Genomic DNA, 55232 nt, shown 5'->3' on the forward strand with positions numbered 1-55232 from the left:
GAACGCGCCCGGCGGGATGAGGCGCTCGAGGCGGATATCCGGCGCGTGTTCGCGGAGAATTTCGAGGTCTACGGTGCGCGCAAGGTCTGGCGGCAGTTGGACAGTTGGTTTTATAAAGTCATTTTATATCAATATCTTATTTGCCCGCTTGCGGGTGTTACCACTACATTTTCGGAGTGTTGGGTCGGCGGTGCGTGGCCGCGGCTTCAGTCTGCGGCGTGTTCGCTGATGTTGTGGGGCAGCGCGATGCCGGCGGCCTTGAAGACATTGCCGACCTGGCCGGTGACGTGGGTCCTCGTGGTGATGACCTTACCGCCCTTTTCGATGGTTGCCTGCTGGAGCCTGTCGAGATCGTTCAGCAACGGCTGCCATTCGGGCTGGAAGCCCCTGGCGCCACAAAGGCGGTTCAGTTCCTTGGCGAGGGTCAGGGCCAGGAAGGAGCAGAACACATGGCCGCGGATCGCGGCATCGGCCTGGTGAAAGGCCGGCCTTGTGTCGAAGCTGGCCTTGGCGGCACGGAACAGGGCCTCGACCTCGAGCAGGTCGCGGTAACGGATCACGGCCTGCAACGGCGTGACCCTTGCATTGGTCCTGAGCACGCTGACGCCATCGAAGCGGGCCTCCTCGGCCAGCTTGCTGGTGTCGATCTCGAAGGCGTTGCCGCGGCTCCTGAGATAACGTCGGTAGGCCGAGTTGCCGACCAGTGCCTTGTCGCCCTTCTTCAGCTGGGCCTGCAGCCCGTCGATGATGGCCTGCCGGTCCTCCCTGTCCTTTCTCGCCTCGGCCTCATTGACCGTGACGATGTAGCGCTGGGCCGCCTTGCCCCTGCCCACGCGCAGTTCCTTCACCCACAGTTGGGTGTCGCCATGCTGGCGATCGAGCACGAGCGGGACCATCGCGGCCTTGTCGTTCAGCACGACGTCGCGGATCACCCGGCTGGAGCGCTCGCGGGCGCCGAGGATGTATTCCATCCCCAGCGCTTCCAGTGCCGCGATGGTATCGGCACTGATCATGCCGCGGTCGGCGACCACGCAGGCGCGGGTGATGCCGAAGCGCTCGCGCAGGCGCGTGACCACCGGCATCAGGATCTTCACGTCGGCGGTGTTGCCCGGCACCATCTCGGTGCAGATCGGCCGCCCTTCGGCATCGATCACCAGGGCCAGGATCATCTGCGCGAGGTCGGGGCGGTAGTCCTTCGAATGGCCACGCCGGCCCAGCGTCTCGCCGCCCTCGCCGTAGAAGGAGAGAGAGGTCGTATCCATGAACACCAGGCTCAGATCGGTGAACAGGTCGCGCCGGCGTTCGAAGAGTTGCTCCTCGATCACGTCCTTGACGCACCGCGGTGCGAGGGCGCCAGCTTGCCTGTCGCCGAGTTCCTCGCCGAGCCAGGCCATCGCGCGACAGAAGTGGTGCAGCGCCAGATCCTCCACGCCATCGATGGCGTAGCTCTGCATCCAGTCGACACAGGAGCGGTCGGAGCCTGAGACGAACAGCCGGTGCAGTGTGGCGACGAAGACGGCGCGCTCGACGGCAAAGCCAAACTGGCGGCCCTCGAGAAGATTGTTCAGGACCGCGCCGATCCCGAGCCGGTCCCAGAGGCGGCCGAACAGCAGCGGACCGCCGATCCTGTGGGCGGCGATCCGGCCGGCATCGATATCGGAGAGGATGATGGAACGTTCGGCGTGCCGCGCGATCGAGGCGACGAGCCTGTCGAGTTCGCCGGACGCGGCGAGGACATCCTTGCGGCCAAGGGATTTGATCGTGCGCTGGCGAACAGATTTGCCCTCGCGGACACTCTCGACGAGGTAGAGATAGCTGTGACCGCGGGCGACTCTCTCGACGACGAACATACAGGTGTTGTTACGCCAACTCTGCCGTCGATTGAACCAAAAACTGCCACTCAGCCGAAAATGTTGTTACTACACATTTTCCGCGCACAAACGCCACGCATTATAAATCAATGACTTGCAGCCAACCGTTCCCCATCCGTTCTCATACCACCGTCCAACTCGGGTCAGAGTCCATTTCGAATCGGACAGTCAAAGAGCGAGGCGCCTCAGCAAGAACACGCTGGAGGCGGCGTAGAGGAAGGCCTCGACACTCTCGATGGTGGCTTCGAAATACTTTGCCAGCCGCCTGTTGCGATTGATCCAGGCGAAGAACCTTTCGACCACCCAGCGTCGAGCGATGACGGCGAAGCCGACCTGGTTGTCGGCCTTGCGCACCACCTTGATGCGGATTGGGCTGGCATTCGCGACCCGAGTGCCGGCATAGCCGCCATCTGCGTAGCCCAGCGCCACGAACGGCCAACTCGCACGCGACACACGGAGCAGCGGCACAGCCCCGTCACGATCCTGAATGGCCGCCGAATGTGCCTGCAGCTTGAGCGCCCGGCCGTCTGTATCGACCATGGCGTGCCGCTTGCGCCCCTTGATCTTCTTGATCTTCTTGCCCGCATTGTATCCCCGGGGGCCGCCACTCTCTGTCGTCTTGATGCTCTGACTGTCGATCACGGCCGCCGTCGGACTGGCCTCCCGACCCGCCCTCTCGCGGTCGCGGCGATAGGCCGTGGGCCATGACGGAAAATCCTTCGGCAGCAGGCTCCAGGCAATACCGCCTCGCAGGACGTAGAAGATCGCGTTGACAATCTCGCGCATCTCCCAGCTCTCCCACTTCCGATGCCGGCCGCATCGGCTCGGCGCGGGCAGGAACGGCGACAGCAGCAGCCATTCCGCGTCGGTCACGTCACTTCCATAGCGTAGCCCCGTGCGGCTATGCTGCGCGCGGGGGTTGGCGTCCACATGGTGTCTCCGGCAAGGCTTCGAACACCTGCCCGGAATCACATCCGGCACAACCATCCAACCCCTCATCAAAAGGGGATATGGTAGTTGCCAAACCCACCACAAGATTTTGTGAGGTGGAAGATACGTCATTTTTGTTGCCCCATCGACATGCGTAACGGATGATGCCTTCCGCAAGCGGATGGGAGGAAGATGTGCAAAAACAAATCGGAATAGGCATTCAAGTTTCTCACGATGGTCAGAAAGTAAATATTTCTATAACGGAGGGAAATCAGCCTTTAGCTCACGCAATTTTAGAAATACCGGAATTAGAACAATTGATCGAAGGGCTTTCTGTTGCACGCAGTAAAATGGCAGACCCGGTTCCCAATGAAATTGAACCGTCTGGAATTACTAAAGCCATTGACGATCCAATTTGGCGTACACGTTTACCTAAGAATGCTCCCAACCCGGGCGTGCTTCTCCTGCTCCGCCACCCCGGACTCGGATGGTTATCTGCTTTTTTTCCGCAGCACGAGGCAGCCAATCTAGGTCAATCTCTTGTTCAGTTGTCGAGTGCGCAGCCGCAATAGAAAATTGCGCATTGTTTGAATTGCACATTTATTTCTCCAAACATGAAAAACCCCGGATCAGTCCGGGGTTTTTTCGGTTTCGGCTTTTGAAGTCGGCTTCGATTTGTGTTTCACAAGTTTTCCAAGTTTCTCGTCGAAGCGCGCTTCATCTTCATCGCACCCTAGGTTGCGGGCGGCTTCTTTGAAGCGGTCGATTTGATCATCCGGCTTCATTGTTGTTTTCTTCGAAGAGTGGGCCAAGCGGCGCTCCTTTGGTTGGCTTGCATATCTTCAAGGGCGATCCATCTGCCCCGACAATCTGGCCATCCAGATCGAGAAGCTTTCCATCAAACGAATGGAGCTCTGACGCCTTAGCGCGCTGCGCCGATGCGAGATGCACGGTATCTGCTGGCTTCAAGGTAACGACGCCGGAAGTTTTCATAGACTGCGCACGGCGCCCGATAGATAAATCAACAGGAACTATTAGGATATAGCTACGCTCAAAGAATGCTGGTAAATTATCTATTGGGCTAGTAACTACTTCCGGGCTCTTGCAGACTTCAGCCAATGTAAATGCCGAAGTGACAATCTCGATTTTTCCTTTGCGGGCCGCGTCAAGAACATTTAGGCACATACTGTAGCGATTTTCTATGGTGCCATCTTTTAGTTTAATATCTTTTTCTTCTGCAATATATGCAATCCACGCACATGCGTCCCAATATATTCTTTGAATTTTAGCCATCGTTTCGAATAGCCTCCAAATATTCGGAAGCCTCAAGTCCTTTGGTAAAACCGGGATCGACTATATTCTGATGGTCAGGTAGCTCTTCGTCTGGTGGAAATACATGCACACCCTCCACTTCGACGCCGCCAAATTCTTCATAGTCCTTGTAGGAGATGAGGCCGTGTACAGAAACCCTCATACCCTTTAGGACTTCCATAATCTCGTAATGACCGATCCGGTCTAGCGCGCCCCGATGGGCCACGCACTTTACCACTTGGCCATCCAATCGAGCGCGCAACCAAACCACGGGCCGACCATAGCCGTCTAATTCAACTCTGGTAATCGTCCCTTCCACGGAACCAATTTCGCGATGGGGCACGGCGCCTTGGGGCCTCGCACTTAGGATTGCGCGACTAGCGTTGGCGGCGAAGCTTCTCGTGATATCTACCGTGAGGGATTGGTCATAGCCAGACACATCTATAGAAGTATCAGCCAATCCGTTTGTAACTCTATCAAATATTCGCTCAATACGACTTACCAAATTATCAGAAAAGTGAGCCGGGCGCTCGCCTGTTTTTGCTATTTCCTTTACGCCCCTAGTAGTAGACATGATCACTTGTGCAGCACGCCGATCAATGTTCATGGCATGCTCTCTAGGAAACGGCGTAATTTCGAAAGAAAGGGGAGAGTTCTTGCTGGCATCCGTAACTCGCCAGATGATTTCTCGTTTCCCCCCTGTGGAAATCGACTCTTCAACACCGCACAGAATTGCGACAAAGTCCTGAATTTGAGCAAGCAGGTCCTCTACCGTCGGCGCATCTTCGCCGTCGATTTCAGTCCCGCGTACTGTGATCTTAATCGGGCTTGCCAAAATCTGCGCCTCCGGCGCAGATTCTACGCCCTGATCCGATGGACTACAACGACCAATGAGTTGACCTATAGGTCAGCCGCTTGCCGATGATACCGCTGAGTGCATTTTCCGTCCGCTGCGCATCGTCCACACCCAACCGAATGCGGTTGTTGTAACGGAAATCGAACTCCGCCACATACCGATGCAGATGCTTCTCAGCGCAATGCTGGTAGATGCCCTTCATGCCGCGCTTGAACACGCTGTAGTAGCCTTCCACCGTGTTGGTGTGAGTCTCTCCCACAACATATTCGCCGGAACCGTGGCGGGTGAAGCCATGCGCCGCAAAGTGCTTGGCAAGATGCGTATACTGGCCGGCCTCGTCCGTCATCACTCGCGTCCCCGGCTGCACATTCGCCTTGATAATCGGCAGCAGGTCACTCGCCTTTGTGCCGTCCACATGGAAGGAGCGAGCAGAACCGCCGCGCTGCACCAGCGTCAGAACTGCATGCTTGTGAGCATAGCCGCGAGCGTTTTTCGGCTTTTCGCCTTTCTTGCCGATGTATGTCTCATCGATCTCCACAACGGCGCCGTCGCCACCCATCGGCGGCAAGTTACCGTTGATCATCGCTTCACGAAGGCGGTGCGACATGAACCAAGCAGTCTTGACCGTGACGCCAAGAACGCGGGCAAGCTGGTTGCTGCTGATGCCCTTTTTGCTGGCGCACATCAGATAAGCCGCCTGAAGCCACATGTGCAGCTTGATGTGGCTGGACTCGAAGACGGTGCCAACCGTCACGCGAGACTGCTTGCGGCAGGCGTAGCACTTGTAGAGGCCCGGACGCGTAGCCTTACCCTGAAGGCGCCGCATCCGATCCATAGAACCACAGTGCGGGCAAACCGGACCATGCGGCCAAACGATGCTTTCAAGCTTTTCGTAAGCCGCTTCTTCGTCCTGAAAGAAAGTCTGGTTAAGCACGCTCGCCATGATCGGTCTCCGATGATTAAGCACGCTCGCCATGATCGGTCTCCGATGATGGCTTCACACTATATCATGGGTGTGGGTTTGGCAAGTATAATATCCCCCATCAAAAACGTTCCCGTTCCATTTCGAAATGGTCTCTCATAAAAATCGAAAATTTCCTAAAAAAAGATCCGGAATCTCGGGTTTATTGGGGTAATCGATAACCGTTGGAAATATTTCTGTGCTTGGCAGAAATTCATATGACCGCCGGCGCACAAGCGTGATTTCGAGAACATCAGGTACAGGTATACCAAGAACATTGTGCATCGGGCGATAGTTATTGCCATGAACATGAATCGCGATATGAGTCTGACGCAGATGACGGAACACTGCGGCGGCCATCTCCGCGAAAATTGGACGTGTCAGTTGACCTAAATTATGAAACTCAATGCAGATTTGGTTAAAATGGGCGAGGTCTTCCGGTGTCATTAGCGGAATAGCACCCCATTCAGAGCCTTCGATATCCATCTTGAGGATGAGGTCTTCCCTCCGCCGCAGGTTATGAGTTTCCAGAACCTCGGTGACTGACTGAAATCCTTCCCGCGACGGTAGCCGATCACTAATACCGATCCGGTGAAATCGGAATCGCTCGTGTGAGATCGGTGGGCCAGTTATTGTGTGATCGTATTGAAGAACGTCATACCCACGTTCAGCGAGGGCAAGATCAAAGCTGACGTTGTCACCCACTCCAAGCGAGAGACAAATGCCCGCCGGAGCTAGGTGGTCAAGCACGACATAGCCCCCATCACCTTCATCCCCAAGCCTGATCTTGCTACGGCCAACCACGGCCGACGGCGTCAAAAGTGACAAGATCAGTCGAATTTCGATCGGACTCATGCATCAACGCCCTTTTGGCTTAAGAAAACAATTTAACGAAACCAGTTCATGCAGTCGCAGAATTATATTTTGCGGTGGCCGCCGTGTTCGCTACAGCCTCGCTGCCGAGCGACCGGATCTTGGCCATGTGAATCTCGACCATCCCAACGGATATATTGGTGTGTTGGCTGCCGGTAACTCTAATTTCGATATCGTTACGCGCGGTATCGAGATGGAACGGAATTCGTGCAAGGACACCATTCTTTTCCTGAACCGACGCAGTAATGCGGGCGCGGCCTAGCAACTTCTCTCCACTGCAGCAGAAAATCAGCGCCTCTACGCCTCCGGTGCCGTCCACCTCCATTTCGCCAAGAATGATGACCTCAAATGCTCCAGCAGACAGCGACCCAAACCGCCCGGCGACAAGCGGCTCAGCGCGCCGATTACCGACGATACGCGTTCCAACGCGAACCCCACCGCCGCCATCGAGGCGCGGATCAGACCCCCAGAAGCGAGCGATAAGCCCACTCTCCGGCTGAGGCCGCCAGATATCATGCCATTGCCCGTGAAGGACGCAGTCGAGCATCTTGCGCACACTTTCAGACCAGGTGAGCCAAGGCATCCGCTCCGGACGTGGCTCGTCCCCCGCCGCACGACAGTCAATCCATGAGCAGATCGCGGCGGCAAGACTCTCGGCGTCATCGCCGGAAAAATAAGCAGCGTGCTCACCCGCAACCTCTCGGAATACTGGCAGGTCGCGCGCCAGAATTGGCAATCCCCGCATCGCTGCCTCGATCAGTGGCAATCCGAACCCTTCATTCAGGCTTGCTGCAATCAAGCAATTACAATTTTGGTACGCCGCTTCCAGATCATCATCTCCTGCACAATCGAACCACAGGAGGCGTCGGCCCACCTCGGCATGCCCGCGCAGGCGCTGCGCCAGCGCCTCTGTCTTCCATCCTGGCTTGCCGATGATCACGAGACGGGCATCAAGACCGGCTGCCCAGAGGCGTTCGAATGCGTCAAGAGTCTGCGCGTGGCCTTTGCGCGGCTCGATTGTGCCAACCATCAGGAATGATGGAATGCTGTCAGTCGTCCACTCATGGAATACGATGTCCGCGCCGCGGCTCCTACTCGATAGCGGGGTGCCCAGATCAGCGCCGAGATGTGCCCAGCCGAGTTTCACCTCATGTGTTAGAGGTCCGCCGAACAGAGTTAACCATTCGCGAAGATCGTTCATTACTGAGCGAGAGATCGCGAGCAGCCCGTCAGCACGCGCAATGGTCTCAAGCCATCGCGCATGATGGTAGCTGACAGCGGGAAAAGTCGATTCCGGCATGATCAGCGGCAGTAGATCATAAACCGTGAAGACGACGCGAACGCCATCTCGCTGCCAAGACACGAACTGATCGCGCTGTTGCGGAACGATCTGAGCCTGCCAATCGAGCCCCCAGAAAACATCGCCCGCCGCCACGTCCACCGGGTCGTCACAGGGCGCCCCTGATCGATAGCCGAGAAACCCGGTAGTAAAGCGCCGCGCGTAGAGGTAGCCGTGCGATGTACCGGCATAGACCGGCTCAACCCGGTACCCCTCCGGCTCGTTGGACAGCAGTTCGACCAAAACACTGCGTACTACTCGCGGAATACCAGTCTTCTTGTCGAAACGGACGAGTTCGGAAACATCGACGAGCAACTGCCGCGGCCGGATCTTGCCGGCTTCCGGCTTCATACTCCTGCCGCCGGTTGCGGCCCGTCGTCCGCTTGCATCCAAACCCGCGAGCAGCGGCGACAGAGCGAACGCACACATGTCAGCGCCGGTATCAGTGCTCGACGGCGGACAAAAGTGAGTCGGCAAGCGACGCGAAGTCGACCTTCCGGCCTGATCGCAGTGCTTGCTCCCTCATTTTCCCGCGGTCAACGCCGTTCAACTCCATCGCTTCGATCATCACACGCAGCAGATCCTCTGTATCGCCGGCGTGGTAGACAAGGACATCCTTGCCTGGCCTGACCACGTCTAGAAGCGCAGGCAGACTTGGCACTATGGCTGGCCGGCCAAATCCCAGAGCCAGCGAGAGAGCACCTGAAGTCAGGACATTCAGGTAGGGCAGCACTGCAAAATCCGCTGCACGTAAGACGTATTGCACCACAGCATCGTCGATAAAGCGTGGGATCAGTCGAATGCCGAATTCTGGTTCCAGGAATCTTTGCTCGAAATAGCTACCTATACGCCCGGCCATAACCAGACGCGCGTCGGGATACAGCGCATTCAGGGCAATGAAACTTTCATATAGGCCGCCGATGTCTCTATCGCCCCGATTGGCCCCGATAAAGGCGAATACCGTTTCCGCCGGACCAAATCCAAAGTAGCGGCGCGCGGCAGCATCAGTGATGTCATCCGGATAGGCGGGCACGATATCCGGATGCGGTACCATCACGATCCGTTCCTCCGGCGCGCCAAGACTGAGCGCCAAGTCAACCCCGGTGAGACAGTGCACATGCAGGACATCGGCAAGCCTCGCGAGACCGCGCCGCAGAGCCAGCGAAAGCGAAGGAAAGCGATCCTCGTGCGGAGCAGCATTATGCATTGTCCATACCAAAAGCCCACCGCGCATACGCAACACGGCAAGCCGGTCAAGACTGTCCGCGATAACCGCCGCAGCTTCGGCCTCACTGCCTGCATCGGCATAAAGCGCGTCTTCCCAGTGGAGATGGAACACGGTCCGATGCTTTGCGGCAGCATCGACAGCCATACCAATTGTCCCGGGAGAAACCTCTACCCGTCCCGACAAGGCATCTGCCAGAAGGGTCTGATACGGCATGCTTCCCCGATAGTCGGGGAAAAAAAGCCAGACATCAACACAATTCTTGGAGTTGACGGACCGGACCGCAGTCGAGGCATGAACATCGCTCATGCCTTACCGTACCCGTATTTCCCTGATATTTCGTTAATTCCGTGCAGGACGCGCGCAGATATGAACTTGCCAGCCTATATCGCCGCGCCCACTCAGACCACCCCGAGTGCCACGAGCGCTGGAACCACAAGGGCGGTCGCCAGCGCCGTCAGGCCGACACCGAGCGCAGCGTAGGCGCCAGCTTCCGGATCACGCGCGACTGCCTCGGCGGCCCCGATCCCGCTGCCTGCCACACCCGCAGCAAGGCCGAAGGCTCGATGATCCTCGATTCCGAACCAACCCAACAGCGGACGCGCTGCAATCGCAACAATCACTCCGCCGGCGATCGCAAACACCGCCGCAAGCGAAGGGGAGGCACCGATCTCTTGCGCAACCACCATCGCGATCGGCGTTGTTGCCGCTTTTGGCGCCATTGCCAAACCTAACACACTGGTTCCACCTAAAACTTTCAAAACCAGCGGGCCAGAAATTGCCGCGGTCAGTGCGCCGGAGGTGAGAGAGACGAAAATTGCCGCACTATCGCGTATGATCGCGCTCAAATTACGCGCGAGTGGCACACCGAGCGCGACCGTCGCGGGTCCGAGCAGCCAGGCCAATGGCTCCGATCCGCGTGCATAGGTCGGATAAGGCACACGCCCAGCTGCCAACCCGGCCATTATGACTAAGATCGTCAAAAGAGTTGGGTTCAGCGCCGGGTGTTCCACCCGACGCGTCATCCATAGCGCCGCCTCAAAAATCAGCATAGTGGCGGCGGTAAACCCAAATTCGGGCAACATACCGTGAAGCACCTCACTCATGGCCGCAGACCACCTGCAACACGGCGCGTCGCGAACGGGCCTGCAACCCAAGCACCAGCTGCATTGTCAGCCCCGTCACCACGAGTGCGAGCAGCGAGGAGACGATCAGAGCCGTCACTACCGCTGGCCAAGCCCCCCGCAGCGGGCCGAAGCTGGTCATCACCCCCACGCCTGCAGGCACGAAGAACAGCGCATAGCGGCGCATTAGCAGCGTTCCCGCCTCACTAGCTGCCACCGCAACTCGCCCGCGATGCGCCGTGAGCAACGCCGCCAGAACCACCATGCCCATCAGCGCTCCCGGCAACCGCACCGGCAGCAGCGGCGCGAGGGCGCCGCCCACCTCAAGGCAAGCTAACATGACGAGAAACCCGAATATGAGGCGACCCGCCCGCCGCGCAGCAGGCACCAGCCCTTCCGTTCGAACCTCAGCAATCCGGCGCATCTCTCTCTCCTCATCACCCAATCCTATTTGCGCCTATCGTTGCCCATGCTGTAGAAGCAGAAATCACAATTCATTTTTGCGCTGTGAGCACAAGCAAGCCGAATGGACGAACTCGCCCGACTCCGCGCCTTCGTTCGTGCCGCCGAACTTGGCAGCTTCTCCGGCGCCGCACGCGAGGCCCGACTGCCGCCGTCTTCGGTTTCACGCGCCATTGCCTCTCTTGAAGGCGAACTCGGCGCTGCGTTGTTCAACCGCTCCACCCGCAAGCTGCATCTCACCGAGGTAGGTTTCGCCTTTCTCGAACGCGCCCGCCGTGTGCTTGCCGAACTCGACGAAGCCCGCGCCGTCGCCGCCGATCTCAACGCCCGGCCACAGGGCCTGCTGCGCCTCAACGTGCCATCCGCCTTCGGCCGGTTGCATGTCATGCCGTTTCTGCCGGGCTTCGCAGCTGCCTGGCCCGACATCCGCATCGACCTCACCCTTAGCGATACGGTGGTCGACATCATCGAATCGGGTACGGATCTCGCCATCCGCATCGGCGCGCTGGAGGAAAGCCGGCTGATCGCCCGCAAGCTCGCGCCGCACCGCCGGGTGCTCTGCGCCTCCCCCGCCCTGCTCGCCCGGTACGATCGGATCGGCAGTCCCGACGATCTCGTCCGCCTGCCGCATCTCCTCTTCGCCTTGCAACCACACAACCGCTGGCTGCTGACCGACCCGGCGGGACAACGGCACGACATACCGCTCACCGGCCGTATTCGCCTGAATGACACTGAAGCCCTGCTCGCCGCGGCCCGGGCGGGGCTTGGGGCGGCCCTGCTACCGGGCTGGATCGCCGGTACCGCGTTGCGCACGGGCGAACTGGTCCGCCTGCTGCCCGATCATCAGGCGATGTTCTGGCCTGGCGAGCGCTTCATCTGGGCGGTTTATCCACCCAAGCGGGTGGTCCCACCCAAGGTGCGTGCTTTCATCGACGGTTTTGCTGCCCATCTCGGCACGCCGCCCTATTGGGAACGCGACGCCAGAACGACCTGAACCACCTGCCGGCACCTATTGCTTCGCGCTCTCATGGTTGCCAGAACAACCATCAGGGCTGTCAGGAGAGCTGAACGTGTTGAAAATCGCGATCATTGGCGGCGGTTATGTCGGTCTGGTTTCGGCGGCCTGTTTCGCCGAATTCGGTGTGAGCGTGATGGTCGCGGAAACCGATCCAGGACGGCTCGGCCGGCTGCATCGCGGCGAGATCCCGATCTATGAACCTGGGCTCGATCCGCTGGTGGCGCGCAACCGCGCCGCTGGCCGGCTTGGATTCACCGGCAATATCGAAGAGGCTATCGCGGGGGCCGAGGCTGTTTTCATCGCGGTGGGCACACCCGCCCGTCGCGGCGGCGGCCATGCCGACCTGTCTTATGTGTTCGCAGCTACCGAGCAGGTATTGGCGGCACTCGACCATTCAACCGTATTGGTCACCAAATCCACCGTCCCGGTTGGCACCGGCCGCCGACTTGCCGCCCTCGCTGCCGCCCGCCGCCCCGACCTCTCGATCGACGTCGCCTCGAATCCCGAATTCCTGCGCGAGGGCAGCGCGATCGGTGATTTCATGCGGCCGGACCGCGTTGTCGTCGGCGCCGAGACCGAGCGCGCCCGCGAGGTGCTGCGCGCGCTCTACCGCCCGCTGAACCTGATCGAGACGCCAATCCTGATCACCACCCTCGAGACCGCCGAACTCATCAAATACGCCGCCAACGCCTTCCTTGCGATGAAGGTTACCTTCATCAACGAGATGGCCGATCTGTGCGAGGCAGTAGGGGCGGATGTGCACGGGGTTGCCCGCGGCATGGGGCTCGACCGGCGGATCGGCGCCAAATTCCTTCATCCCGGCCCCGGCTTCGGCGGCTCCTGCTTCCCGAAGGACACGCTGGCCCTCGCCCGCATCGCGCAGGACGCCCGCGCCCCCTCCCGGCTGACCGAAGCGGTGGTGGCGGTGAACGAGGCACGCAAGGCCGGCCTCGGACGGCGCATCCTGGATGCCGCCGGTGGCTCGGTGCGCGGCATGCGCATTGCCGTGCTCGGCCTGGCCTTCAAGCCCGAAACCGACGATATGCGGGACTCGCCCGCCATTCCCACAATCGAAGCACTGGCAGATGACGGCGGCGAAATCATCGCCTATGATCCGGCAGCGATGGATGCGGCGAAAGCGCTGCTGCCAGACTGTGTAAGCTACGCCGAAACCGCCACTACGGCGATCGACGGCGCCGCGATCCTGGTTGTGCTGACCGAGTGGAACGAATTCCGTGCCCTCTCGCCAGAGTGGCTGGCTGCGCGGATGCAGGGACGACTGATTGTCGACCTGCGAAATATTTTTGACCCGGAGGCAATTCGTGCCGCCGGCTTTGTTTATCACGGCGTGGGCCGTGGCGGCGTTTCACATTTTGCCGCCGGTCCGGAATTTGAGCAGGACAGGGAGTATTTTGATGAGTGAATTAATTGCCGCGGCCCCTGCCGCAGGCGCGCAGCCGGAAATCGCAATGGCTGGCGCCTATCCGGATTTTGCAAACCCCGAGTTGCTTGCTGCCATCCCCCTCGATGCGCGAACCGTGATCGATGTCGGCTGCAGTGGCGGCGCGCTCGGCGCCGCCTATTTGCGGCTCAACCCACGTGCCCGCGTCCTCGGTGTCGATGCCGACGCAACAGCACTCGAACTGGCCCGGACACGGCTGACCGAGGTTGCTCTCTGCGACATTGAGACGGATGATTTTCCTTTCGACCTGTCCGGTGGCGTCGACGTCCTGGTCTATGGCGACGTGCTCGAACACATGGCCGATCCCTGGGCGGTGCTATCCCGGCATCTCCGCCACCTGAACCCAGGTGGATCGGTGATCGTCTGCTTTCCCAATGTGGAGCACTGGAGCATCGTCTATCGCCTGTTCACCGGCCAATTCGACTACGATCATCACGGCCTGCTCGATCGCACCCATCTGCGCTTCTTCACCGCCCGCAGCATGCGGGCCCTGCTCGAACAGGTAGGGCTGACCCCGTGCGATGTCCGCTCCCGCCCGAGCGACCAGGGGCCGGCATCCCGCTTCGTCGAGGCCATCACCCCCGCCCTCGCAGCTCTCGGCATTGCCCCGTCCGAATATCTCGACCGCGCCACACCTGTGCAGTTCATCTGGCGGGCCAGCCGCAACCCGCGCGAGCGCCTCGTGGTGATCTCCACAATGCTGCCGCCGCAAGGCGGGGTCTCCGATGTACGAGTGCTTGAACCGGCCGCAGCCCTTGCGTCCGATCCCACCGTTTTCAGTGCGGTGCGGGAAGAGGCCGAGATCGCCCGCGTCATCGACGGCTCACCGCACATCGCCGTGCTGCATCGCCCGCTCCTGGTGGGCGATGCCGGCCGCGCCCGCGTCCGCGCGCTGATCGATCGCGGCTTCCTCGTTGTTACCGAGTTCGACGATCACCCTGATTTCCTTGCTGCCCGCGGCATCGACGTGAATGACCTGCTCACATTCACCGGTGTCCACGCGATCCAGACCAGCACCGAACCTCTCGCGACCACCCTGTCCGCATGGAATTCCGAGATCGCGGTCTTTCCCAACGCGATCCGCGACCTTGAGCCGCCCGCAAATTTCGCCAACCCCGACCGCCTGACCATGTTTTTCGGCGCGCTCAACCGCGAAGAGGACTGGGCGCCGTTTATCCCGGTGCTCAACGAAGTGCTGCGCGCCGTGGGCCCCCGCCTGCACATACACGTCATGCACGACCGCGGTTTCTTCGATGCCCTGGAAACACCGCATAAGGACTTCGTGCCGATCTCCGACTACGTAACCTACCGCAAGCACCTCTCCGGTTGCGAGATCAGCTTCATGCCGCTGGCAGACACGACGTTCAACCGCGGCAAGTCCGATCTCAAATTCATCGAAGCAGCCGCCGCCCGCGTGATTCCCCTCGCCAGCACGGTAGTCTACGGCGCCTCGCTTCGTGATGGCGAAACCGGCCTGCTCTTTACCTCGCCGGACCATCTGCGCATGCAGCTCCTCCGTCTGCTCGCCTATCCCGAGGCCGCCCGCCGTCTGGCTGACGCCGCCCGCGCCGAGATCGCCGCCAACCGCATGCTGGCCTACCAGGTACGCGCGCGGACCGACTGGTATCGCTCCCTCTGGGCCCGTCGCGAGGAACTCGACGCAGCACTCCGCGCCCGCGTTCCTGCCCTTTTCATGTAACGAAGAGACGCCAACTCCCGGCCATGACGACCACCCCGCTCCAACCCGCCACCGCCCCGGCAATCCGCGTCCACTGGCCGGATGCGCCGGCGGCGCCGCAGGATCTCGTCTGCCCGAATTGCGGCGCCGAAGGCCCCAAGCCCCGCCTGCTCGACGTCGCCTGGACTGCGCCCAAGCTGCCTCGCGGCGACCGCAAGCCGGTATTCGCCTGCCCCGCCTGCACCGCCCGCTTCTATCCGCCACTGCGCGTGCCCAATTATGGCGACCCCGACGTGATGGACTGGGGCTGGCACCAGTTTCACATCCAGCACGGCGCCGGCCTCGTTGCCATCACCCGCCTGCTCGGCCGTATCGCCCGCCCTGCCGGCACGCGCTGCCTCGAAATAGGCTGCGGCTACGGTTTCGGCCTCGACTTCGCCCGCCACGCGATGGGCTGGACCTGCCTCGGCATCGACCCGTCGCCAATGGCCCATGTCGGCGCCGCCGATCTCGGTCTCGACATCATCGACGGCTATTTCCCCGACGCACTGCCCGATGCCAAGCCCTGGGACGTCATCGCCGCGACCGAGGTGATCGAACACGTCCAGTGTCCCGCCGCGCTGATCGCCGAGCTGCGGGCCCGTCTGGCACCGGACGGCATTCTGTTGCTCACCACCCCCGACGGCGCGGCGATCGACCGTGCGACACCGGAAACCGATCTCGCCCAGCTGCTCGCCCCCGGCATCCACATGGTCTTCCAGACCGAGGCGAGCCTGCGCCGCCTGCTCGAAGCTGCCGGCTTCGCCAATGTCCGTGTCGCCCGCGAGGGGCTCACCCTGGTCGCCTATGCCGGCGCCACCCGTGGCGCACTGGCCGAGGACGATGCCGCCCAGCGCCCCCGGTTTCGCGCCTGGCTCGCCGATCGTGCCCGCGCCCTCGATCCCGCCTCCGATCCCGGCCTCGGCTTCGCCGCCCGCGCCCTGTTCGAGGCAGCGATCGATCTCGACTGGCCGGCCGCCGCCGCCGCGCGCTCCCATCTATGGCCGGCCATCCGCGCCCGCTACGGCTTCGAGCCGGACACGCTGGAGACCATCCCGGCGGACTGGATGAGCTTGCCCCTTGCCCGGCTGAACGAGGTCATGCCGCTCAATCTCGGCATGATCCTGCACGCAGAGGCCAGCCGCCTGCGCGCTGATCGCGCCACGCGGCCGCGCGCCGGCGCCGTGTTCGCCCTTGCCGGCGATGCCGCCGCCGCCCTGCATGAAGCCCTCGCCCGCCTCACGCTAAATGATGCGCTGGCTACCCAGCTCGCCTTCCGCGCGGCCGCCGAAGCGGCGCTCGAAGCCGCCCGCGTCGCCGCCCCCGAAACCCCCGGCCGCTTCGCCGTCCTCGCGACCCGCGACGCGCCGGAGACCGAGCGGCGCGACGTGCTCTGGCGCGGCGTGATAGAACTGGTGAACGCCGGCGCGCCAGAGCGCGCCCGTGCGCTGATGCAGGAAGAGGGTCTCACCGAACCCACCTCTGACCTGCCAGCAGCAACAAGGCAGGACGCGCTGATTGTACTGGGACAACTCGCCCTCGGCCCGGGTGGCGACCCGCACCGCGCCATCGCTCTTGCCGATCGGCTCGGCGCCGACACGCCTTCCAGCCCCGGTGCGCCATTCCTTCTGGGTGCGATCGTCCGCCTGTCGAATGACGGTGAGGAAACCTCCCTCGTCCCGTTGCTGCACCGCGCCGCCCAACTCTGCGCGGGCCGCACCGACGCGCTCGGCACCGACGCCTCGAACGCGCTTGCCGGTGCCATCGAGCGCCATGCCGACCCGGTCGAGATTCCTCTGCTGCTCCGTCCGTTGCGGATTGACCCGAGACGCCGGGTCGAGGCGGTGCTCACCGCCTTCACCCGCCTCGTCGCCGCCGCCCGGCACGAAGAGGCGGTGGCGATGGCCGATGCCGAGAACATTGTCAGCCACGCGGTCGCCCGCGACGATGCAATCGGCCGCGACACCCGCCGCGCCCTCGCACTGCTCGACCTTGCCACCGGCGATCCCGCGGATATTCCGTCCCGGCTGTCCGGCCTCGCGCTCGATCACGCAACGCAGCGGGAAATGGTAATCGATGGCTTCTGCCGTCTGGTAAACAACGGCCGTTATGCCGACGCCGCTCGCTATGCCGAAACCTCTGGCGTGGAGACGCTGGCCGCCACCGGCGATCCGGCCGATCCGACCCGCATCGCCGCGGTAAGCGCCCTTGCCATTCTCGACCTCGTCACCGGCGATCCGGCCCACGCCCCAGCCCGCATCGCCGCGGTGCCGGTCTCACCCGAGCGCCGCCGCCAGATCACGCTCGGCGCCTTCGTGACACTGGTCAACCGCGCCCGCTACGACGAGGCCGTGACTATCGCCGAATCCGCCCCCGTCACCACCTGGGCCGCGATAGACGATGCCGACGGACATGATGCCGCGATCGCCCTGATCGCCCTCACCCTGGTCGCCGGCGATCCCGTCATGCTGCCCGCCCTGCTCGAAGGCCTGCCGCATCTCGATCACGCCGCAAGAGGCGATGCTCTGGTCCAGGGCGCGCTCCGCCTGCTGCATCTCAACCGGCCCGACGAGGCCAGCAGCCTGATCGCCCCAGTCGACGAAGCCGCCCTCGCCCCACCGGCCCGGATCGAACTGCTCGCCGCAAGGGCAGGCTGCGCCGCCGCCACGGGCGACATCGGCAATGTGATCCTCCTCCTAGAGCGGCTGGAAGCCGAAGGTGCGCCGGCAGACCGCATCGCCGGACTCGCGCTCGGCACCTTTACCCAGGCCGTGAATGCCGGAGATTTCGCGGCGGCATCCCTACTGCGCCGCCGCATCGAGCCCGCTTTCGCCGGTTTCACCCCGGCAACGAACGAGACGCTGCGCGGCGCTGGCTTCGCCCTCGGCCTGCTCGAACTTCAAGAGCCAGCCCGCCCGCATCGCGCCGAACTTGCCTTTGCCGCAGTCCGCCGCGGTTTCGCTGCCGATCTCGCTGCCGGAGAAGCAGCGCCACTGCTGTTCTGGGAGGCGCTGCGCGGCGAGATGATCGCCTTGCATCGCACCGGCCGCGCCGCCGAAGCCACGGCTCTGGGCCGGGCGATGCTGACGCGCTATGACGGCGCTCCCGACAGTCTCAGGACCGAACTGGCCGCACCCGCCCCATGAACACTGCCCAGCTTCTCCGCCTCACCTGGCGCGGCCTCCGCGACGCCTGGAACCTCGTCATCATGAGTGTCGCAGCCGTAATCGGCCGGCTGCGCAGCCCACACCAGGTCATTGCCCGCAAGCCCGATCGGGGCATCGAGCTTGGACCTCGTGTTGTTCTCTTCCTGCACTGGGACCGCGGCGGGCGCGTGCGCGAGGCACTGTTCGACTACATCGCCCAACTCGCTGCCTCCGGTCGGTCAGTGGTCTTCCTGACCAATGCCGGTGAGCTCGATCCTTCCGCCGAAGCGCGCCTGCTCGACATTTGCGCCGGCATTCTCGTGCGGCGAAACATCGGCTACGATTTTGGTGGCTGGCGCGACGCGATCGAGACGCTCGATCTCCCGCGTGCCGGGACCGAGGAGATCATCATCGCCAATGACAGCATTTTCGGTCCGATCCGCCCGATCGACTCGATGCTTCTCCGGCTGGACTACGACGAAGCCGATGTCTGGGGCCTCACCGAAAGCTGGCAGCGCCGCTACCACCTGCAGTCCTATTTCGTCGCCTTCGGCCCGCGCGCCCTCCGCAGCCCCGCCTTCCGCCGCTTCTGGTCGGGCGTGATCCCTGCGCCGTCGAAAGCCTATGTGATCGGCAAATACGAGGTCGGCCTGACCCAGGCGATGATTCGTGGCGGGCTGCGCGTCGCCGCACTCTGGCCCTATGAGGCGCTGACCCGGCAGATCACGCGCGATCAGCTCGCGCCCTATCTCGACATCGAGCCCGGCGGCCGCGCCGATCCGCATGACCTCACTCGCTGGCTGCACGTCCTCCGGCTGCGCGACGCCATCGCCCGCCGCCGCCCGCTGAACCCGACCTCGGACCTCTGGCGCCATCTGCTGCTGTCCGGCTATCCGTTCATCAAGCGCGAGTTGCTGCGCGACAACCCCACGAGGGTCGAAGATATCGGCGACTGGGCCGATCTGCTGCGCGATGAACTCGGCGCCGACCCGGCCCCCATCCTCGCTGACCTGCGCATGATGCTGCGCGGCGACGCGCCATGATCGCGCGCGCAACACCGCAAGGCTGCGCGCCATGATCGCGCGCGCCACACCGCAAGGCGGCGCGCCATGTTGAAAAAACTTTCCGGAGCGCGAATGTACGCCCGGCTCGTCGCCGTGCTGGCCTGGACAATGGCACTCCTGCCGGTCCAGCTCCTGCTGATCCGTCAACCGGGCCGGGCCAAGCAGGCTCTGCCGCTGCGCTACTGGGGCGGCGTCGCCCGCATCCTCGGCCTCGAACTCCAGGTCATCGGCCGGCTCGCCGAAACCGAGAGCCGTCCTGTCCTGTTTGTCTCGAACCACACATCATGGCTCGACATCGTTGCGCTGGGCGCGGTGCTACCGGCCTGTTTCATCGCCAAGGCGGATGTCGGGCGCTGGCCCGGCATCAGCGCCGTCGCCCGTGCCGGCCGCACCATCTTCGTCAGCCGCGCGCGCTCGGGCGCCGGGCGCGAGCGCACCGAACTCGCCGAACGCCTCGCCGCCGGCGACAGCCTGATTCTCTTCCCCGAGGGCACCACGTCCGACGGCGCACGGGTGCTGCCCTTCCGCTCCAGCTTCCTCGCACTTGCCGAAACCGACCCGTCGCCGCTGATCCAGCCCGTCACCATCGTCTACGACCGGATGGATTCGCTGCCCGTCTGCCGCCGCAACCGCCCGCGCATCGCCTGGTATGGCGATATGGAGATCGCCTCGCACTACGCCGAACTCGGCCGGCACGATTGGCGCGCGACCATCGTGCTTGACGACCCGATCGAGCTGGACGGCGGCCGCAAGGCGCTGACCGCGACCCTCGAACGACAGATCGCGGCCCGCGCCGCCGCAATCCGCCAGGGTCGCTTCCCGGGCCCCTTCACGAAAGCATAACTCGAAATCGCTTGACAGCGCCGCCCTCCGATCTGCGATAGTTACGATCATGGAATCGGGAGTGATCTCATTCTTTCGCGCTTGACCCGACCGGCATACCGGCACATCCACAGGGCAAACCTTTGCCCGGATGAACTGGAATGACCGAGACCGCCTCCCGCCGCACGCTGCACATCACCACCTGGGGCTGCCAGATGAACGTCTACGACAGTGGACGCATGGCCGACGTCCTGCGCCCACTCGGCTACCAGCAGGTCGCAACGCAGGATGCGGACATGGTGATCCTCAACACCTGCCACATCCGCGAGCGTGCCTCGGAAAAACTGTTCTCCGAGCTCGGCCGCCTGCGCGCGCTCAAGGAATCCCGCGGCGGCGCGATGATGATCGCCGTCGCCGGCTGCGTCGCCCAGGCCGAAGGTGCGGAAATCATCGCCCGCGCTCCGCATGTCGATCTCGTGGTCGGCTCGCAGGCCTATCACCGCCTGCCCGAGCTGATCGCCGAGATCGAGGCCAAGCGCCGCGCCGTGATCGATACCGACTTCCCCGCCGCGCAGAAATTCGACCTGCTGCCCGAGGACCAGGCAAGCCAGGGCCCGATCGCCTTCCTCGCCATCCAGGAAGGCTGCGACAAGTTCTGCACCTTCTGCGTCGTCCCCTACACGCGCGGCGCCGAGGCCAGCCGACCGGCCGCCGCCATCCTTGCAGAGGCCCGTCGCCTCGTCGCCGGCGGGGCGCGCGAGATCGCCCTGCTCGGCCAAAACGTCAATGCCTGGCACGGCGAGGCGCCGGACGGCTCCACCTGGAACCTCGCCCGCCTGCTCGCCGAACTCGCCGACATCGACGGCCTCGCCCGGCTGCGCTATACCACCTCCCACCCGCGCGACATGGACGCCGCGCTGATCGCCGCCCATCGCGACAATCCGAAACTCATGCCCTTCCTGCACCTGCCCGTGCAATCCGGCTCGGATGCCGTTCTCGCGCGCATGAACCGCCGCCACGATGCCGACCTTTTCCGCCGCATCGCCGGCGAGCTGCGCGCGGCCCGGCCGGACATCGCGCTGTCGTCCGATTTCATTGTCGGCTTCCCCGGCGAGACCGATGCCGATTTCGCCGCGACGATGCGGCTCGTCCGCGAGACCGGTTTTGCCCTGGCCTACAGCTTCAAATATTCCCGCCGCCCCGGCACGCCCGCCGCCGACGCCGCCGACCAGATCGACGAGGCGGTGAAGGATGCCCGCCTGCAGGAACTCCAGGCCGTGCTGCGCGACCAGCAGCACGCCTTCAACCGCGCGCAGGTCGGCCGCAGCTTCGAGGTCCTCTTCACCGGCCCCGGCCGCCATCCCGGCCAGTCCGCCGGCCGCTCGCCCTACCTGCAACCCGTCGTGGTCAACGATGCCGACATCGCGCCGGGGACTCTCCACACGGTGAAAATCGTGCAGTCCAACCCCAATTCTCTTATGGCCAGTCTCATACAGGAGCAGATCGCCGCTTGAGCCAGATCGTCACATCCCAGCCGCCAAGGCTGTCCCGCACCCTCACCTTCAACGACAACGGGTTGCTCTCCATCCTGCTCGGCGATCACGACCGCAACCTCGCCCGTCTTGAAAAGCGCCTGCATGTCCGGCTCGCCTGCCGCGGCAACCGGGTGTCGATCTCGGGCGAACCCGACCAGGTTGCCGCCGCCGAAACCGCGCTTTCGGCACTCTACGATCGTCTCGCCCGTGGCGAGCAGATCTCCGGCGCCGAGGTCGATGCCGCCGCCCGCCTGGTCGATCCCACCGCCGAGCCCCGGCTGCCGCTGTCAGACCTGCCGGCCATCCGCACCCGCAAGGGCGTCGTCGGCCCGCGCAGCCCCGGCCAGGCCGCCTATATCGAGGAGCTTTCCCGTCACGAGATGGTCTTCGGCATCGGACCCGCCGGCACCGGCAAGACCTATCTAGCCGTCGCCCAGGCCGTTGCCATGCTCACCTCCGGCCGCGTCGACCGCATCGTTCTCTCCCGCCCAGCGGTCGAGGCCGGCGAACGCCTCGGCTTCCTCCCCGGCGACATGAAGGAGAAGGTCGATCCCTATCTCCGTCCGCTCTACGACGCGCTGCAGGACATGATGCCCGGCGAGGTCATGGCCCGCCGCATGGCCGCCGGCGAGATCGAGATCGCCCCGCTCGCCTTCATGCGCGGCCGCACCCTTGCCCATGCCTTCGTCATCCTCGACGAGGCGCAGAACACCACCCCGGCGCAGATGAAGATGTTCCTCACCCGCATGGGTGAGGGCACCCGGATGGTTATCACCGGCGACCTCTCGCAGATCGACCTGCCGCCAGGCAGCCGCTCGGGCCTTGCCGACGCGCTGGAGACGCTGGAAGGCGTGTCCGGCATTGGCGTCACCCGCTTCAATGCCGGCGATGTGGTACGCCACCCGCTCGTCGCCCGCATCGTCGAGGCCTACGACCACCGTTCGGAGGCGCAGCGCGAGCGCGCGCGGGATCTGTGAACGAGCCTCCAAGTAGCCCCCCCCGCGGCGCCGCGCTGCGGGGGCTCATCCACATTGCCGAGCCCCGCTGGCGCCGCTTCGTGCCGGACGCCGAGCGCGTGGTCGCGCGCGCGCTTGAAGCTGCCGGCGCCGCCTGCCCGGTCATCCTCGCCGATAACCGCACGGTGAAGGCGCTGAACGCGCGCGACCGCGGCCGCAACAAGGCGACCAACGTCCTCACCTACGAGATGCCGCCGGAGATCATCCTTGCCCTCGGCGTCGTCCTGCGCGAGGCCCGCGCTGCACGCCGCCGCCCGGCACACCATCTCGCCCATCTCGTTGTCCACGGCGCTCTCCACCTCGCCGGCGAGGATCACCACGAAGCCGGCGAGGCCCGCCGCATGGAACGCCTCGAAGCTCGCCTGCTGTACCGCCTCGGCGTACCCAACCCCTGGAAATATGCGTCATGACAGCGCGCAGGGCTGGCGGGGCGGCTGCGCGCCAAAACATGACCTTGCGCTGGGCTGGCGTGGGGGCTGCGCGCCGAAGCGAAAAAAATCATCGGCGGAGCCGGAGACTGCGCCGATGAGTGGGTCGTGGTTCTCACGCCTGCTCAGCAAGATGCGCGAGCAGCCCGATCTGCGCCGGCAGATCGGCGAGCTGATGGAAGAAGCCGCCGAAGAAGCCGGCGGCGATGAGGGCGGCACCGGGCTTGACCGCCAGGAACGCGCGCTGATCGCCAATGTCCTCCGCCTGCGCGGCATCACCGCCGACGACGTGATGATCCCCCGCGCCGACATCGTCGCCATGCGCGCCGACGTCACGCTGGACCAGGCGATCGACCAGATCCGCCGCGAGGGCCATTCCCGCATGCCCGTCTTCGGCGAGCATCTCGACGACATTCTTGGCATGGTCCACATCAAGGATGTGGTCGGTTACACCGGCCGCCCCGAGGCCTTCTCGCTCCGTACCATCCTCCGCCGCCCGCTGATGGTCGCCCCGCAGATCCCGGTCCTCGACCTGCTGCTGCAGATGCGCCAGCGGCGCACCCATCTCGCCCTCGTCATCGACGAATATGGCGGCGTCGACGGGCTCGTCACCATCGAGGACCTCGTCGAGACCATCGTCGGCGACATCGACGACGAGCACGACGAGATCGAGGGCCCGCTGATGATCGACCGTGACGACGGCGCGGTCGATCTCAACGCCCGCCTTCCGGTGGAGGATTTCACCGCCAGGTTCGGCGATTTCCTGACCGAGGAGGAAAAGGAAGCCGATCTCGACACAGTGGGCGGCCTCGTCTTTACCCTCGCCGGACGCGTGCCCACCCGCGGCGAGATCATCGCCCACCCCGCGGGTATCGAGTTCCTGGTCCTCGACGCCGATGCCCGCCGCATTCGCCGCCTGCGCGCCCGCCGCATCGCCCCCGAAACAGACTAATCGGATCATCCTTACCTTACCGTCCCGGCAAGGGTCTTTTGCTGCCCCCGTGCCTACCGCGCCGCAGCGCGCGGGCACAGATAAGGGAAGCAGATCACCAACCAAGGACAATCATCATGACCCGCAACATCCTGCTCAAGCTGCCCATCGTTCTGGCCCTTGCCGTTGCACCCGCACACGCAGCAGCAACGCATGACGTACCCTGGTTCACTCTTCACGCCTCAGCCCGTCAGGCCGCGATTGCGACCTGCGCCGCCAATCCCGGCGATCTCGCGGCAAGCCCTGACTGCATCAACGCCAATGCGGCCGCCCACGAGGCACTCGCCAGCGAACTCTGATCCGTAACCTTCGTCTTGCGAGCGGTGCCGATCGCCGCGATGCTGCACTGCAGCAAAAGCGAATCGGCGTCGATCGCAAATCTGCTAATGATCTGCGCAGACAGTTTTCCCTGAACTTGGCAAAATAAAATCCCGATCCGATCAGGCGCTGAAGCCTGATCGGATCAGGCGATTGCCGTCGGCCTCCCTCTCGAGGTTACGAGAAGCGGCCGTCCGCATCGGAACCCGGTTGCATGCCGTCATATCCCTCTACCACCACAACATCAGCGGCTGAGGCACCTGCCCGCAGCGCCTTCGCCTTTGCGTATTCGGGCGAGTGATAGCAGGCCAGCGCGGTCGCACGGTCTGGAAACTCCAGCACCACGATGCGGGACCTCATGCTTCCCTCGACTGCCTCCACCGTTCCGCCGCGCACCAAGAACCTCGCACCGTATTTTGCGAACGCTACCGCATTCTCGCGCACGTAAGCCGCATAAGCCTCAGGATCGCTCACATCGACGCTCGCGATCCAATATCCCTTCGCCATTTCCCCGCTCCATCCGACTGCTGACTGATCATTCGCGCTCAGCGCAAAACATGACATGGCAAAATCACATCGTAAAACCCGTCTGCGCCAACACACATCATGATGTCACTACAGCAGGTAGACTTCATCGAAAAATTTACCGGATGCTCTGAAGTGGGTTGTTCGCTGTATAGAAGCGGCATTTCTATTTCGTATATTCAATAATAGAATTACGATTTTTTCTAAACCATATCTTATCTTGAATAATTGAAAATATATAATAAAATTTAATTATGGAACAGATAATACATATCATAAATCATTGATCTATCCAATAATCAAAACGCCTGCAGGTGTTATCATATCATATCCGTATGTAAATAATATTATCATGGTTTTTTCTTTATTTTGATACATATTATTCAAATAACGGCAACCTGTAAGGAAAAATCTGTCTGATATGGGTTTGAGAATCGTGGTTCGGTTATTGCCTCAGTGATCCGGGTTGATGGTCGCCGCTACGACTTGATTGTTCGAGAGCGAGAGGAAGAGGAGGGAAACATGACATTTTCAACAACACGGCGCAGCGCGCTCACCCTGTTCGGCGCCGGCATGACCGCCGCAACCCTCGGCGTCCCCGGCGATGCGGAAGCGGCGAATGTGCTCGAGGGCATCCGCCGCCGCGGCTTCATCCGCATCGCCATCGCCAACGAGGTGCCTTACGGCTTCATGAACGCCGACGGCCAGGCGCACGGCATCGCCCCCGACGTGGCGAAACACGTCCTCGGCGAAATCGGCATCCACCGCCAGCAATGGGTTGTCACCCCTTTCGGCTCGCTGATCCCCGGCCTCAAGGCCCGCCGCTTCGACATGGTCGCCGCCAGCCAGAACGTGCTGCCGGCGCGCTGCACCCAGGTCGCGTTCTCGGTCATCAATTCGAGCTATGGCGAGGGCCTGCTGGTCAAGGCCGGCAACCCGCTCGGCATCCATGGCTATGACTGGTTCCTCAAGCACCGCGACAAGAAATTCGCGATCGTCGCCGGCGCCGACGAACTCCGCTTCGCCCACGCCGTTGGCATCCATGACAGCCAGATCGTCAATCTCAGCGCCAATGCCGACGCGCTCTCCGCCGTGGCCGATGGCCGCGTCGCCGCCTATGCCGCGACCGGCCTTACGGTCGCCCGCCTCGCCCGCCACAGCAAGGCGGTCGAACCCGCCGCCCCATTCACTCAGCCCGTGGTGCATGGACATTCGGTGCGCAGCTACGGTGCCTTCAGCTTCCGCAAGGACGAGACCTCCCTCCTCACCGCCTTCGACAAGGCGCTCGACGCCTACAAGAAAACCGACGCCTGGGCCCACACGCTGATGAAATATGGCCTGACGAAGCAGGACGTCGAAGCCGCCCGCCAGATGACCACGGCGGATCGCTGCAAGGCGTGACGATCGGCGCGGCGGAGCAGACCTGATGCACTGGACCGGCTTCATCGCCCCGCTCGCGCGCGGCGCATGGATCACGGCCGAGATCACGGCATATTCGACGGTGCTGGGCGCGGCCCTGTCCTTCGCCGCCGGTCTCGGCCGCGTCTCGCGCAGCCGCGCCGCCCGCGTCACCGCCGCAGTCTATATCGAGATCTTCCGCGGCACCTCGCTACTGGTCCAGATGTTCTGGCTCTATTACGCGCTGCCCCTGCTCGGCCCCTCGCTGTCGCCAATGGTCAGCGGCGTGCTCGCCCTCTCGCTCAATATCGGCGCCTATGGCGCCGAGGTCGTGCGCGGCGCGATCAACGCCGTTCCGCGCGAGCAGTGGGAAGCCTCGACCGCGCTCAGTTTGACCCGCCGCCAGGCGCTCTGGCGGATCATCATGCCCCAAGCCCTCGCCGAGATGATGCCGCCCTTCGGCAATCTCGCGATCCAGAACCTGAAGGACACCTCGCTGGTCTCGCTGATCACCATCAGCGACCTCACCTTCCATGCCGATGCACTGCGCAACCTCACCCTCGCCAGCACGCCGATCTACACGCTGACCCTGCTGATGTATTTCGGCATGGCACTGGTGCTGATGGTGCTGATCCGCATGATCGAACGCTGGAGTCGCCGCCACCTCGCCCCGGCACGGGGTGCGCACGCATGATCTACGGCATCCACTGGAATCTCCACACCCCGCTCGCCTTCGCGATCTCGATCCTGCCCATCCTGCTGATCGGCATGAAGGTCACGGTGGAGGCGACCATTCTCGGCTTCCTGGTCGCCCTGCTGCTCGGCCTCGTCCTCGCGCTGCTGCGGCGGGTGCCACTGCGGATCATCGCCTGGCCCACCGCGGTGGTGATCGAATTCCTTCGCGACACGCCGCTGCTCGTGCAGCTCTTCTTCCTCTATTACGTGCTGCCGAAATACGGCGTCACCCTGCCCGCCCTGTTTACCGGCGTGCTCGCCCTCGGCGTGCAGTACAGCGCCTACACATCCGAGGTTTACCGCGCCGGGCTCGATGCGATCGATCGCGGCCAGATCGAGGCGGCGACGGCGCTAAACCTCTCTCGCGCGCGGCTCTACCGCACCATCATCCTGCCGCAGGCGGTCCCGCGCATCATCCCCGCGCTCGGCAACTACCTCGTCTCGATGATCAAGGACACGCCGGTGCTCTCGACCGTGACGGTGATGGAAATGCTCAACCTCGCACAGATCATCGGCGACCGAACCTATCGTTACCTCATCCCGCTGACCATCGTCGGCGCCCTGTTCCTGCTGCTGACGGTGATCGCCAGCGCCGCCGTCAACCGGCTCGACCGGGCGCTGCCCAAGGAAGGAGTTCCATTGCGATGAGCCCGCCCGCCGAACCCGGGACGGCCCCGGACGAGATCATCCGCTTCGAGACCGTCACGAAGCGCTTCGGCGCGCTTACCGTGCTCGACGAATTCGACTTCCACGTTGCCCCCGGCGAGAAGGTGACGCTGATCGGCCCGTCCGGCTCCGGCAAATCCACAGTGCTGCGCATCCTGATGACACTGGAGCCGTTCCAGAAAGGCCGCGTCGAGCTCGACGGCATTTCCTATCACGAACCCGGCGGCAAGGGTCCGTTCAAGGCCTCGCCGCGACATTTGCGCGAGATCCGCACCCGCGTCGGCATGGTGTTCCAGGGCTTCAACCTGTTCCCGCACATGACCGTGCTGCGCAACATCATCGAGGCGCCCGTCGCCGTGCTGAAGATCCCGAAGGAGGAGGCGATCGAGCGGGCGATGGGCCTGCTTGACCTTGTCGGTCTCGCCGACAAGAAGGACGCCTATCCCCGCCAGCTTTCGGGCGGCCAGAAGCAGCGCGTCGCGATCGCCCGCGCCCTCGCCATGCGCCCGCGGGTGATCCTGTTCGACGAACCGACCTCGGCGCTTGATCCGCAGCTCGTCGGCGAGGTGCTGAACGTCATCCGCGATCTCGCGCACGAGCACGATCTGACCATGCTGATGGTCACCCACGAAATGCGCTTCGCCCGCGAAATCTCGGACCGCGTCTGCTTCTTCGACCAGGGCCGCATCGCCGAGCAGGGCTCGCCGGAGGAGATTTTCAGCGAACCGCGCGAAGATCGCACCCGCGAATTCCTACAATCCGTGCTTGGCTGATTGGTCTCGGGCGCTCGTTACTTATCGCCCCCTTGGCCGTGGCATCCAAAATAGAGCACCGCAGATCGACCAGGTATGGTCGGGGCATCATACGTACTGTATTCGTCAACGAAGCCAGTTTTTCCGATCTGCCCGACCATGTCGCATGCCATATCTGGCCTGAAGCGGGCATGATCCGGGTGGCGGGCCGCAGACTTTGAAACTGACGTCTGCCATTGCCGAAGGAACATAGGACCGATGACCACCGACACCCCCCGCAAGCCTGGCCGGCTGTTCTTTGCGAATCCCGGCCCGACCAACATACCTGACTCGGTATTGCGGGCGATGGACCGGCCAACAACCGATTTCATGAGTGCCGATTTCATCGACATCTATGACCGCGCAGTTGCGGGACTGAAACGGCTGCTGTTCACCACCGGCGAGGTGTTCATCTACACCTCCAGCGGCCACGGCGCCTGGGAAGCAACGCTGCAGAACCTGTTCTCGCCGGGTGATCGCATCCTGATGCCAGTTGCAGGGTATTTCTCCCGCGTCTGGGGGGCGATGGCGCGCACGCTCGGGCTTGATGTCGAGATGCCGGAAGCCGACTGGCGGCGTGGCCCCGATATCAGCGCGATCGCCGACCGGCTCGCCGCCGACACCGCGCACCAAATCAAGGCGATCTGCATCGTCCATAACGAAACCTCGACCGGCGTGGCGGTACCTCTGCCCGAAATCCGCGCCGCGCTGGACGAAGCCGGCCACCCGGCGCTGCTGCTGGTCGACACCATCTCCTCCTTCGGCTCGTTCGAATTCCGCATGGCGGACTGGGGGGTCGACGCCGTGGTCGGCGGCAGCCAGAAGGGTCTGATGCTGCCCGCCGGCCTCGCCTTCACTGCGGTGAGCGAGAAGGCACTCGCCGCCCATGCCGAGGCGCGGCTGGCAAGGTTCTATTTCGACTGGACCCGGATGATGGCGCGCCGGCATCGCAGCTTCGCCGGCACCGTGCCGATCGCCCCGTTTTATGGCCTGCTGGAAGCCGTGCGGCTCATCGAGGCGGAAGGGATCGAAGCGGTATGGCGCCGGCATCATCGCCTCGCGGAAGCGACGCGGCGGGCGGTATCGGTCTGGAGTGGCAATCAGGGTGTGGCGTTCTTCTGCACCGATCAGGCTCGTCGGTCGGATTCGGTGACCGCAATCCTGATGCCCGAGGGTCACGACGGCGAGGCAGTGCGTCGGATCGCCTATGAACGCTTCAACGTCTCGCTCGGCGCCGGACTCGATCCGCTCGGCGGCAAGGTGTTCCGCATCGGCCATATGGGCGATCTGAACGAGCCCATGCTGCTGGGCACGCTCGGCGTGGTCGAGATGGCGCTGCGCCTCGCCCGCGTGCCGCACGCCCGCGGCGGCGTCGATGCGGCGATCGACTATCTTGGCGCCGGCTGAACCTGCACCAATTTGCACCTGACCGGCCGAGCCACTTGTTGAGTCTCGCAGCCGCTCAGGGTAATCAGACGAAGTGGGCCGGGTTAGCACAGCGGTAGTGCAGCGGTTTTGTAAACCGAAGGTCGGGGGTTCAAATCCCTCACCCGGCACCAGCCCTCCACCAGGTCCGATTTTGAGCGCTCTTGGCAACAGGCGGGCAAATCGCCCGGCCTGTTGTCCTGAAATTTCAAACGGTCGCGATCGGCGTTACTGGTGAGCCGACAGCGCCTGGCAGACGCAAGGGGGGGGCGGTCAGCAGGAACCTCGATCGACCGTTGGTTCGCAACCAGTCTGCGAGCGGCGTAAGATGCCATAGCTCGCCGAGATGGATCCCGTTCTTGAACAGGCAGTGTTCGTGGATCGGCAGAACCGAACAGCACTCGTCGGCGCCGGGTTGCGCCGGGAAGGCTTCGACGGCGTAATTGTCAGCAATCAGCACGGAGAGGCCACTGTCCGTGATCCAGTTCAGCAACCGGGAATCACGGCCGTTTAGAACCGCACAGGCTCCATGAAGGATTGCCGCATCCGGTTTGCGGTCCATGTCGAGGAGAAGCTGGGCAAACCCCGTATGCAGGCAGATCATGTCTCCGGTTTCGACCTCGACACGATCGGTCTCGATCACCCGCATGAGTTCATCGTAGCCGACCAAGGTGCGGGCATCGCCATAATGAGCTCGCAGGTCGATCATCACGCCGCGCCCCTGCACTCCGCGACTGGCCATCCGCTCAATGCCCAACGCCCCGGCATTCGATGTGCTGTATCGCCTCATCGCGGTCCGAATGCCGGCGTCCTTGCCATCCTCAGGCCCGACAATATGCTCTCCAGCACGAAAACCGTTATAAAATACCTTCTCCAGGATCCCATCTCCGTCGACGTCGAACAGACCGCCGACATGGGACAGTGCATCCCATTGCGTCGAATATTGCAGATGGATGATTGCCAGATCATCATTGAACACATCGGTTCGCGCACGCTCCGGGCCTGTCAGCGTGCAATTGAAATTGGGCCGATCCCCTCGCAAGGTTGGCCGCAGAACCGGCGGATGTCGCCGTTCATTGAGCAGGTTACCCCCGGGATAATCGAGCGGCAGACTGAGACAGAAGACAAGTCCCTCACGCGCTTCAGCAAGCCCCTGCCGCACGTTTTCCGGCGTGATCAGGTTGAGGCGACCATTCTGGTCATCCGGTCCGAAATCCCCCCAATTCGACCCTTCAGGTCGATGACGCCAGCGCGGGTTGGCCATTTCATTTCCCCTCTATCCATGTGTTGGCATTGCATTGATCAACAACATCAAGCGCGTTTGAGGGCAATCGTGAAGCCGCAAGCACGCCGAATTTTCACGTCCGACTCGCTCGCCAGACCCGACGACATCTCCAGATCGGCTTGCCAATGGCTTATGATATGATATTTCGATAATTATGGAAAAATCGCATCGTGGTCAGGAAGGGCGAGACATCGCCTGGATGGTGGCGGCTCTCTCTGCCCTTGCACACGAGCATCGGCTTGCGATCTATCGTCTGCTGGTTGAAGCAGGCCCGGTCGGGTTACCCGCAGGTGAGATTGCGGATCGCCTCGACATTGTGCCGTCATCCCTGACATTTCACGTTCAGGCCCTGGCAAGAGCCGATCTGATCACACAGCGGCGGGCGAGCCGCAACGTGATCTATGCGGCCGATTTTTCCGCCATGAACGATCTTTTGTCCTATCTGGCCAAAAATTGCTGTGGTCAGGATCCTGTCATCCATCCCGCATTGTGCGATCCCTGTCTTACGGCAACGCAACAAAGCTCAGAGCGGTCGGATGAGCATTTCACCTAATTATCAGTCCCGCGGGGGCCGGATGCAAAACCAAGGCAGCCGCATAAACCGACAAGGAACCGTATTGTGAGTGTTACGATCTACCATAATCCCGCCTGCGGCACGTCACGCAACGTCCTGGGCCTTATCCGCAATGCGGGGATCGAGCCGATCATGATCGAGTATCTGAAAACACCGCCAGGCCGCGAGCAATTGCGCGACCTGATCACGCGGATGGGAGTACCCACGCGCGCCATCCTGCGCGAAAAGGGAACACCCTATGCCGAACTTGGCCTCGACGACGATAAATTGACCGACGATGCACTTCTCGATGCGATGATGGCGCATCCGATCCTGATCAACCGGCCGATTGTGGTAACCGACAATGCCGTGCGTCTCTGCCGTCCTTCGGAAACGGTGCTCGACATTCTGCCCGCCCCCCAGCGGGGCGCCTTCGTCAAGGAAGACGGCCAGCAGGTGATAGACAACGCCGTTCAGAAACAACCCTGAACCTCCAGCTCATGGAGCACTTTCCGATCCTGATGGATCGGATGTAGTGCCCTATCATATTGATAAACAGAGCATCTTTATCCGACCAGATGACCCATCCGATCGGGCGATGCTCTAAGCCGGAAGAAAAATCATGCTCGCCTTCGCGATTTTCATCGCCACGCTCGTGCTCGTCATCTGGCAGCCCCGCGGCCTTGGCATCGGCTGGAGCGCGATGGCCGGCGCGGTGGTCGATCTTGCGCTCGGCATTGTCCACTGGCGGAATATTCCCACCGTCTGGCACATCGTCTGGAACGCGACTTTCACTTTCGTCGCGCTGATCGTGATTTCGTTGCTGCTCGACGAGGCTGGCTTCTTTCGCTGGGCGGCGCTGCATGTCGCTCGCTGGGGACGAGGGCGCGGGCGATGGCTCCTGCCACTGGTCGTGCTGCTGGGTTTCGTGATTTCTGCTGTCTTCGCCAATGACGGGGCCGCCCTGCTGCTGACGCCGATCGTCATGGCGATTCTCGCCAGCCTCGAATTTCCCCCCGCGGCGGCACTCGCCTTCATCATCGCGACCGGCTTCGTCGCAGATACGACGAGTCTGCCGCTCGTCATCTCCAACCTCGTCAACATCGTCAGCGCCAATTTCTTCGGGATCGGCTTCAACCGCTACGCCCTGGTGATGGTTCCGGTCGATTTCGTCGCCCTCGCCGCGACGCTGGCCGTGCTGATGCTCTGCTACGGCAAAGCCTCCAACCGGCACTACGATGTCACCGAACTCGAAACCCCGGCACACGCCATTCACGACCACGTGGTCTTCCGCGCCGCGTGGCCGGTGCTGATCCTGCTGCTCGCAGCCTATTTCGTCACCGCGCCGCTGGGTGTGCCCGTTTCCTACGTGACGATCGCCGGCGCGCTCGTATTGCTCGCACTTGCGGCCCGCTGGCCCGCTGGCGGCCGCCGTGTGATTGATGTCGGGCGCGTGTTGCATGGCGCACCCTGGCAGGTCGTGATCTTCAGCCTCGGGATGTATCTGGTTGTCTACGGGCTACGCAACGCCGGGCTCACCGGCCATCTCGCCGCCCTGCTGCGGATCTTCGCCGCGCATGGGATCTGGGCCGCCTCGCTCGGCACTGGCATCCTCGCTGCCCTGCTCTCCTCGGTGATGAACAACCTGCCGAGCGTGCTGGTCGGCGCGCTGGCCATCGCCCATGTTCACGCCTCCACCACGATTCGCGACGCGATGGTCTATGCCAATGTCATCGGCTGCGATCTCGGCCCCAAGCTCACCCCGATCGGCAGCCTCGCGACGCTGCTTTGGCTGCATGTCCTTGCCGGCAAGGGAGTGCGGATCGGCTGGGGCGAATACATGCGTATCGGCCTGCTGATCACGCCGCCGGTTCTGCTGGCGGCACTGGCCGCACTGGCATTCTGGCTACCGATGACCTTTTCAGCCGGCCACGGATAACGTCCGGTGGTTTGATAATCATCAGTAGCTTATTCTGCCATTGACGCAGCCGCTTCCGGTTGCCCGGCTGCCGGGCGGGTTTCGTCTTTCTGCGCAAGCACAAGACGCGCACGCAGCCCGGGCTGGTTATCCTCAAGCAACAAGGTCCCGCCGTGCAACTGCGCAATCGCCGACACGAGAGCCAGGCCCAACCCAGATCCCGGCGTGGAACGGGCCGACTCCGCGCGGTAAAAACGCTCGGTCGCGCGGGATAGGTCAGCTTCGGGAATTCCGGGCCCGTGATCAGCGACGATAATTTCCACACGCCCCCCGCCAGCGTGAGCGGAAATCGTTACCTTGTCCGCCTGGCTGGAAAACTTGATGGCGTTGTCGAGCAGATTCGCGACAGCCTGCTGGAGCATGTCGCGATCACCGAAAAGCGGAATTGATTTGGGCCAATTCCTGAGAATCGAAATGCCGCGCTCATCTGCAAGAGCGTCAAAGAATTCGGCGAGATCATCTAGCACAGGTGCAAGATCGATATCCCTGAAAGCCGATCGCCTGGCTCCCGCCTCAATTTCCGCGATGCGCAGCAACGCCTGAAAGACGTTCACGATTCCGTCGAGATCAAGGGTCGCACGCTCGACCGCGTTGCGCAGTTCCTCACTGGTGCGGGCATGTGATGCAGCGTCCTCAAGCCGTGTGCGCGCCCGGGTGATCGGCGTACGGAGATCATGCGCGATCGCGTTGGAGACCTCGCGAACGCCGTCCATCAGCTTGGCAATCCGGTCGAGCATATCGTTGATCGTTTCGGCGAGTTCGTCGAACTCGTCGCCATTGCCGGAGCGGCGTACCCGCCGGGTCAGATCTCCCCGGGCAATCGCACGCGTGATGCCGGATATATCCGCAAGCGAACGCTTGAACAGGCCGCGAATGACGATGGCGCCGAGAACCCCCAGAAACGCCATAGCCGCCAGCGCCCAGAGAAGACCGTCCCGCAAGATACGTCGCAACTGCGCGCGCGTGCTGACGTCCCGCCCAACAAGCAACTGAAAGCCACCGGGTAGTTCGTAATATCGAATCAGTGCCGTCGATTTTCGCCCTCCCCGTTCGAGCGGCACCTGATACCAGACATGCGCGGTGGTGATTCCTTGCGGCCAACGGCTCATGTTGCCGGCAATCCGGTTGCCAAGGGGATCAACCAGCAAATAGATGGCGTGATCGTTTATGTCCTCGCTGATCCGGCTATCCAGCGTGATAACCAGAGCGGTCAGCCCGCCGGCCTCGAAATGAGTGGCAAGACTACGGGCATCCACCCGTATCGCTTCGTGGGTCTGCCGCCCCAGAAGGCCGATCGTTGAATAATAGAGCGAGCCCGCGAGCACGATGGCCGATATGCCGAAAACAAGGGCATAGAACACCGCGAAACGGACCCCCGCCGAACGCAGGAGTCGGTTCTGCACTCCCCGCGGTTGAAGCGGATCCTGCCCCTCTGTCGTACCGGATAGAGACCTTGCCACCGACGGGCCTTAGGGTTCCTCAACGCGAAGCATATAGCCAGCGTTACGCACCGTATGCAGCAAGGGCAAATCGAACGGCTTGTCGATTTTCTGGCGAAGCCGCGAAATGTGCACATCGATCACATTGGTCTGCGGATCGAAGTGATAGTCCCACACGCCCTCGAGAAGCATGGTTCGCGTGACGACCTGGCCGGCATGGCGCATAAGATATTCGAGCAACCGGAACTCACGCGGCTGAAGATCTATCTTCTGGCCAGCGCGCTTCACACCCCGGGACAGCAGATCCATTTCGAGATCTCCCACCGCAAGGCGCGTCGAAGGCCCCTCGCCCTTGCCACGCCGCGCCATCGCCTCGACACGCGCCAGCAATTCCGCGAATGCGAATGGCTTGGTGAGATAGTCGTCTCCCCCCGCCTTCAGTCCCTTGACCCGGTCATCCACCTCCCCGAGCGCAGACAGAAACAGGACGGGTGTCGCGTTATCCTGAGCACGAAGCGTCTCAAGCAGCCGCAGCCCGTCGATCCCGCCAGGGAGCATTCGGTCGAGAATGATTGCGTCAAAATTCTCGGACGCAGCCATGAACAAGCCATCACGGCCATTATCGGCATGCTCGACAGTATGCCCGGCCTCCCGCAAGCCTTTAACTACAAAGCCGCCGACATCCTTGTCATCCTCAACAACCAATATCCTCATGATTGCCCCCCAAATTCAGCAGGCCCAAAGGCACCTGTTACAAATTGTGTCCACATCTTGCGATTTTTTTGCCTCCGAAAAGCAACTCTTGCGAACGGCACCGCTATGACCCCGGAATTTCATCATCTGCTTTTGCCACGTAAATGAGACTTTGTCCTGATGGCAAGATTATCGACAACGACGCGCGGCCCCGGCAAATGGCCGAGACCGAAGCGCCATATCTCATGACTTGTACAATATTCATCCGCATGATTTTGTCCCGTATCGCGCAAAAGACAACGACGAGCGAAAAATTTTTAATTCAATATTTTATGATACGTATCTAAAGAAATTGAATTCAAAGTAAATTTTTCATCATAAAAAATTTTATTGAATTTTTATTGTATATTATATCTGTTAAATTTCCAATGAATCGATATATGCGCCGATTTACATATGATGAAATCAATGCCCATCGACGCCTAATTATTTTCAAACAAGACCCCAAACAAATCACTCCGGCAATCCTTACTCACGCCAGATCGATTTTCATGCCATACGATTTCGACACGTGATAACTAAAATGCACTTTCTAAAGCGTTTCATCAACGTTACGAGTTATGCACATTCATAAAACATATTTTGGAAGAAACGGGGTTTTATTGGTAATTTTTTATTATTCATGAAATTGATAAGTAAAATTATTATGATTAATTTTTTGTCATTTTGTATGAAATATCTTTGTGACCAATATTTTATAAATATATCACAAATAATTGTAAATAGAACTTTTCAATAATTGATATTTATTATTGGCGGTAAATCTCTTGTCGCTGCACGACGACCTCCCATCATATAACCTTAGATAGTAATTCATAAAATTATTGGTTGCATTGAATTACCCGAGGGCCTGTCCATCGGATCGGAAGCCTCTCTTTCGCTTTTGCCGAAAACTTGCCACAATTGCATCGAGATGATTTTATATGGGTCCTGTGCGGCGCTGGATGACGATGGTGTCTTATTGCTTGGTCCATCCGGATCAGGCAAATCTGACTTATTGCTGAGACTTCTCGATCGGGGATTTTCGCTCGTTTCCGATGATCAAGTCAGCATCGAAGGCGAATTCGCATCGGCGCCTCCGTCCCTTTTGGGTATTATAGAATTGCGGGGTTTGGGTCTATTCAAGGTTCCCGCGACCAGAATAGCGCGCTTGCGTTTGACCGTGCAGCTTGGGGACGAACAAGATCGCTTGCCATTCCCTAAGCGCAACGCTGAGCTGAATGTCCCGGAAATCTTCATAGATCCGCGCCTGGATTCAGCGCCCATCAAGGTCCAATGGGCTCTCGACACCATCGCCGGGCGTCGGGAGCAAGTTTGCGGGTGCTTTGTATCATGAGGGATCAACCCAGCAGGTTGATTGTCGTAACCGGACTGTCAGGTGCCGGCCGTAATTCCGGCTTGAGGGCGCTGGAAGACATCGGCTATGAAGCCGTGGACAATCCGCCTCTGGCGATTGTCGAAACCCTCGCCCGGGTGGACAGGCCTCTTGCTGTGGGGATCGACACACGCACGAGGGATTTTTCCGTCGAGGATGTCCTATCCACAATCGATCGCCTGCGCTCCAGCGCCTCTGTCCATCCGGAATTGCTGTTCCTGACTGCCAGCCCGGAAGCCTTGCAGCGTCGGTTCAGCGAGACCAGAAGGCGACATCCTCTGGCGCTGACAGGCAAGGTGACAGAGGGAATCGAAGCCGAGCAGGCTCTGACGCTTCCCCTTCGGAACGCTGCGGATTGGGTCATAGATACATCGCAATTGTCATTGACCAGCCTGCGTCAAATTATCGAGCAGAGGTTCGGCCTCGGCGGCCCAGGCATGACCATCACCCTGGTATCGTTTGGCTTTCCTTCCGGATTGCCTCAGGAGGCTGACCTCGTCATCGACACGCGCTTCCTGCGAAACCCGCATTACATACCGGATCTGCGGGAAAAGACCGGGCTTGACCCTGCCGTGAGAACCTATATCTCGGAGGATCCTGACTTCCCAGAGTTCTACGAGCGGGTCGGTGGCCTGATTGAGTTCCTGTTACCGCGCTTTGTTCGTGAGGGCAAAAAATACGTAATGATCGCAATTGGTTGTACTGGCGGAAAACATCGCTCGGTTTCGCTTGTCGAAATGCTCGGGACAAGGCTGAGCGACAGGGGATGGGGTGTGCTCGTCGAGCATCGAAATCTGGACATGAAATCTGTCGTGGTCCCGCACGACAACGCAACCGGCAATGCTGCCAGCCAGCCAACGGTCGGAGTTGAAAAATGATCGGTATGGTGCTGGTCAGTCATGGCAACCTTGGTGTTGCGCTGCGGGAAGCCCTCGAACATGTCGTTGGGCCTCAGCGCAATATCGCGACCGTTTCCGTTGAGGCCGATGCCGATATAGAGACGCAACGGAAGGAGATCGCGGAACGCGTTTCGGATGTCGATGCCGGCGACGGCGTCGTCGTGCTGACTGACATGTTCGGCGGTACGCCATGCAATCTGGCGATGAGTATGCTTGACCGGGATGACGTGGAGGTCATCGCGGGTGTGAACCTGCCGATGCTCGTCAAACTGGCCAAAATACGCGGATCATACAACCTGTCTGATGCCGTTCACTGTGCTGAGGAAGCAGGCCGGAAATATATTGCTTGCGGATCAGACATTCTCCACCCATCGGCTCCGAAACGCGCCTGCGGATGAATACAGATCAATCGCCTGTTCGGCTGACTCAAACAGTCACGATCACCAATACCCGCGGACTCCACGCCCGAGCTGCCGCGAAGCTTGTAACCCTCGCAGAAAAATTCAGTGCGGCGCTCGAGGTATCTCGGGATGGTCAAACCGTCTCCGCGCAGTCGATCATGGGATTGATGATGCTGGGTGCTGGGCTTGGATCGACTGTCGAGATTTCAGCAGAGGGATGGGATGCCAAAGAAGCCCTCGCTGCGGTGGTGGAACTGGTCGAGGCGGGGTTTTATGAGACGGGCTAAAAAGTACGAATAGGGCGCCAACGGAAACAGGCTCTGGATATTTCCAGAGCCTGTTTTTTTATGGACACAGAACTCAGTTTTTACGGTTACCCATGAACTGCAGGAGAAACAGGAACAGGTTAATGAAATTCAAATATAACTGAAGCGCATCATATACACTCCTCTTCGCTGCCACATCGTCGCCGAAGCGGGATCCATATTGGAGATAATCCGCTTTGATTCTTTGTGTGTCATAAGCGGCGAGGCCAGTGAAAATCAAAACGCCAATCGCACTGATCGCAAACTGCACCACAGGGGAGTGCAGAAAAATATTTACGATCATGGCAACCAGCAGTCCAATGACACCCATCACCAGGAAGCTGCCGAATTTGGTAAGGTCATTCCGCGTCGTGTAGCCGTAAAGGCTCATGCTGCCAAAAGTAATGGCCGTGACAAAGAATGTCGTCAGAATAGACTGGCCGGTGTAGACAAGGAAGATATTGGTGAGGCTCGCCCCCATCACAGCGCAGAACGCCCAAAACAGTGCCTGAGCCTGCGTCGTGCTGAGTTTGTTCACGCCGAACGACATCACCAGCATGAACCCGAGCGGCGCGAAAATGCTGATATAAGCCAATATTCCCGGCTGACGTATCATCGCGCCGCCAGGCGCCGCCACAAGGGGGTAAAAGGTGTTGATAAGGCCGGTATTCGCGATTGCGTAGGAGACGATCGCCGTCAGCAGAAGGCCAGACGCCATCCAATTATAGACCCGCAGCATGTATGCCCGCAGGCCTTCGTCCAGAACGCCTGCACCTGCCGCAACCGATGCGCTGCGATAGGAACGCATGTCAGGACCCATAGCCATGATTTCTTGCCACTCCTCGTCAGGCGGCGGAATGCCACCATCAGCCTTATTTTGGCCATTCGCGCCCGCCGATCAAGCATAATCGGCGGGCGGAGGATGAGATCGGTGTAACGATTTGGCGTTTGGAGGGAATTCAGCTCAGCGACGCAGGCCGAGACGACCGATCAGGGCTTCGTAACGCTTCACATCCTGACGCTTGACATAGTCCAGAAGGCGGCGCCGGCGACCGACGAGCATGAGGAGGCCGCGGCGCGAGTGGAAATCCTTCGCATGCGTCTTCAGATGCTCGGTGAGATTGACAATCCGTTCGGTCAGAAGCGCAACCTGCACTTCCGGGCTGCCCGTGTCGCTGGGCTGTTTCGCGTATTCGCCAATCAGTTCCTGCCGGCGATCCGGTGTAATCGACATCGGATATACTCCTGTTTTTAAAGTTAAAGCACGCGTTCAGGCTTGAGCAAGCCGTCACCCAGCCGGCCCAGAGCCACAAAACGGCCGCTCGCCATCAGCCGTGCCAACCCACCATTGGGATCACATGACGGATGAATCCGCCCCATGAACTGAACAAGGCTCAACGCCTGGCCATTTCCAAGGGCAGCAGCTTCCGTTTCGGTCAGGGCCAGAGCCGGGATGTCGTCCAGCGCGGTCCCGACGGGAAGCAGGAAACTCGAATCAGCACCGGGGCTATCGCCGGAATCGGTAATCTTGTCCAGCGGAATCGCCGCCGCCTCCTGGAACGGACCAACGGAAAGTCGACGCAGCGCAGCTATGTGGCCGACCGTGTTCACCGCCAGCGCCACATCGCGCGCGAGCGCTCGCATGTAGACGCCTTTCCCCGATTCGACCTCGAAGATGGCATGATCTGCATCAGGCCGGTCAACCAGTTCAAACCGCGACACCTGTGCCGGGCGAGGCGGCAATTCAAGAGCCAACCCGGCGCGGGCTAGGTCATACGCCCGTTCACCACCAATCTTGATGGCCGAGAAAGCGGGCGGCACCTGCATGATATTGCCCCGGAACCTCCCCAGAACCCCCTCGATTGCAGATGTTTCCGGACGTATGGCCGATGTCGCGACAACCGCCCCATCGGCATCGTCGGTGTCACGGGCCTCACCGAAACAAAGGGTGAAGCGATAGCGCTTGGAGCCGTCCATGACGTAGGGCACCATCTTCGTTGCCCGCCCAAGGGCTATTGGCAACACCCCCGTCGCCAGCGGATCGAGTGTACCGCCATGACCGACTTTGGCTGCCTGCAATGCCCGTTTGATGCGAGCCACAGCGTGAGCGCTGGTGATCCCTTGCGGCTTGTCCAGTATGATCCAGCCATCGATGATGCGTCCGCGTTTCTGCCGCGGCTGATGAGGCGCCATGTTATCCTGCAATGTCTTTGGGGTGCTGCGCCTGATAGCGAAGCCGGCATGGCGTGGCAAACGCTGCAGGCTTCGGTCAGCGAAATCAGGCCTGATTGATGTCGATCAGGGCTTGCCGGATCTTCCGGCCACGTAAAACCTTGTCTTCGATGTAGGCCGCGTCGCCCCAACGAACAGCCCGCGCCATAGCCTGCGCGTCTTCGGTGAATCGCGCGAGCATTTCCAGCAGAGCTTCCCGGTTGTTCAGGAAGACGTCCCGCCACATCGTGGGGTCGGATGCCGCAATACGCGTGAAATCCCGGAAACCGGAGGCCGCAAACTGCAGGACTTCCTTCCTCGTCTCGTCCGCCAGATCATCCGCTGTCCCGCAAATCGTAAACGCGATCAGGTGGGGCAGATGGCTTACGATGGCCACGACACGATCGTGATGGGCTGCGTCCATCACGCTCACCATCGCGCCGGCGCGCTCCCAAAACAGCCTCATGCGGGCAACGGCGTCCTGGTCAGTCCCGGTTACGGGCGTCAGGAGGCACCAGCGTCCCTTGAAAAGATCCGCGAAGCCGGCATCGGGGCCGGAAAATTCGGTTCCCGCCATCGGATGCGCCGGCACGAAGTGAACCCCATCCGGTAGATGCGGACCGATGTCACGGATGACCGACTGCTTGGTCGAGCCGACATCGCTGACAATTGCGCCCGGCGCGATATGGGGCCCCACGATCTCCGCCAAAGCGGCATAGGCACCCACCGGCGCGCAAAAGATCACGCAGTCGGCCCCCTGCACGGCGCGTGCCGGATCGATCTCGCATTCATCGGCGATGCCGAGTTCGGCTACCCGATCGAGGGTTGCCTGCGTGCGGGCATTGGCCACGACGGTCCGGGCAAGATCCCCGCGTTCGCGGGCAATCCGTGCAATCGATGACCCGATGAGCCCGAAGCCGAGCAGCACAAGCCGGTTGAACAGTGGCTCAGGCATGCTGTCGGCCAAACTCGTCGAGCGCATCAGCCGCAGCGGCGCACTCATCATCGGTCCCGATCGTGATTCTGAGGCATTGCGGCAACCCGTAAGCTGCCACCCGCCGGACGATGATGCCGCGGCTGCGCAGATGCAGGTCCGCGGCGGCGGCGCGATCCGGTGTTTCCAGATCGGCAAGCACGAAATTCGCGCTGCTCGGCCAGACATGGAACCCTGCTCGCTGGATACGGGCCGAGAGTTCGGCCCGCGCCCGTGTATTATGGCTCCGGCTGCGTTGCACCCACCCCTGCTCGGCCAGCGCCGCAATCCCCGCTGCCGCGGCAGGTCCGCTCACGTTGAAGGGCATCCTCGTCCGGTTGAGCACGTCGATGATCGCCGGCGCTGCATACGCCCATCCGAGCCTCAGGCCACCCAGACCGAAGATCTTGGAAAATGTCCGGGTCATCACCGTGTTTTCACTCGCATCGACCAGCCCGACGCCTGGATCGTAGTCACCGTCTTCGACATATTCCGCATAGGCCGCATCCAGCACCAGCAGGACATGCGATGGCAACTGACGCCGCAGCCGCACGATCTCGGTAGACGGCACGAGCGTGCCGGTGGGGTTGTTGGGGTTGGCCAGGAATACAAGCCGGGTGGCCGGTGTCACTTCGGCGAGCATGGCATCGATATCGGCGGTCAGGTCGCGCTCCGCAGCCTTGCGCACCTCCATGCCCGCGAGCCGCGCAGCAATCTCGTAGATCAGAAACCCATGGCGGCTCATGACCAGTTCGGTGCCCGGCCCGCCATAGGACTGGATGAGCAGGGAAATCAGGTCATCGGACCCGTTGCCGCAAACAATCCTGGCCGGATCGAGATCAAAGTGCCGGCCAATCGCGTTGCGCAGTTCGACGGCGCCGCCATCGGGATATCTGTGAATCTTCGACGCAACGGTCTGCAACGCGGCAATAGCGCCGGGAGGAGGGCCAAAGGCCCCCTCATTCGACGACAACTTGATGACCCGGCTCACTCCGTTCAGCTGGGATTCACCGCCGACATAGGGCGGCACGGAAAATACGGCGGGCCGAGCCGCAGGCGATCCGGTCATCGCATCATGCCCGATGCGCCGATTGGGCTGGCATAGGCACCAAGCACGACCGGCGGTGCAGGGAAAGTCGAAATAGCGCCAAGCCGCGGGTCTTCGCGCGGGATATAGCCATCAACGTCCGCCAGCGCATAAGCCGCCTCCCGCCTCGCAATCCGGCGGATCAGCAACGAACCGACATCGAACCCAGCGTCGCGCAGGATCCCGAGGATGCGTGCCGTGCTGGTATCGGGAACAATCTCGATCCCGATCAGGCTCCTGTCTTCCCCGCTCGCATCCGGAACGAACGACGACACGACATAGGCTTCCGACTGGGGCACTCCTTCACCGCGCTTCGCCCAGAACGGCAACTTCGCGACGATCGACAGCCGCGGGAGGCCGCCATGCATCAGGCCAACCCACCATGCCGCCTGATCGTCATCCTCATCGGATGGTATGGGCAAGACGGCCGCATGGGCAATTTCACTCGTGATGTCTGTGAGTGCCTGCGAGGGCGTGCGATGCCGGCGCATGGAGGTCAGCGGTCCGAAATGTTCACGGGCAAGGGCAAGCAAGTCGGCCTGACCGCCATCCGCAACGGCAATGACAAGCCCACCCTCGATCATCAGGGCGCCGGAAAAGAGTTCCCGCCAGATCCTCGTGATCGTATGCGGCGGCAGCCCTCCCTCGTGGCGGGCGAGCAGGCGGCGCAGAATCGCGGCCTCGCGGCCAGGCCGGATCATCACACCGCGCTTCCCGCCTTGCGAACGCACACGCTCGATGATTTCCGCGCGCTGCATCAGCATGTCGTGGATACGGTCGTCGAGGGAGTCGATTTCGGCGCGAAGCCGGGACAGCGCCTCCGGGGCGGTGTCCTGAGGAGGTGATGCAGGCGGCATTTCAGACATGGCATTCCAATAAGCTGAATTCGGCTTTAACTGATACAGGAGGTTCGCCACACGGCAAGCCCCATCCTTGCCGCATGCTTGGGTTGAGCGCATATCCTGCGAGCCATGGACCACTCACCCTTTCCCGATATTCCCCATCAGAAGGTATCGTTTCCCGATGGCCTTGCTCTGGATTGCGGCGTGACGCTCCAGCGGCTCGAAGTCGCATACCGGACATATGGCACACTCAATGCAGAAAAAAACAACGCGGTTCTGATCTGTCATGCCCTGACGGGCGACCAGTATGTGGCGGAGCAACACCCGCTGACCGGCAAGCCTGGCTGGTGGAACGCGCTGGTGGGGCCGGGCAAGCCAATCGATACACGACGGTTTTTCGTGGTCTGCGCGAATGTTCTGGGCGGCTGCATGGGCTCGACAGGCCCTCGCAGTCCGCGGAACCATGAAACCGACGATGCCTGGTCGGTCGATTTTCCTGCCATCACCATCCAGGACATGGTGAGAGCCCAAAAGAAGCTGATCGACTGGCTGGGAATCGAACGGCTTTTTGCCGTTGTCGGCGGCTCGATGGGCGGCATGCAGGTACTGGCCTGGGCGTCGATGTATCCGGACCAGGTCTTCGCTGCGGTTCCGATCGCGACAGCGCCATACCACTCCGCACAGAACATCGCCTTTCATGAGGTCGGCCGGCAGGCGATCTATACCGACCCGGATTTTCATGACGGTCACTATCGCGCACATGGCGTGATCCCCGCACGCGGGCTCGCTGTCGCCCGCATGACCGCGCACATCACCTATCTTTCCGAAGCGGCGCTGACACGAAAATTCGGCCGGCGCCTGCAGCGCCAGACCGCCCTCCCCTCGCCGCTGTTCGGAGAGCGTTTCGCCGTCGAGAGCTACCTCGAGCATCAAGGGTCGAGTTTTGTGCGCCGCTTCGATGCGAACTCTTATATCGTGATCACGCGGGCGATGGATTATTTCGACCTCGCTGCCGACCATGGAGGATCGCTGGCTGCAGCCTTTCGCCACACGAAATCGCGCTTCCTGCTGGTCTCGTTCAGTTCCGACTGGCTGTTTCCGACCGCCGAAAGCCGGACGATGGCCCGCGCGCTCAACCAGGTTGCCGCAAATGTCAGCTTTGTCGAAATCCTGAGCGACAAGGGACATGATGCCTTCCTGCTCGATGAGCCGGATTTCCACCGCACGGTTGCCGGCTTCATCTCCGGCGCGGCGGAAGCGGCGGGGCTGCAATGAGCCAGGCAACACCGGTGCGGTTCGTTGCCAAAAACCTGCGTGTCGATCTTGAGTTGATCGCAGGGATGATCCCCCCGGGCTCCCGCGTGCTGGATATCGGCTGCGGCGATGGGGCGTTGATCGACCTTCTGGCCCGCACCCGGCGATGCGATGCCCGCGGCATCGAGATCGACATGGCCGAAGTCACCCGCGCCGTCGCGCATGGCCTGCCGGTGATGCAGGGAGACGCGGATACCGACCTTATCCATTACCCCGACAACACATTCGATTATGTCGTTCTGTCGCGCACGCTCCAGGCTGTCGAACAGCCGCGCGAAGTGCTGCGCCAGATGCTGCGCGTCGGCACCAGGGCGATCGTCAGCTTTCCGAATTTCGGTCACTGGAGCCTGCGTTGGCAGTTATTCTCGACAGGCCGCATGCCGATGACCACGACGTGGAACCGGATGTGGTACGAGACACCCAACATCCATCCCTGCACGATCCGCGACTTCTTCGACCTCTGTGCGAAGGACCGCTATCAGGTCGAACAATGGCTGGCGGCCGACGAGGCCGGGCGGCGTGCACCGTGGCGCCGCTTTCCGCTGCTGGCCAATCTGTTCGGCGAGCAGGGTTTGTTCGTGTTGAAGCGCGAACTGGCGATGGAAAGCTGAAGCCGGTATCGCGCCGCTCCCCATGGACGCAGTGATTGTCGAAAATCTGACCAAGCGTTTTGGCACTGTCCGCGCCGTCGACAGTGTCAGCTTCCGCCTGCCCGCCGGGACGACTTGCGGCTTGCTGGGAGGAAATGGCGCCGGCAAGACGACCACGATTTCCATGCTTCTCGGTATCCTGGCGCCTGACGCCGGCTCGATCGAGGTGCTCGGACACGATATGGCGCGAGACCGGTTCGCAGCACTCGCCCGGATGAACTATTCCTCACCCTATGTCGCCCTGCCGATGCGGCTGACCGTCAGTGAAAATCTCCGCGTCTACGGCCACCTCTACAACGTGCCTCGGCTTGAGAACCGGATTCGCGAACTGGCGCGGGATTTTGACCTCGAGGGACTCCTCTCGCGCAAGGCGGGAGCCCTTTCAGCGGGGCAAAAAACCCGAGTAGCGTTGGCAAAGTCTCTGATCAACCGACCATCCCTGCTCCTGCTCGATGAACCGACCGCCAGTCTCGATCCGGATACAGCTGATTACGTGCGCGGCGTCCTCGAGCGATATCGCGACGAAACGGGGGCGGCCATTCTGCTCGCATCGCACAACATGGCCGAGGTCGAACGACTCTGCTCCCAGGTGCTCATGATGAAAGGCGGGCGGATCGTCGACCGCGGCACGCCGGGCGACCTTATCACGCGCTACGGCCGCGACGATCTGGAACAGGTCTTTCTCGCCATCGCGCGCAATCCGGAGACGCTGCCGCCGTGATCGCCGCCCTTCGCCGGATATGGGGTCTGATCTATCGCCATCTCTGCCTTTACCGGCGGTCCTGGCCACGGGTTCTCGAACTCGCCTACTGGCCCACCCTGGAATTGCTGATCTGGGGGTTCACGGCTCAGTTCGTCATGAAGGGCCATGCCGATCTGGCGATCCGCACCGCCGGCGCGCTGATCGGCGGCGTGCTGCTCTGGGAAGTCGCCCTCCGCGCCCAGATGGGTGTTACGATATCGTTCCTCGAAGAAATCTGGTCACGCAATCTCGGCCATGTCTTCGTCAGCCCCCTGCGGCCGCGCGAAATGGTGCTGGCACTGCTTGGCGTCTCGGTCCTGCGCACGGTCGTGGGCCTCACGCCGGCCGCCGGCATCGCTTTCTTTCTCTACGAATTCAATATCTTCACGTTCGGCCTCGCTTTGATCCTGTTTGTCGCCAATCTTTTCCTGATGGGATGGTGGCTTGCGCTCGGCGTGATTTCCCTCCTGTTCCGCTATGGGGCATCGGCTGAGGCGCTCGCCTGGACGCTCGCTTTCGGGCTTACCCCGGTCGCCTGCGTGTTTTATCCGGTCTCGGTTCTGCCGCCATGGCTGCGCCCGGTTGCCGAAGCCCTGCCGGCCGCACATATCTTCGCCGGCATGCGCACCGCGCTGTATCACCACAAGACGGATATCGGCCAGCTTGCGATTGCTGCCGGGCTGAACCTGTTCTGGATGGGCTGCGCCGGTTTGATATTCGCATTGCAGTTCAGGGCAGCCCGCCGCAGCGGCGCTCTGGTCACGATCGGCGAATGATCGTTCACTCCCCCTCCCGCAATCCACGGAATCCAACATGACACCGACGACATTCTGGCTGATTCGGCATGCGACCGTGACACCCCAAGCGCTCGCATTGCTCTATGGCCAGATGGATGTCCCGATCTGTGAGTTGCGCCGCGCTCAGGATGCACCCCGCTATGCGGCTCTCGCCCAGTCCCTGCCCCGCCCGGCGCAATGGTTCGTCACGCCGCTATCGCGCACAAGCCTGACCGCGGAGGCCATCATGAACGCCGGATATGGGCCCATCGCGCCTCGCGTGGAGGAAACCCTCATCGAGCAGGATTTCGGAACATGGCAGGGCATGCGGATGGATAAATTCGCAGAACGAGGCGCGCGGCATCCGTTCTGGCCGGTTGGCGGCGATGAACAGCCGCCGGATGGGGAGAGTTTTGCCCAGCTGCGCCAACGGGTGGGCGCGGGCCTTGAGCGGTTGAGCACCGATCATGAAGGGGAACATGTTGTCGCGGTGTCTCATGGTGGTGCCATCCGTGCAGCGGTGGCGCATGCGCTGGATCTGACAGCCCATCAGGCCTTGAGCCTCGCCGTCGAAAATCTGTCGGTGACCCGGCTTGAGCGCCACGATCGCGCCTGGAGGGTCGTCACGGTCAATGAACAAATTTCCATTTGAACGTCAGCCCGATCCGGGCCACATCCGATCAACACCTGTCCAGAGCGGAGACGAGCAATGACGCAACGCAAGACCACGGCATGGCGCCAGGCGCGAAAGACGCTCTATGCCGGGGTTACCGCACTGTCGGTCACAATTCCCCTTGCATCATGCGCCTCGGGTGCCGGCTCGCCGAACGCCGCCCAGGAACTCGTCGACCGGTCGACCCTCACGGTCGAGACAATGCTCGGATCGGGAACCCCGTCCGCCGGCCAGGCCACCCAGATGCTGCGAAATGCCAAGGCGGTCGTGGTCTGTCCGCGCATCTTCAAGGCAGGCTTCTTCATCGGCGGCGAAGGTGGAAGCTGCGTTCTGGTTTCACGCGCGGCCGGCGGTTCATGGTCCGATCCCGCCTTCTACACGATGGGGAGCGGCAGCTTCGGCCTTCAGATCGGCGCACAGGACGCCGAGGTCATCATGCTGCTGATGAACAACACCGCGCTGAACGCCTTTCTCAGCAGCCAGTTCAAGATGGGAGCCGACGCTGGCGTCTCGGTGGCCACGATCGGGGCTGGGATCGGCGGTTCAACCGGAACGGCGCTTGGCGCTGACATCGTCACATTTACCAAGGCGCGCGGGCTTTACGGCGGGATTTCCCTCTCAGGCTCCGTTTTCTCGAACGATGAGGCGCTCGATCAACAATATTACGGGCAGACCGTCGCTCCGCGTCAGATCGTCGTGAACATGGCGGTCAATAATGCAGGCGCCAACCCGCTGCGGGCGATGCTCTCCAGATATGGTGGCTGAAGCCCATACAAAGGCAGGATAGATCCTTTGATGGGATGACATCATCGCAGGTCATCCTGGGGTTGCGCGTCGCCTGATTGCCGGGCCAGGAAGCCAAGCGGGTATTCTGGTCCTTTTCTGCCATCTGCGTCCGGGCTAGACTGATCGCATGTCGCAATCCGGTGTTGAACCGTTCTGGCGTCGCAAGCGCCTTGGAGAGATGACCCAATCGGAATGGGAATCCCTCTGCGATGGTTGCGGCCGATGCTGCCTGCATAAGCTGAGGGACGAAGAGACCAACGAACTCGCCTTCACGGATGTCTCCTGTCACCAGCTCGACCGGACGACCGGGCGGTGTCTCGACTATAAAAATCGCCTGCACAAGGTTCCCGACTGCACAGCCTTGACACCCGAACTCGTCGACGCGATCGACTGGCTTCCTCCCTCATGCGCGTACCGCCTGGTTGCTGAGGGGCGCGATCTCCCGGATTGGCATCCATTGCGCACGGGCGATCCGGACAGCACGCGCCGGGCTGGGGCATCGGTTGCCGGACGGGTGCGAACTGAGCGAACCGTTGAAAATCTGGAGGATCATATCGTTGAGTGGCCGGTTCTCTGGCCGCGCGCCGGTGATCGCGACGAATAGGATCTTCTGATGCCACACATGCCGTTCAGCATCGCACCGATGGAAGACGCTGAACCTGTCATCGTAGGCGGCCTGCAGGCCACGATTGTCTGGCGGAAAAACAATCGGGCGAGGCGCGTTGCATTGCGGATCGATCCGCAAGCAGGCCGGATTGTCATCACATTGCCGCCGCGCGGATCCCGCCAGGCCGGGTTGGCGCTGCTTCGCGGGCATGAATCGTGGGTTGCCGAACGCCTCGCCTCCCTGCCGCCGGCCCTCGTGATCGCGGATGGAAATGAAATTCCGGTCTTCGGTCAACCGCACAGGATCGTCCACGATCGCGGAACCCGCGGCGGAGCGGCGATCGAGACCCCAGTGATCCGGGTTTCCGGCCATCCGGATTTCCTGGCCCGCCGCGTTCGCGACATGTTGCGCGATCTCGCCTTTCGTGAATTCTCGGCAATGGCACGGCACATGGCGGCGCAATTCCGTGCGCGCCCCGCTGCGGTCCGCATAAAGGACACCCACACCCGATGGGGTAGTTGCACCGCCGATGGAACGATGATGTTCTCATGGCGTCTCATAATGGCGCCACGCTTCGTTCAGGATTATGTTGTCGCACACGAAACGGCTCATTTGCGTCATATGAATCATGGGCCGGATTTCTGGACGCTGGTGGAGACTCTGACACCATACCGCGCAGAGGCGACAAGCTGGCTGCATCGCGAAGGGCCCGGACTCCTGCGGATTTCCTGATCGCCACACATCTCAAACCCAATGAACAAGGCCAATCCATGAAAGCAGTCGCCTTTACGCATTCTCTGCCGATCACGGCGGACGACGCGCTGATCGATATCGAGGCTCCGGATCCCGTGCTGCGTGCCCATGATGTCCTGGTCGAGATCCGCGCCGTATCGGTCAATCCGGTCGACACCAAGATCAGGCGCCGCAACGAGCCACTCGGCGAACCCCGGATACTCGGCTTTGACGCCTCGGGCATCGTTCGGGCCGTAGGCCCCGGTGTGACGCGGTTTGGAATCGGCGATGAGGTCTTTTATGCGGGCTCGGTCGATCGCCAGGGCTCCAACGCGCAGTTCCAGGCGGTCGATGAGCGCCTTGTTGCCCGCAAACCCCGCTCCCTCAGCTTTGCCGAGGCCGCGGCGCTGCCGCTGACCACATTGACCGCGTGGGAAATGCTGTTCGACCGCTTCTCCATTCCGAGAGATCGTGTCCATCACGATACGCTGCTGATCGTCGGTGGCGCCGGAGGCGTCGGCTCAATGGCGATCCAGCTAGCGCGCCAGCTCACCGGTCTCGTCGTGGTTGCGACAGCCTCAAGACCCGAAACGATCAACTGGTGCTCCTCACTCGGCGCTCACCACGTCATCGACCACCATCATCCCGTGGCGGCCCAGCTCGAGATGGTCGAAGCCAGCGCGCCGAGCTACATTTTCTGCACCAATCACGTGGAGAAGCACTGGCGCGAACTATGCCATGTGCTGGCCCCCGAAGGGCGGATCGGGCTGATCGAGTCGACCGGCCCGCTCGACATGCACGAGATATTCAACAAATCAGCATCGGTGCATACCGAATACATGTTTGCCCGTTCACTTCACCAGACGGCGCAGATGATCGAGCAACACCACATCCTCCAGTCGGTGAGCCGCCTTGTCGATCAGGAGGTTCTTCGCACGACGATGACGGAAAATTACGGGCCGATCACGGCCGCCAACCTTCGGCGGGCACATGCTGCGATCGAAAGCGGCACAACGCGCGGCAAGATCGTTCTAGAAGGGTTTTGAGTGGATATCATTCTCGCCAGCACATCGGCCACGCGGCAATCGATGCTGCGATCGGCCGGTGTGACGCCGAATGCAGTTGCATCCGGCGTCGACGAAGCGCCGATCAAGCTGTCCTTCCGGGAGGCAGGCCAGTCTTCCACCGCCGCAGCCATGGCGCTGGCACGGGAAAAGGCACTGGCCGTATCGGCCCGACACCCCGACGCGCTGGTGATTGGTGCCGATCAGATACTGGATTGCGAGGGTCGCTGGTTTGACAAACCAGCTGACTTGCCAGCCGCCGCAGAACACTTACGGAAATTGTCAGCCCGGGTGCATCGGCTGGAAACCGCTGTCGTCTGCGCGGTGGCGGGCGCATGCCGCTGGGAGCATTCCGAAGCTCCCGAGCTGAAAATGCGCCGCCTGTCCGATAAATTCATCGCAGCCTACGTCGAATCCGAAAGCGATCAAATCCTGCACTCGGTTGGTGCCTACAGGCTTGAGGGGCTCGGCATTCAACTTTTCGAGCGTATCGACGGCGATTTTTTTACGATACTCGGCCTCCCGCTACTCCGCCTGCTTGCGTTCCTGCGTCAGTCCGGAGCGCTGCCCTCCTGATCGGGCGTAAGTGCCTGTTCCGCCTCCCCATCTGCCGGCGATGGCACAGATGTCTCGGCGGCTTCCGAACGATGAGCCATTTCCTCGAGGCGGGCGACGCGAGCGGCCAAAGCGTCCGCCTCGGCCCTCGCGCGCGAAGCGAGTTCCATTACCGCGTCGAATTCATCACGTCTGACAAGATCAAGGCGCCGGATGGCTTCCTCCACCCGGGTGCGGACCATTGCGGACATTTCATCGCGCAAGCCGCTGGCGGCAGACAGGGCACCGCCGGCAAGGCCCGCCAGATCGTCAAAAAATCGCGGTCTCTCGGTCATGCCTTTTCTCCTGCAGGTGGTGATGACGGATCATCATATGCCCACTATAACCACGTCCATGATACTGGTCACGGGCGGAGCTGGCTTCATCGGCTCCAATCTCCATGCGGAATTGCACAGAAGCGGTCGGGAAACCGTCATCGTCGACCGGCTACGTGCAAACGGCAAATGGCGTAATCTCCGGGCCCATCCTCCCTCGGCCATCGTTGATCCGGACAATCTGGAAAATTTTCTCGCCAGCGATCCGCCGATTGACGCGGTTGTCCATCTCGGCGCGATCAGCGAGACCACGGCAACGGACGGCGACCTTGTATGGCGCTCGAACGTCGTGCTCAGCCAGATGCTCTGGCATTGGTGTGCCGCGCAACAGCGTCCTTTCATCTATGCTTCCTCGGCGTCCACTTATGGCGACGGTTCATTCGGCTTTGATGATGACAACGACATCGAGGCGCTCCGCAGATTGCGGCCGATGAATTTATACGGCTGGTCGAAACATGCATTCGATCTTTGGGTTGCTGGCGAATGCGCCGCAGGCCGGCCGCGCCCGCCCCACTGGGCGGGATTGAAGTTCTTCAATGTCTACGGCCCGAACGAATATCACAAAGGCCGCATGATCTCGGTCATCAAGGTCAAGTACGACGAAATCGCGGCGGGGGAACCCGCGCGCCTGTTCCGGTCTGACAGGGCCGAGATTGCCGATGGCGAGCAGGCCCGGGATTTCATCTGGGTGGATGACGTTGTCGCGGCGATTGGCTTCCTGCTTGCGCACCCCAACGTCAGCGGTCTGTTCAATCTGGGCACGGGGAAAGCGCGGAGCTATGCGGACCTGGCCCGCGCCGTCTGCGCCGCATGCGGCGTTGCAGAACGGATAGAATTTGTCCCCATGCCTCAAAGCCTGGTCGGCCAGTATCAATCGTTTACCGAAGCGCGGATGGATCGCCTTCGCGCAGCAGGGTTTGATATGACGTTCACCACGCTCGAACAGGGTATCGAAACCTACATAAAACGCTTTCTCGGTCAGCCGGACCCTTACCGATGAAAAACGTTTATGTCTGGCCGCATTTCGACCCGATCCTGGTTCGGTTCGGGCCGTTCGCCGTTCATTATTACGCCCTGGCCTACATCACGGCTCTGGTGCTTGGCTGGAGGCTGATGCGCCGGCTGGTCCGGGAGGCGCCGGTCGTCGCGACCCATGAACAGGTTGACGATTTCCTGTCCTGGGCAACGCTCGGCGTCGTGCTGGGTGGGCGGCTAGGCTACATAGTATTCTACCAGCCGGTTTATTTCCTCGACCACCTCAACCGCACCTACGCGGTGTGGGATGGAGGGATGAGCTTTCATGGCGGAATGCTGGGTGTAGCGGTTGCGATCCTGATCTATTGCGGGCGCAACGGCCTCGATCCATGGCGGTTTGGCGACCGGGTTGCCGTGCCGGTGCCAATCGGCCTCTTCCTCGGGCGGATTGCAAACTTCGTGAATGGCGAGCTCTGGGGCCGCCCTGCTCCCTCCTGGTTTCCGTTTCGCATCATCTATCCCGAATCGGGATCTGACGTTCCCCGCTATCCGTCAGAACTGATCGAGGCTACGCTCGAAGGGTTAGTGCTCTTCCTCGTCCTGTTCATCGCCTCCCGCAACGAGCGTATCCGGAACCAGCCCGGGTATCTCGGCGGCATGTTCGTGATGGGCTACGGCATCGCACGAACGGTTGCCGAAGGCTTCCGTCAGCCCGACTGGTTCCTGGGTTATCTGATGTTCGGGCTGACCATGGGGCAGTTGCTTTCCATCCCGATGATCGTGATCGGTGCGACCATGATCTGGCGGGCGAAATATGTCACCCGCCCGAAGGCGGCTCCAGCCGGGGCATGATCGAGCGGTTGGACGCTTTCATGGCGCGGGCCAACGCCGCCTACTACGCCGAATGTGATCCATTCAGGGATTTCACGACAGCGCCCGAAATCAGCCAGATCTTTGGTGAATTGATCGGCCTCTGGGCAGCTGTCACCTGGCGAATGCTCGGCCGCCCGGCTGTATTCTCACTGGTCGAGGCCGGCCCCGGGAACGGGCACCTGATGGCGGACGCGCTTCGGGCAGCCGGGCGCGCCGTGCCGGCGTTCACTAGGGCCGCGGAAATCCACCTCATCGAAACGTCACCGCGACTGATCGCCCTGCTAAGGCAGAAACTCCCGCAGGCCACGATTCACCCGGATCTGTCAACGATTCCCGATCGGCCGATCCTGCTTGTGGCGAATGAATTTCTTGATGCCCTGCCGATACGCCAATTCGTCAGGCGTGGCTCCGCCTGGCATGAACGATACGTGGCGGATGGTGATTTCATCGAGATGAGTACCGATCTCGATCTGCCGGATGCGCCGGATGGCGCAATCATCGAGCGGAGCGAAGGCGGAGACACATTTGTGCGCGATCTTGCCGCACGTATCGCAAAACGGAGCGGTGCCGCACTGCTGATCGATTATGGCCATGATCGCGGGGGAGCTGGCGCAACCCTGCAGGCGATTGAAAGCGGCAGGCCGGCGGATCCACTCGCGTATCCCGGCCGAAGCGATCTTACCGCCCATGTCGATTTCGCCCGCATGGCCATGATCGCCCGTCAGGCCGGCGCCGATATCCAGGGACCGCTGTCTCAAGGCGCCTTTCTCGCTACGATGGGCATTCATGAACGCACCGCCCAGCTGGGGCGTCACGCCAAGGCTGACGACGCAATGCGACTGCTTGCAGCCACACAGCGCCTCACCGCACCGGAAGCGATGGGCAGCCTTTTTCGTGTCATGGCGCTGGCGCCACGAGGATTTGAACGACTTCCCGGATTTTTGTCATGATCCCTTTCATCACTGCGGGGCTAGCCTCGCCCCATGGCTTTTTCTCCAGGC

60 protein-coding genes, 1 tRNA gene and 1 pseudogene (1 of these 62 running past the window's edge) are annotated in these 55232 nt (G+C 61.6%); 40 read left to right on the forward strand and 22 right to left on the reverse strand.

The window, feature by feature from the left end; translation table 11 throughout:
- A pseudogene (locus tag B7Z76_RS10090) lies at window positions 1–99 on the forward strand (IS3 family transposase); the annotation flags it as partial.
- Between the two features lie 107 nt (window positions 100–206).
- Here B7Z76_RS10090 and B7Z76_RS10095 read toward each other — a convergent pair.
- Complete coding sequence (locus tag B7Z76_RS10095; protein ID WP_291343704.1) at window positions 207–1850, reverse strand: IS1634 family transposase; 1644 nt, start codon at window positions 1848–1850, stop codon at window positions 207–209.
- A gap of 189 nt (window positions 1851–2039) precedes the next feature.
- A protein-coding gene (locus tag B7Z76_RS10100) for a transposase (RefSeq protein WP_366925308.1) occupies window positions 2040–2803 on the reverse strand; the annotation gives its coding sequence in 2 pieces (ribosomal slippage) (window positions 2040–2788 and window positions 2788–2803; 765 coding nt in all).
- Window positions 2804–2962: 159 nt separating this feature from the next.
- On the opposite strand from B7Z76_RS10100, the gene B7Z76_RS10105 reads away from it, so the two are divergent.
- Window positions 2963–3373: a hypothetical protein gene (locus B7Z76_RS10105; RefSeq protein ID WP_291343706.1), complete on the forward strand. Its 411-nt coding sequence runs from the start codon at window positions 2963–2965 to the stop codon at window positions 3371–3373.
- 57 nt (window positions 3374–3430) lie between these two features.
- Here B7Z76_RS10105 and B7Z76_RS10110 read toward each other — a convergent pair whose 3' ends face one another.
- The 9 genes from B7Z76_RS10110 to B7Z76_RS10150 form a co-directional block, all read right to left on the reverse strand.
- Complete coding sequence (locus B7Z76_RS10110) at window positions 3431–3586, reverse strand: hypothetical protein (RefSeq protein WP_291343708.1); 156 nt, start codon at window positions 3584–3586, stop codon at window positions 3431–3433.
- The gene (locus tag B7Z76_RS10115; protein WP_291343709.1) at window positions 3573–4094 is read right to left on the reverse strand and encodes a PIN domain-containing protein; all 522 of its coding nucleotides are present in this window, start codon (window positions 4092–4094) and stop codon (window positions 3573–3575) included. The genes B7Z76_RS10110 and B7Z76_RS10115 overlap by 14 nt, the downstream gene beginning before the upstream one ends.
- Window positions 4087–4947 carry a hypothetical protein gene (locus B7Z76_RS10120; protein WP_291343711.1) on the reverse strand — a complete coding sequence of 287 codons (861 nt, stop codon included), beginning with the start codon at window positions 4945–4947 and terminating at the stop codon, window positions 4087–4089. Before B7Z76_RS10120 ends, B7Z76_RS10115 begins: the two co-directional genes overlap by 8 nt.
- Before the next feature lie 43 nt (window positions 4948–4990).
- The gene (locus tag B7Z76_RS10125; RefSeq protein ID WP_291343713.1) at window positions 4991–5911 is read right to left on the reverse strand and encodes an IS1595 family transposase; all 921 of its coding nucleotides are present in this window, start codon (window positions 5909–5911) and stop codon (window positions 4991–4993) included.
- A gap of 135 nt (window positions 5912–6046) precedes the next feature.
- Window positions 6047–6784: a hypothetical protein gene (locus tag B7Z76_RS10130; protein ID WP_291343715.1), complete on the reverse strand. Its 738-nt coding sequence runs from the start codon at window positions 6782–6784 to the stop codon at window positions 6047–6049.
- Window positions 6785–6830: 46 nt separating this feature from the next.
- Window positions 6831–8492, reverse strand: a complete 1662-nt coding sequence (locus tag B7Z76_RS10135) for a glycosyltransferase family 1 protein (protein WP_291343717.1) — start codon at window positions 8490–8492, stop codon at window positions 6831–6833.
- A gap of 91 nt (window positions 8493–8583) precedes the next feature.
- The gene (locus B7Z76_RS10140; RefSeq protein ID WP_291343719.1) at window positions 8584–9675 is read right to left on the reverse strand and encodes a glycosyltransferase; all 1092 of its coding nucleotides are present in this window, start codon (window positions 9673–9675) and stop codon (window positions 8584–8586) included.
- A gap of 92 nt (window positions 9676–9767) precedes the next feature.
- Window positions 9768–10472: an LrgB family protein gene (locus tag B7Z76_RS10145; RefSeq protein ID WP_291343720.1), complete on the reverse strand. Its 705-nt coding sequence runs from the start codon at window positions 10470–10472 to the stop codon at window positions 9768–9770.
- Window positions 10465–10914, reverse strand: coding sequence for a CidA/LrgA family protein (locus B7Z76_RS10150; protein WP_291343721.1), 450 nt, complete (start codon window positions 10912–10914; stop codon window positions 10465–10467). Before B7Z76_RS10150 ends, B7Z76_RS10145 begins: the two co-directional genes overlap by 8 nt.
- Before the next feature lie 102 nt (window positions 10915–11016).
- Between B7Z76_RS10150 and B7Z76_RS10155 the strand changes: the two genes are divergently transcribed.
- From B7Z76_RS10155 to B7Z76_RS10205, 11 genes are all read left to right on the forward strand, one after another.
- Window positions 11017–11946: a LysR family transcriptional regulator gene (locus B7Z76_RS10155; RefSeq protein WP_291343723.1), complete on the forward strand. Its 930-nt coding sequence runs from the start codon at window positions 11017–11019 to the stop codon at window positions 11944–11946.
- Between the two features lie 79 nt (window positions 11947–12025).
- Window positions 12026–13393, forward strand: a complete 1368-nt coding sequence (locus B7Z76_RS10160) for a UDP-glucose/GDP-mannose dehydrogenase family protein (RefSeq protein ID WP_236656502.1) — start codon at window positions 12026–12028, stop codon at window positions 13391–13393.
- Window positions 13386–15131 carry a methyltransferase gene (locus B7Z76_RS10165; protein ID WP_291343724.1) on the forward strand — a complete coding sequence of 582 codons (1746 nt, stop codon included), beginning with the start codon at window positions 13386–13388 and terminating at the stop codon, window positions 15129–15131. Before B7Z76_RS10160 ends, B7Z76_RS10165 begins: the two co-directional genes overlap by 8 nt.
- A 23-nt stretch (window positions 15132–15154) precedes the next feature.
- The gene (locus B7Z76_RS10170; RefSeq protein WP_291343726.1) at window positions 15155–18295 is read left to right on the forward strand and encodes a class I SAM-dependent methyltransferase; all 3141 of its coding nucleotides are present in this window, start codon (window positions 15155–15157) and stop codon (window positions 18293–18295) included.
- Window positions 18292–19338 (forward strand): rhamnan synthesis F family protein, encoded by a 1047-nt coding sequence (locus B7Z76_RS10175; protein ID WP_291343727.1) that lies wholly within the window; start codon window positions 18292–18294, stop codon window positions 19336–19338. The genes B7Z76_RS10170 and B7Z76_RS10175 overlap by 4 nt, the downstream gene beginning before the upstream one ends.
- 93 nt (window positions 19339–19431) lie before the next feature.
- Complete coding sequence (locus B7Z76_RS10180) at window positions 19432–20202, forward strand: 1-acyl-sn-glycerol-3-phosphate acyltransferase (protein ID WP_236656242.1); 771 nt, start codon at window positions 19432–19434, stop codon at window positions 20200–20202.
- A gap of 140 nt (window positions 20203–20342) precedes the next feature.
- The gene (miaB, locus tag B7Z76_RS10185; protein WP_291343728.1) at window positions 20343–21695 is read left to right on the forward strand and encodes a tRNA (N6-isopentenyl adenosine(37)-C2)-methylthiotransferase MiaB; all 1353 of its coding nucleotides are present in this window, start codon (window positions 20343–20345) and stop codon (window positions 21693–21695) included.
- Window positions 21692–22693 (forward strand): PhoH family protein, encoded by a 1002-nt coding sequence (locus tag B7Z76_RS10190; RefSeq protein WP_291343729.1) that lies wholly within the window; start codon window positions 21692–21694, stop codon window positions 22691–22693. The genes miaB and B7Z76_RS10190 overlap by 4 nt, the downstream gene beginning before the upstream one ends.
- On the forward strand, window positions 22690–23142 hold the full coding sequence (gene ybeY, locus B7Z76_RS10195) for an rRNA maturation RNase YbeY (protein WP_291343731.1): 453 nt from the start codon (window positions 22690–22692) through the stop codon (window positions 23140–23142). Before B7Z76_RS10190 ends, ybeY begins: the two co-directional genes overlap by 4 nt.
- A 115-nt stretch (window positions 23143–23257) precedes the next feature.
- Complete coding sequence (locus tag B7Z76_RS10200; protein WP_291343733.1) at window positions 23258–24112, forward strand: hemolysin family protein; 855 nt, start codon at window positions 23258–23260, stop codon at window positions 24110–24112.
- A gap of 116 nt (window positions 24113–24228) precedes the next feature.
- Window positions 24229–24450 (forward strand): EexN family lipoprotein, encoded by a 222-nt coding sequence (locus tag B7Z76_RS10205; protein ID WP_291343735.1) that lies wholly within the window; start codon window positions 24229–24231, stop codon window positions 24448–24450.
- A 196-nt stretch (window positions 24451–24646) separates the two neighbouring features.
- Here the strand turns inward: B7Z76_RS10205 and B7Z76_RS10210 are convergent, their stop codons facing one another.
- Window positions 24647–24976 carry a DUF1330 domain-containing protein gene (locus B7Z76_RS10210; RefSeq protein WP_174502661.1) on the reverse strand — a complete coding sequence of 110 codons (330 nt, stop codon included), beginning with the start codon at window positions 24974–24976 and terminating at the stop codon, window positions 24647–24649.
- Window positions 24977–25516: 540 nt separating this feature from the next.
- Here B7Z76_RS10210 and ehuB point away from each other — a divergent pair.
- The 6 genes from ehuB to B7Z76_RS10240 all read left to right on the forward strand — a co-directional run bounded on the left by ehuB (window position 25517) and on the right by B7Z76_RS10240 (window position 30143).
- A complete protein-coding gene (gene ehuB / locus B7Z76_RS10215) occupies window positions 25517–26395 on the forward strand; it encodes an ectoine/hydroxyectoine ABC transporter substrate-binding protein EhuB (RefSeq protein WP_291343736.1) in 879 nt (292 codons plus the stop codon).
- Window positions 26396–26420: 25 nt separating this feature from the next.
- On the forward strand, window positions 26421–27086 hold the full coding sequence (ehuC, locus tag B7Z76_RS10220) for an ectoine/hydroxyectoine ABC transporter permease subunit EhuC (RefSeq protein WP_291343737.1): 666 nt from the start codon (window positions 26421–26423) through the stop codon (window positions 27084–27086).
- Window positions 27083–27775: an ectoine/hydroxyectoine ABC transporter permease subunit EhuD gene (ehuD, locus tag B7Z76_RS10225; protein WP_291343738.1), complete on the forward strand. Its 693-nt coding sequence runs from the start codon at window positions 27083–27085 to the stop codon at window positions 27773–27775. The genes ehuC and ehuD overlap by 4 nt, the downstream gene beginning before the upstream one ends.
- Entirely contained in the window at window positions 27772–28566 is a 795-nt protein-coding gene (ehuA, locus tag B7Z76_RS10230; RefSeq protein WP_291343740.1) for an ectoine/hydroxyectoine ABC transporter ATP-binding protein EhuA, read from the forward strand. The genes ehuD and ehuA overlap by 4 nt, the downstream gene beginning before the upstream one ends.
- 237 nt (window positions 28567–28803) lie before the next feature.
- The gene (locus tag B7Z76_RS10235; protein WP_291343741.1) at window positions 28804–29991 is read left to right on the forward strand and encodes an alanine--glyoxylate aminotransferase family protein; all 1188 of its coding nucleotides are present in this window, start codon (window positions 28804–28806) and stop codon (window positions 29989–29991) included.
- A 77-nt stretch (window positions 29992–30068) separates the two neighbouring features.
- Window positions 30069–30143 (forward strand) — tRNA-Thr (locus B7Z76_RS10240).
- Between the two features lie 74 nt (window positions 30144–30217).
- Here the strand turns inward: B7Z76_RS10240 and B7Z76_RS10245 are convergent.
- Complete coding sequence (locus B7Z76_RS10245) at window positions 30218–31273, reverse strand: cyclase family protein (protein WP_291343743.1); 1056 nt, start codon at window positions 31271–31273, stop codon at window positions 30218–30220.
- 175 nt (window positions 31274–31448) lie between these two features.
- Here B7Z76_RS10245 and B7Z76_RS10250 point away from each other — a divergent pair, with 175 nt between their 5' ends.
- The 3 genes from B7Z76_RS10250 to B7Z76_RS10260 all read left to right on the forward strand — a co-directional run bounded on the left by B7Z76_RS10250 (window position 31449) and on the right by B7Z76_RS10260 (window position 33786).
- A complete protein-coding gene (locus tag B7Z76_RS10250) occupies window positions 31449–31847 on the forward strand; it encodes a helix-turn-helix transcriptional regulator (RefSeq protein ID WP_291343745.1) in 399 nt (132 codons plus the stop codon).
- Between the two features lie 66 nt (window positions 31848–31913).
- Window positions 31914–32336: an arsenate reductase (glutaredoxin) gene (gene arsC, locus B7Z76_RS10255; protein ID WP_291343746.1), complete on the forward strand. Its 423-nt coding sequence runs from the start codon at window positions 31914–31916 to the stop codon at window positions 32334–32336.
- Between the two features lie 133 nt (window positions 32337–32469).
- Window positions 32470–33786, forward strand: coding sequence for an arsenic transporter (locus B7Z76_RS10260; RefSeq protein ID WP_291343748.1), 1317 nt, complete (start codon window positions 32470–32472; stop codon window positions 33784–33786).
- A gap of 29 nt (window positions 33787–33815) precedes the next feature.
- Here the strand turns inward: B7Z76_RS10260 and B7Z76_RS10265 are convergent, their stop codons facing one another.
- Both B7Z76_RS10265 and B7Z76_RS10270 read right to left on the reverse strand, forming a co-directional pair.
- On the reverse strand, window positions 33816–35186 hold the full coding sequence (locus B7Z76_RS10265) for a HAMP domain-containing sensor histidine kinase (protein WP_236656246.1): 1371 nt from the start codon (window positions 35184–35186) through the stop codon (window positions 33816–33818).
- A 108-nt stretch (window positions 35187–35294) separates the two neighbouring features.
- Window positions 35295–35978 (reverse strand): response regulator transcription factor, encoded by a 684-nt coding sequence (locus B7Z76_RS10270; RefSeq protein ID WP_174502668.1) that lies wholly within the window; start codon window positions 35976–35978, stop codon window positions 35295–35297.
- A gap of 952 nt (window positions 35979–36930) precedes the next feature.
- On the opposite strand from B7Z76_RS10270, the gene B7Z76_RS10275 reads away from it, so the two are divergent.
- The 4 genes from B7Z76_RS10275 to B7Z76_RS10290 are packed head-to-tail and all read left to right on the forward strand — an operon-like array spanning window position 36931 to window position 38979.
- A complete protein-coding gene (locus B7Z76_RS10275; RefSeq protein WP_291343750.1) occupies window positions 36931–37353 on the forward strand; it encodes an HPr kinase/phosphorylase in 423 nt (140 codons plus the stop codon).
- Complete coding sequence (gene rapZ, locus B7Z76_RS10280) at window positions 37350–38270, forward strand: RNase adapter RapZ (protein WP_291343751.1); 921 nt, start codon at window positions 37350–37352, stop codon at window positions 38268–38270. Before B7Z76_RS10275 ends, rapZ begins: the two co-directional genes overlap by 4 nt.
- Window positions 38267–38689, forward strand: coding sequence for a PTS sugar transporter subunit IIA (locus B7Z76_RS10285; protein ID WP_174502671.1), 423 nt, complete (start codon window positions 38267–38269; stop codon window positions 38687–38689). Before rapZ ends, B7Z76_RS10285 begins: the two co-directional genes overlap by 4 nt.
- Complete coding sequence (locus B7Z76_RS10290; protein ID WP_174502672.1) at window positions 38686–38979, forward strand: HPr family phosphocarrier protein; 294 nt, start codon at window positions 38686–38688, stop codon at window positions 38977–38979. The genes B7Z76_RS10285 and B7Z76_RS10290 overlap by 4 nt, the downstream gene beginning before the upstream one ends.
- Window positions 38980–39052: 73 nt before the next feature.
- On the opposite strand, the gene B7Z76_RS10295 is transcribed toward B7Z76_RS10290, so the two are convergent.
- The 6 genes from B7Z76_RS10295 to B7Z76_RS10320 form a co-directional block, all read right to left on the reverse strand.
- Complete coding sequence (locus tag B7Z76_RS10295) at window positions 39053–39823, reverse strand: Bax inhibitor-1/YccA family protein (RefSeq protein ID WP_291343754.1); 771 nt, start codon at window positions 39821–39823, stop codon at window positions 39053–39055.
- A 138-nt stretch (window positions 39824–39961) separates the two neighbouring features.
- Window positions 39962–40231: a 30S ribosomal protein S15 gene (gene rpsO, locus B7Z76_RS10300; RefSeq protein WP_174502674.1), complete on the reverse strand. Its 270-nt coding sequence runs from the start codon at window positions 40229–40231 to the stop codon at window positions 39962–39964.
- Between the two features lie 23 nt (window positions 40232–40254).
- Entirely contained in the window at window positions 40255–41190 is a 936-nt protein-coding gene (truB, locus tag B7Z76_RS10305) for a tRNA pseudouridine(55) synthase TruB (RefSeq protein WP_291343756.1), read from the reverse strand.
- 85 nt (window positions 41191–41275) lie between these two features.
- Entirely contained in the window at window positions 41276–42163 is an 888-nt protein-coding gene (locus B7Z76_RS10310; protein WP_174504766.1) for a prephenate/arogenate dehydrogenase family protein, read from the reverse strand.
- On the reverse strand, window positions 42156–43250 hold the full coding sequence (gene hisC / locus B7Z76_RS10315; RefSeq protein WP_291343758.1) for a histidinol-phosphate transaminase: 1095 nt from the start codon (window positions 43248–43250) through the stop codon (window positions 42156–42158). Before hisC ends, B7Z76_RS10310 begins: the two co-directional genes overlap by 8 nt.
- Window positions 43247–44185, reverse strand: a complete 939-nt coding sequence (locus tag B7Z76_RS10320) for a chorismate mutase (RefSeq protein ID WP_291343760.1) — start codon at window positions 44183–44185, stop codon at window positions 43247–43249. The genes hisC and B7Z76_RS10320 overlap by 4 nt, the downstream gene beginning before the upstream one ends.
- Before the next feature lie 54 nt (window positions 44186–44239).
- Between B7Z76_RS10320 and B7Z76_RS10325 the strand changes: the two genes are divergently transcribed.
- From B7Z76_RS10325 to B7Z76_RS10370, 10 genes are all read left to right on the forward strand, one after another.
- Window positions 44240–45385: a homoserine O-acetyltransferase gene (locus B7Z76_RS10325; RefSeq protein WP_291343762.1), complete on the forward strand. Its 1146-nt coding sequence runs from the start codon at window positions 44240–44242 to the stop codon at window positions 45383–45385.
- Window positions 45382–46035, forward strand: a complete 654-nt coding sequence (metW, locus tag B7Z76_RS10330) for a methionine biosynthesis protein MetW (RefSeq protein WP_174502678.1) — start codon at window positions 45382–45384, stop codon at window positions 46033–46035. The genes B7Z76_RS10325 and metW overlap by 4 nt, the downstream gene beginning before the upstream one ends.
- 22 nt (window positions 46036–46057) lie before the next feature.
- A complete protein-coding gene (locus B7Z76_RS10335) occupies window positions 46058–46795 on the forward strand; it encodes an ABC transporter ATP-binding protein (RefSeq protein WP_174502679.1) in 738 nt (245 codons plus the stop codon).
- Window positions 46792–47592, forward strand: a complete 801-nt coding sequence (locus B7Z76_RS10340) for an ABC transporter permease (RefSeq protein ID WP_291343764.1) — start codon at window positions 46792–46794, stop codon at window positions 47590–47592. Before B7Z76_RS10335 ends, B7Z76_RS10340 begins: the two co-directional genes overlap by 4 nt.
- A gap of 37 nt (window positions 47593–47629) precedes the next feature.
- On the forward strand, window positions 47630–48244 hold the full coding sequence (locus tag B7Z76_RS10345; protein ID WP_174502681.1) for a histidine phosphatase family protein: 615 nt from the start codon (window positions 47630–47632) through the stop codon (window positions 48242–48244).
- A gap of 57 nt (window positions 48245–48301) precedes the next feature.
- Complete coding sequence (locus B7Z76_RS10350) at window positions 48302–49030, forward strand: lipid-binding SYLF domain-containing protein (RefSeq protein ID WP_174502682.1); 729 nt, start codon at window positions 48302–48304, stop codon at window positions 49028–49030.
- A 148-nt stretch (window positions 49031–49178) separates the two neighbouring features.
- Entirely contained in the window at window positions 49179–49655 is a 477-nt protein-coding gene (locus B7Z76_RS10355) for a YcgN family cysteine cluster protein (RefSeq protein WP_174502683.1), read from the forward strand.
- Window positions 49656–49673: 18 nt separating this feature from the next.
- A complete protein-coding gene (locus B7Z76_RS10360) occupies window positions 49674–50390 on the forward strand; it encodes a M48 family metallopeptidase (protein WP_291343767.1) in 717 nt (238 codons plus the stop codon).
- 38 nt (window positions 50391–50428) lie between these two features.
- On the forward strand, window positions 50429–51436 hold the full coding sequence (locus B7Z76_RS10365; protein WP_174502685.1) for a zinc-binding alcohol dehydrogenase family protein: 1008 nt from the start codon (window positions 50429–50431) through the stop codon (window positions 51434–51436).
- Window positions 51437–52030 (forward strand): nucleoside triphosphate pyrophosphatase, encoded by a 594-nt coding sequence (locus B7Z76_RS10370; protein ID WP_291343770.1) that lies wholly within the window; start codon window positions 51437–51439, stop codon window positions 52028–52030. It abuts the gene before it with no gap.
- On the opposite strand, the gene B7Z76_RS10375 is transcribed toward B7Z76_RS10370, so the two are convergent.
- On the reverse strand, window positions 52006–52344 hold the full coding sequence (locus B7Z76_RS10375; protein ID WP_291343772.1) for an accessory factor UbiK family protein: 339 nt from the start codon (window positions 52342–52344) through the stop codon (window positions 52006–52008). The genes B7Z76_RS10370 and B7Z76_RS10375 overlap by 25 nt on opposite strands.
- 58 nt (window positions 52345–52402) lie before the next feature.
- Here B7Z76_RS10375 and rfaD point away from each other — a divergent pair, with 58 nt between their 5' ends.
- The 4 genes in view from rfaD to pgeF are tightly spaced (each overlapping or abutting the next) and all read left to right on the forward strand, a layout consistent with a single transcriptional unit that may run on beyond the window.
- Window positions 52403–53383 carry an ADP-glyceromanno-heptose 6-epimerase gene (rfaD, locus tag B7Z76_RS10380; RefSeq protein WP_174504768.1) on the forward strand — a complete coding sequence of 327 codons (981 nt, stop codon included), beginning with the start codon at window positions 52403–52405 and terminating at the stop codon, window positions 53381–53383.
- Complete coding sequence (lgt, locus tag B7Z76_RS10385; protein ID WP_174502688.1) at window positions 53380–54210, forward strand: prolipoprotein diacylglyceryl transferase; 831 nt, start codon at window positions 53380–53382, stop codon at window positions 54208–54210. The genes rfaD and lgt overlap by 4 nt, the downstream gene beginning before the upstream one ends.
- Window positions 54207–55181, forward strand: a complete 975-nt coding sequence (locus B7Z76_RS10390; RefSeq protein ID WP_174502689.1) for a class I SAM-dependent methyltransferase — start codon at window positions 54207–54209, stop codon at window positions 55179–55181. The genes lgt and B7Z76_RS10390 overlap by 4 nt, the downstream gene beginning before the upstream one ends.
- A protein-coding gene (gene pgeF / locus B7Z76_RS10395) for a peptidoglycan editing factor PgeF (RefSeq protein ID WP_174502690.1) crosses the window boundary here: on the forward strand, window positions 55178–55232 show its 5' portion. It continues 689 nt past the right edge of the window; 55 of the gene's 744 nt are visible here — the first part of the coding sequence; the start codon lies at window positions 55178–55180; its stop codon lies off the right edge, out of view. The genes B7Z76_RS10390 and pgeF overlap by 4 nt, the downstream gene beginning before the upstream one ends.

The organism is Acidiphilium sp. 20-67-58 (assembly GCF_002255515.1).
Classification (GTDB): domain Bacteria; phylum Pseudomonadota; class Alphaproteobacteria; order Acetobacterales; family Acetobacteraceae; genus Acidiphilium.

Excerpts from the sequence above, each read along its gene's own strand:
- B7Z76_RS10095 (WP_291343704.1), bottom strand. The coding sequence starts at position 1,850 with ATGTTCGTCGTCGAGAGAGTCGCCCGCGGTCACAGCTATCTCTACCTC.
- B7Z76_RS10105 (WP_291343706.1), top strand. The coding sequence starts at position 2,963 with ATGATGCCTTCCGCAAGCGGATGGGAGGAAGATGTGCAAAAACAAATC.
- B7Z76_RS10110 (WP_291343708.1), bottom strand. The coding sequence starts at position 3,586 with ATGAAGCCGGATGATCAAATCGACCGCTTCAAAGAAGCCGCCCGCAAC.
- B7Z76_RS10115 (WP_291343709.1), bottom strand. The coding sequence starts at position 4,094 with ATGGCTAAAATTCAAAGAATATATTGGGACGCATGTGCGTGGATTGCA.
- B7Z76_RS10125 (WP_291343713.1), bottom strand. The coding sequence starts at position 5,911 with ATGGCGAGCGTGCTTAACCAGACTTTCTTTCAGGACGAAGAAGCGGCT.
- B7Z76_RS10130 (WP_291343715.1), bottom strand. The coding sequence starts at position 6,784 with ATGAGTCCGATCGAAATTCGACTGATCTTGTCACTTTTGACGCCGTCG.
- B7Z76_RS10135 (WP_291343717.1), bottom strand. The coding sequence starts at position 8,492 with ATGAAGCCGGAAGCCGGCAAGATCCGGCCGCGGCAGTTGCTCGTCGAT.
- B7Z76_RS10140 (WP_291343719.1), bottom strand. The coding sequence starts at position 9,675 with ATGAGCGATGTTCATGCCTCGACTGCGGTCCGGTCCGTCAACTCCAAG.
- B7Z76_RS10145 (WP_291343720.1), bottom strand. The coding sequence starts at position 10,472 with ATGAGTGAGGTGCTTCACGGTATGTTGCCCGAATTTGGGTTTACCGCC.
- B7Z76_RS10150 (WP_291343721.1), bottom strand. The coding sequence starts at position 10,914 with ATGCGCCGGATTGCTGAGGTTCGAACGGAAGGGCTGGTGCCTGCTGCG.
- B7Z76_RS10155 (WP_291343723.1), top strand. The coding sequence starts at position 11,017 with ATGGACGAACTCGCCCGACTCCGCGCCTTCGTTCGTGCCGCCGAACTT.
- B7Z76_RS10165 (WP_291343724.1), top strand. The coding sequence starts at position 13,386 with ATGAGTGAATTAATTGCCGCGGCCCCTGCCGCAGGCGCGCAGCCGGAA.
- B7Z76_RS10170 (WP_291343726.1), top strand. The coding sequence starts at position 15,155 with ATGACGACCACCCCGCTCCAACCCGCCACCGCCCCGGCAATCCGCGTC.
- B7Z76_RS10175 (WP_291343727.1), top strand. The coding sequence starts at position 18,292 with ATGAACACTGCCCAGCTTCTCCGCCTCACCTGGCGCGGCCTCCGCGAC.
- B7Z76_RS10180 (WP_236656242.1), top strand. The coding sequence starts at position 19,432 with ATGTACGCCCGGCTCGTCGCCGTGCTGGCCTGGACAATGGCACTCCTG.
- miaB (WP_291343728.1), top strand. The coding sequence starts at position 20,343 with ATGACCGAGACCGCCTCCCGCCGCACGCTGCACATCACCACCTGGGGC.
- B7Z76_RS10200 (WP_291343733.1), top strand. The coding sequence starts at position 23,258 with ATGAGTGGGTCGTGGTTCTCACGCCTGCTCAGCAAGATGCGCGAGCAG.
- B7Z76_RS10205 (WP_291343735.1), top strand. The coding sequence starts at position 24,229 with ATGACCCGCAACATCCTGCTCAAGCTGCCCATCGTTCTGGCCCTTGCC.
- B7Z76_RS10210 (WP_174502661.1), bottom strand. The coding sequence starts at position 24,976 with ATGGCGAAGGGATATTGGATCGCGAGCGTCGATGTGAGCGATCCTGAG.
- ehuB (WP_291343736.1), top strand. The coding sequence starts at position 25,517 with ATGACATTTTCAACAACACGGCGCAGCGCGCTCACCCTGTTCGGCGCC.
- ehuC (WP_291343737.1), top strand. The coding sequence starts at position 26,421 with ATGCACTGGACCGGCTTCATCGCCCCGCTCGCGCGCGGCGCATGGATC.
- ehuD (WP_291343738.1), top strand. The coding sequence starts at position 27,083 with ATGATCTACGGCATCCACTGGAATCTCCACACCCCGCTCGCCTTCGCG.
- ehuA (WP_291343740.1), top strand. The coding sequence starts at position 27,772 with ATGAGCCCGCCCGCCGAACCCGGGACGGCCCCGGACGAGATCATCCGC.
- B7Z76_RS10235 (WP_291343741.1), top strand. The coding sequence starts at position 28,804 with ATGACCACCGACACCCCCCGCAAGCCTGGCCGGCTGTTCTTTGCGAAT.
- B7Z76_RS10245 (WP_291343743.1), bottom strand. The coding sequence starts at position 31,273 with ATGGCCAACCCGCGCTGGCGTCATCGACCTGAAGGGTCGAATTGGGGG.
- B7Z76_RS10250 (WP_291343745.1), top strand. The coding sequence starts at position 31,449 with ATGGAAAAATCGCATCGTGGTCAGGAAGGGCGAGACATCGCCTGGATG.
- B7Z76_RS10260 (WP_291343748.1), top strand. The coding sequence starts at position 32,470 with ATGCTCGCCTTCGCGATTTTCATCGCCACGCTCGTGCTCGTCATCTGG.
- B7Z76_RS10270 (WP_174502668.1), bottom strand. The coding sequence starts at position 35,978 with ATGAGGATATTGGTTGTTGAGGATGACAAGGATGTCGGCGGCTTTGTA.
- B7Z76_RS10275 (WP_291343750.1), top strand. The coding sequence starts at position 36,931 with ATGATTTTATATGGGTCCTGTGCGGCGCTGGATGACGATGGTGTCTTA.
- rapZ (WP_291343751.1), top strand. The coding sequence starts at position 37,350 with ATGAGGGATCAACCCAGCAGGTTGATTGTCGTAACCGGACTGTCAGGT.
- B7Z76_RS10285 (WP_174502671.1), top strand. The coding sequence starts at position 38,267 with ATGATCGGTATGGTGCTGGTCAGTCATGGCAACCTTGGTGTTGCGCTG.
- B7Z76_RS10290 (WP_174502672.1), top strand. The coding sequence starts at position 38,686 with ATGAATACAGATCAATCGCCTGTTCGGCTGACTCAAACAGTCACGATC.
- B7Z76_RS10295 (WP_291343754.1), bottom strand. The coding sequence starts at position 39,823 with ATGGCTATGGGTCCTGACATGCGTTCCTATCGCAGCGCATCGGTTGCG.
- rpsO (WP_174502674.1), bottom strand. The coding sequence starts at position 40,231 with ATGTCGATTACACCGGATCGCCGGCAGGAACTGATTGGCGAATACGCG.
- truB (WP_291343756.1), bottom strand. The coding sequence starts at position 41,190 with ATGGCGCCTCATCAGCCGCGGCAGAAACGCGGACGCATCATCGATGGC.
- B7Z76_RS10310 (WP_174504766.1), bottom strand. The coding sequence starts at position 42,163 with ATGCCTGAGCCACTGTTCAACCGGCTTGTGCTGCTCGGCTTCGGGCTC.
- hisC (WP_291343758.1), bottom strand. The coding sequence starts at position 43,250 with ATGACCGGATCGCCTGCGGCTCGGCCCGCCGTATTTTCCGTGCCGCCC.
- B7Z76_RS10325 (WP_291343762.1), top strand. The coding sequence starts at position 44,240 with ATGGACCACTCACCCTTTCCCGATATTCCCCATCAGAAGGTATCGTTT.
- metW (WP_174502678.1), top strand. The coding sequence starts at position 45,382 with ATGAGCCAGGCAACACCGGTGCGGTTCGTTGCCAAAAACCTGCGTGTC.
- B7Z76_RS10335 (WP_174502679.1), top strand. The coding sequence starts at position 46,058 with ATGGACGCAGTGATTGTCGAAAATCTGACCAAGCGTTTTGGCACTGTC.
- B7Z76_RS10345 (WP_174502681.1), top strand. The coding sequence starts at position 47,630 with ATGACACCGACGACATTCTGGCTGATTCGGCATGCGACCGTGACACCC.
- B7Z76_RS10350 (WP_174502682.1), top strand. The coding sequence starts at position 48,302 with ATGACGCAACGCAAGACCACGGCATGGCGCCAGGCGCGAAAGACGCTC.
- B7Z76_RS10355 (WP_174502683.1), top strand. The coding sequence starts at position 49,179 with ATGTCGCAATCCGGTGTTGAACCGTTCTGGCGTCGCAAGCGCCTTGGA.
- B7Z76_RS10360 (WP_291343767.1), top strand. The coding sequence starts at position 49,674 with ATGCCGTTCAGCATCGCACCGATGGAAGACGCTGAACCTGTCATCGTA.
- B7Z76_RS10365 (WP_174502685.1), top strand. The coding sequence starts at position 50,429 with ATGAAAGCAGTCGCCTTTACGCATTCTCTGCCGATCACGGCGGACGAC.
- B7Z76_RS10375 (WP_291343772.1), bottom strand. The coding sequence starts at position 52,344 with ATGACCGAGAGACCGCGATTTTTTGACGATCTGGCGGGCCTTGCCGGC.
- rfaD (WP_174504768.1), top strand. The coding sequence starts at position 52,403 with ATGATACTGGTCACGGGCGGAGCTGGCTTCATCGGCTCCAATCTCCAT.
- lgt (WP_174502688.1), top strand. The coding sequence starts at position 53,380 with ATGAAAAACGTTTATGTCTGGCCGCATTTCGACCCGATCCTGGTTCGG.
- B7Z76_RS10390 (WP_174502689.1), top strand. The coding sequence starts at position 54,207 with ATGATCGAGCGGTTGGACGCTTTCATGGCGCGGGCCAACGCCGCCTAC.